Origin of the sequence: Streptomyces sp. NPDC093261 (genome assembly GCF_044753645.1) — a bacterium.
Classification (GTDB): Bacteria; Actinomycetota; Actinomycetes; order Streptomycetales; family Streptomycetaceae; genus Streptomyces.
This window is the reverse complement of the sequence record NZ_JBIVNO010000013.1, coordinates 1-55,837: the sequence shown is the minus strand read 5'-3', so window position 1 is coordinate 55,837 and position 55,837 is coordinate 1. Positions and strand designations below refer to the sequence as shown.

Here is a 55,837-nt window from a genome sequence, read left to right as displayed (position 1 = left end):
CAGCCCATGGTCAGGTCCTTGTCCGGGTCGTTGGGCCTGATGCGGAAGGCCACGGTGTCGGTGCCCCGCCGGACCAGCGAGGTCACCTCCAGCTCATGGTGCGTGTACGCGCCCGTCACGTCCGCGGCCTGGGCGACCCGCCGCCCGTTGACATACACGTCCGCGGCCGAGATCACTCCGCTGAAGTCCAGGTAGGTGCGCTCGGACGGATCGGCGACCGTGAAGTCCGAGCGGTACCACCAGGGGACCTGGAAGTCGGCGTTCGGGATCTTCTGCTGGTTGGCCGAGTAGAACGGGTCGGCGTACACGCCGTCCGCGAACAGCGCGGCGAGGACCGTGGAGCGGGGGTCGGCCGGGTGCCAGCCGCTCGCCGGATAGCCGGGGGAGGAGACGGCGTCCGGGGGGTCCGTGACCTTGGCCGCCGACTGGATGGAGAAGCCGGACAGCGCGGTCGAGCTGCCGGGAGTGGAGGGGATCCGGGTGACCCGGGGGTGCGCGGCGGCGGAGCGCTCGGTGTGGGGCCCGGCCCACGCACCGGTCGTCAGGGTGCCCAGCAGGGCCAGGACGACGACGGCCGGGGCGAGACGGCGTGCGGTGCCGGGACGACGTCCGGTGCCGGGACGGAGTACCGGGGCCGGCCCGTGCCCGGTGGAGGGCTGTCCAGCGGCCGGGCGTCTTCCGGTGGCGGGGCGGTCTCCGGTGGCGGGGCGGTGGAACACGGGGTCTCCAGCCTCTTCGTAAAGTTAGGAAACTTTACTAACGCCGCCTCACGCTAGGGCGCCGGGTGCGCGCTGTCAATCGCCGTCGCGGAGGGGGAAGTTGGTCAGGTCGCCGTCGACCGACGCTCGAACACCACGTCCCGTGCCGTGCCCAGAGCGGTGGCCAGCGCCCCGAGCAGTACCGCGTCCTCGCCCAGCCGGCTCGGCACGATCTTCGGGCGGAGCGGGGTGAGGGCGCGCAGCGTCTCGCGCACGGGGCGCAGCAGCAGATCGACGCTGTGGCCCACCCCGCCGCCGAGCACCACCAGGTCGGGGTCGAGCACGGCCGCCGCGGCCGCCACCGTGTGCGCGATGCGCTCGCCCTCCAGCTCCACCGCCCGGGCCGCGGCGGGGTGGCCCTGCCTGGCCGCGTCGAACACCGCCTTGGCCGTGAGCTGTCCGGTCATCCCGAACGCCCGCGCCGACTCGACGACGGCCACGCCCGACACCGCGTCCTCCAGCGTCTGGGGCTTCTGCCGCCCCGGCCACGGCAGGAACCCGATCTCCCCGGCCCCGCCGCGCGCACCGGTGAACAGTCGCCCCTCGCTGACGACTCCCATGCCGAGGCCGGTTCCGATCAGGATGTACGCGAACAGCCGGCTGCCCCCGCCGACGCCGTAGGTGTACTCGCCCAGTGCCGCAAGGTTCGCGTCGTTGTGGACCTCCAGGGGGATGCCCAGTTCCTCGCGCATCCGGTCGAACAGTCCGGCCCGGCCCCAGCCCGGCAGATGCATCGCGTACCGCACGCGGCGCCGCTCCTCGTCGTACACGCCCGGCGTCCCCACCACGGCGTGCGCCACTTCCTCGATCCGCGTTCCGGAGCCGGCGATCACCTGCCGGGCGGTGTCGACGACCAGGTCGGCCAGCGCCCCCGAGGTGCGGGCCCGGTTGCGCACGTCCGACCGGGCCACCACCTCGCCGGCTAGGTCGGCGACCGCGATCCGCAGCCAACTTCGGCCGATATCGATGCCGAGCGCGTACCCGGCGGCCGGATCCGGCGCGTACAGCACGGCCATCCGGCCGCGCTCGGGCGTGTGCGTCCCGGCCTCGCGGACGAGTCCCGCCTCCTCCAGGGCGGCCAGCGCGCTGGAGACCGTCGGCTTGGACAGGCCCGTCTCCCGGGCGAGCTGGGCGCGCGATGCGGCCCCGGCGGTGCGCAGCCGGTCCAGAAGCAACCGCTCGTTGGTGCTGCGCAGCCGTCGGCGATTCCAGGGCTGGTCCGGTTGCTCTACGGCGTCGCTGGCGGGCATCGCACCATTCTCACGCATTCATGACACGCCCTTGACGCGTCTAGTAAGACTCCTTAACTATATCGGCCAGTCAGCCTCGCCGGGCGAGCCAAGGGGAGCCCAGCGCCGGCCGGATGCCCGCCGCCCTTGATCAGCGGGCCGCCCCGCGCGGCCGGCCCGCAGTCCGTACATCCCTCTCCCCGAGTCCCGTTTCAGGAGGTCCCGTGTCCGGTAGCCCGCCACCAGAGGGCGGTTTCGTCCGCCGTGTCGGCCTGTTCCAGGCGACCGCGATCAATATGAGCCAGATGTGCGGCATCGGGCCGTTCGTCACCATCCCGCTGATGGTCGCCGCCTTCGGCGGCCCGCAGGCGGTCGTCGGCTTTGTCGCGGGCGCACTTCTGGCGCTCGCCGACGGGCTCGTCTGGGCCGAGCTGGGCGCGGCGATGCCCGGCTCCGGCGGCAGCTACGTCTATCTGCGCCAGGCCTTCCAGTACCGCACGGGCAAGCTGATGCCGTTCCTGTTCGTGTGGACCGCGATGCTGTTCATCCCGCTGATCATGTCCACCGGTGTGGTGGGCTTCGTCCAGTACCTGGGCTATCTCACGCCGCATCTGAGCCGGACCGCCGGTGACCTGACCGGGCTCGGCATCATCGCGCTGGTGGTCCTGCTGCTGTGGCGGGGCATCGAGAACATCGCCCGCATCACGGCGGTGATGTGGGCCGTCATGATCACCTCCGTGCTGCTGGTGATCATCGCCGCGGCCTCGGAGTTCAGTCCCCACCTGGCCTTCACCTACCCGGCGCACGCCTTCGAGCTGACCAGCGGTCACTTCTGGCTCGGCTTCGCGGGGGGCCTGACCATCGGCATCTACGACTACCTGGGATACAACACCACGGCCTACATGGGCGCGGAGATCAAGGACCCGGGCCGTACGCTGCCGCGCTCGATCATCTTCTCCATCCTCGGCATCATGGCCATCTACCTGCTGCTCCAGATCGGCACGCTCGGCGTCGTCGACTGGCACCGGATGACCGACCCGAACGACATCGCCTCCACGTCGGTGGCATCGGCGGTGCTGGAGAAGACCTGGGGCAAGGGCGCGGCGGACACGGTCACGGTCCTCATCCTGATCACGGCGTTCGCGTCCGTGTTCACGGGCCTGCTGGGCGGCTCCCGGGTGCCGTACGACGCTGCCCGCGACCGGGTCTTCTTCCGCCCCTACGGCACGCTGCACCCCAGGCACCGATTCCCCATGCTGGGCCTGGCCACCATGGGGGTGGTCACGGCGATCGGCTTTCTGATCGGCCGTCACACGGACCTGGCCACCCTGATCCAGTTGCTGACCACGGTGATGGTGCTCGTCCAGGCGCTGGCGCAGATCGCGGCCGTGACGGTGCTGCGCGGACGGCAGCCCGGGCTGCGCCGCCCGTACCGGATGTGGCTGTACCCCGTGCCGAGCCTCGTCGCTCTCGTCGGCTGGCTGGTCATCTACGGCTACGCGGACAAGAACTCGCCGGGCCGCCACCCCATCGAGTGGTCCCTGGGCTGGCTGGCGCTCGGCTGCGTGGCGTTCCTGGTGTGGGCCCGGCTGGAGAAGGTCTGGCCGTTCGGGCCGAAGGAGATCGTGGAGGAGTACCTCGCGGCCCCCGAGGCGGAACCCGCGAGCGCGTAGTCCCCGAGGCGGAACCCGTGGGCCGGTTCGCTGCCACGGGCCGGCCCACGGATGTGCGGGACGGGTGTGCCCCGCGGGTGTGCTCTCGTGTGCGCGGTGCTCGACGACGCGCGGGAACGGCTACGGGCGTGGAGTGGTCTTCATCACCACTCCCGCGCACAGCATGCCCAGCACCACGGCCAGGGCGCCGATGACGATGTTGTTGACCACGACTCCGGTGTCCGGGGCCGTGCCGACGATCCACGGCGAGATGATCATCCAGGTGCCCAGCGCGCACATGGCCCAGCTCAGGCCGTACATACGCTCCGGCATGATGGTGAACCCCAGAGCCAGCAGACCGATCGCGATCCCCATGATGAGGTTGTGCGTCACCAGCGGGGGCTGGCTCGTCGTGTAGTGGAGTATCCACGGGGACGCGGCGCAGTACAGACCGAGCAGGAACACCGGTCCGTCCATGAGTGCCACATCGCGTCCGCCCAGCATACGGGCGTAGCGGGCCCGCATTTCGTGGATGTCGGGGTGGGTCGTCATGTCCCCTCTGGTGTGCGAGACGTGAGCCATCACTCGTCTCCTTCGGGTTCGCAGGCATGACCGCGCCTGGTGCGGTATGCGGTGAAGGGCTGCGTACGTCCAGTGTGCTCTTATTTTTTCTTTATGTGTAGATGCGGGTGGGTCGGCTCTCCCGCTCGGCACGCGTCAGTTCGGCCGTGAACTGGGCCCCCGCCAGCAGCGACAGATGGGACATCCACAGCCACACGAGGAAGACGACCACACCCGCCAGGGACCCGTAGAGCCTGCTGTAGGCGCCGAGCCCGTCGGCGTACGCCGTGAAGCACACGGAGGCGGCCAGCCACAGCGCCGCCGCGAGCACCCCGCCCGGCACCGCATGGCGCAGGGTGCGGGCCTGCGGCGGCCCGGTCCGGAAGAGGACCAGCACCAGCAGCGCCACCAGGGCCACCAGCGCGGGCCAGCGCAGCAGGACCCAGACGGTCTCACTCGCCTCGCCGAGGCCCGCCCACCGCCCCAGCGCCCGCACCAGCGGACCGCTCAGGACGAGCAGCAGCGCGCTGCCGAACAGCAGGGGCAGCAGTGTGACGGCCGTGAGCAGGATCCGGTGCGCCTTGCGCAGGGCGGGGCGGTTGTCCGCGACACCGTGCTGGTCGTGCAGCGCCCGCCGGAACACCGCCAGATAGCTGGAGGCCGACCACAGCGCGCTCGCCCCGCCGCCGACGGCCACGGTCACCGCGGCGGACCGCTCGCCGGCCAGGCGGCGCAGCGTACTGTGCAGAGCCGTCCCCGCCTCGGCCGGCGCCCAGGCCGTGACCCGCGTGATCAGCGCGTCCGTGAGATGCGGGCTGACCGCCCCGATCACGGAGAACGTCATGAGGAACGTGGGCAGCAGGGCGAGGATGGCGTAGTACGTCAGAGCCGCGGCCCAGTCCGACACATCGTCCCGCCACATCGCCACCGGTGTGCGCCGCAAGGCCGTCCACAGCACCGGCCACGACCGGCCGGTCCGGGTGAGCGCGCGCCGGGGTACAGACGGCGTGTCCACACCGGCCGGCGCGCCGACCCGCCGCAGCCATGGCCGTCTCCTGGGGGATACCGACGCCTGCCCTTCCACCACTGCCCTCTCCGTCCGAGCCGCGTCACGCGCGACCGTGCGAACCACCGCCGGGTCCCCGCCCGCGCGGAGTGCCGGGCGGCGGACCCGTCTCTCACCCCTTCCCTCACCCGGGAACGTAAGGCCATGCCGTCACCCGGTCGAAGGAAGCCCGGTGCGGGATTCGGCGGCTTCCTGGGCGTGGGGCCCCGCAGACCGCCAGATGCCGCCGGAGCGCGGCCCGTTCGGGGCCGGGAGCGCGTCCGGAGGGCGACCCTACCCTGGTGACCGAGCGCCGCCGGCCCGTCATGTGGCCGTCACGGCATGGGCGTGAAGGGGGCGCGCCGGCAAACGGCCGTCCTGCTGGGCGGCCCCGGTTGGGCGGGGCGCGGGACGCAGGGCCTGCACCGGCCGTCCGGACTGCGGGACGCCCTCACGGCACTGGCCGCCGGGTTCGCGCCGCCCGTGGGCCAACGCGCGCCGTACCGGGCCGGTCACTCGAAGCCGCGGGCCCGCCTGAAGCGGGCCAGGCCCTCGGCGAGGTCGACGATCGGGTCCGGGTAGGCGTCGTAGGCGGCGCGTTCGGGGCCGCGCAGTTTCCACGGCTCGTGCACCAAAGGCGCGTCGAGCCCGGCGAGTTCGGGCACCCAGCGGCGTACATACGCCCCGTCCGGGTCGTGGCGCCTGGCCTGGGCGACCGGATTGAGGACCCGGTTCGGCCGGGTGTCGGTGCCGGTTCCGGCCATCCACTGCCAGTTCAGCTGGTTGTTGGCGAGGTCGCCGTCGACCAGCAGCCGGAGGAAGTGACGGGCGCCGACCCGCCAGTCCACGTAGAGGGTCTTGGTGAGGAAGCTCGCCGTCAGCAGCCGGGCGCGGTTGTGCATCCACCCCTCGTGCCGCAGTTGGCGCATCGCCGCGTCGATCACCGGGTAACCGGTCCGGCCCTCCCGCCACGCCTCGACGTCCGCGCGGGCCGCCCGCTCCGAACGCCAGCGGTCGTGCTTCGTGCGGTAGTCGCAGGTGGCCGCCTCCGGCCGCGCCGCCAGGACCTGACGGTGGAAGTCCCGCCACGCCAGCTGCCGTACGAAGGCGTCGGCGCCCGGGCCGCCGACTCGCCGGGCCCGGTGCACGACTTCGACGGGGGAGAGCGTGCCGAAGTGCAGATGCGGCGAGAGACGGGACGTGGCATCGCCCGCCAGGTCGTCGTGGCGCTCCTCGTACGCCGTCACCCCGCCGCGCAGCCAGGCCGCGAGCCGCTTTCTGCCCTCGCTCTCGCCGCCCGGAGCGAGCCCCGGGGAGACCTCCGCGAGCTCCGCCCGCACGGGGAGTTCCTCGGATCCGACGGCGTCCGGCACCCGGACCGTGCGGGGCGCGCCCAGGGTGTCGCGCAACCGCTGCCGGGACCACTGCCGGAAGTACGGCGTGAAGACGGCGAAGTGGTCCGAGGAGGCCGGGGTCACCTCGCCGGGCGGCACGGCGGCGGTCACGGTGTCGTGAACGTGCAGCCGCCGCCCCTCCGCCTCCAGGGCCCGCCGCAGCCGCGCCTCGCGCCGGTGGGCGTAGGCGCTGACATCGGCCGCCATGCGCACCTCGTCGGCGTCTGCCTCGGCTGCCACCCGGCACACCTCCTCGACGACGTCCCCCGAACGGACGACAAGACGGCCGCCCCGGGCCCGTAGACCCGCGTCGAGGTCCCGCAGGCAGTCGGCGAGGAACACCAGCCGGTTCGGCGCGGCGAACCCGGCGGCGGCCACGGCCCGGTCCCGCACGAACAGGGGCACCACCTGCCGGGAGCCGTCGAGGGCGGCCCGCAGCGGCGGATGGTCGTACAGACGCAGGTCCGAGGTGAACAGGACGACCGAGACGTTCATGGCGCGCACTCCGGGGACGCAAGGGGATGTGGCTGTGCTCTGCTTCCGTCCGGGGGGCCCGATGGATGCGGGCGTCAGCGGACAGTGGTGCCGTCCTCGGTGGCGAGCGCCGGGGCCCGGGCCGCGGCCTTCGCGATATTGCGGGCCATGCCGCCGAAGACGACGGCGTGGAAGGGGGAGACGCTCCACCAGTAGACGTGCCCGAGGAGCCCGTGCGGATGGAACAGGGCCCGCTGCCGGTACCGAGTGCGGCCCTGCTCGTCCCGCTCGGTGCACATCTCCAGCCAGGCCAGCCCCGGCAGCCGCATCTCGGCCCGCAGCCGCAGCAGATGCCCCGGTTCGATCTCCTCGACCCGCCAGAAGTCCAGTGAGTCGCCGGCCCGCAGTCGCTCGGCGTCTCGTCGCCCCCGGCGCAGTCCCACCCCACCGACCAGCCGGTCCAGCCATCCCCGTGCCGCCCAGGCGAGGGGAAAGGAGTACCAGCCGTTGTCCCCGCCGATGCCCTCGACGACCCGCCACAGGGCCTCGAGGGAGGCGTCGACCGTCAGCTCCCGGCGATCCGTGTAGAGGCTGCCACCGGCCCAGTCGGGATCGGTGGGCAGCGGGTCGCTCGGTGCGCCGGGTGGCGACGCGGACGACCAGCGGGTCGTGACCTGTGCGTCGCGGACCCGTTGCAGGGCCAGCCGGACCGCCTCGTCGAACCCGATGGGATGCCCCGCCGGGGCGGGCACATAGCGGTCGATGTCGTGCTCTTGGCAGACGACCTCATGGCGCAGCGACTCGGTGAGCGGCCGGGCGATGGACGCGGGCACGGGCGTCACCAGTCCGACCCAGAGGCTGGACAGGCCGGGGGTGAGGACCGGGACGGGCACGATGACGCGAGGTGGAAGACCGGCGATCGCCGCGTACCGGGCCATCATCTCCCGGTACGTCAGCACGTCCGGCCCTCCGATGTCGAAGGCCCGGTGGACGTCGTCCGGCATGCGCGCGCTGCCCACCAGAAGACGCAGCACGTCCCGCACCGCGATGGGCTGGATCCTGGTGCGCACCCAGCGAGGGGTGACCATCACGGGCAGACGCTCGGTGAGATAGCGCAGCATCTCGAAGGAGGCCGAGCCCGAGCCGATGATCACGGCGGCCCGCAGCACGGTGGTCGGGACCCCCGAGTCCAGCAGGATGCGGCCCACCTCGGAGCGCGAACGCAGATGCGGGGAGAGCTCTCGCTCGGGGACGCCCGCGGGTGTCAGACCGCCGAGGTAGACGATGCGCCGTACGCCCGCGGCCCGTGCCCGCTCCCCGAAGATCCGCGCAGCCGTGCGGTCCGTGTCCTCGAAGCCGCTCCCCGTGCCGAGGGCGTGCACCAGGTAGTACGCGACGTCGATGCCACGCATGGCCGCGGCGACCGACTCCGCCCGGGTGACATCTCCGGGCGCCACCTCGACCTCGCCCGCCCACGGGTGGTCGCGCAGTTTGCCCGGGGAGCGGGCCAGACAGCGGACCCGGTGCCCGGCGGCGAGCAGCTCCGGGACGAGCCGGCCGCCGATGTATCCCGTGGCGCCGGTGACGAGGCAGCGCAGCCCCGGTCCGGCCTCATCGCCGTTCATCGGTTCTCAGTCCTCGATCCTCGGTTCTCGATCCTCGGTTCTCGATCTGGGGTTCTCGATCTGGGGTTCTCGATCTGGGGTTCTCGATCTGGGGTTCTCGATCCTCGTTCCTCGATCCTCGTTCCTCGGACGTCGTCGTCGACGTCCTTCGGTGATCCCTTCCCCGCGCGGGGGCCTTCCGGATGCGCCGGGGGGAGTACCACGAGGTCCTCAGGTCAGGGGCGGGTCCGCTCCAGGGGCCCGGCGGCCACGAGCCGTCGGGTTTTCACAAGCCGGACATGTCGGCGTGGATCGAGGGCAGGCGGATTGTACGAGAGTTGCCGGTTCGAGTCGACGGTCGATGCCGGTCGACGCTGGAGGTGTCTGCCGCTATGGGCGCGAAGGTGTTGGAGCGGTTTCCCGCGGGTGCTCCGCGCGGAGCGTGGCCGGCGGAGGAGTACGCGGCGGCGCGCCGTGCCGAGGGTGAGCCCGCGAAGGTCGTCATGGATCTGAAGTCGGACGCGTTCCTCGTGGTGGTCCCGGCGCGCGACGACGACTGACCGCACGGAGCCGGGGAGACGGACGCCCTCTCCCCGGAAGCCGTTGGCCCATCCGGGCGGATCGCTCGTGTCCGGATGGCAGAGGCCGTCCTTGAGCCGCACCGGTCGCGCCGGACACGGACGGGACGTTCCGGATTGCGCCGGCCGCCGATGCGCCAACGCGGCTTCATCGCGGACCGGGTGTGGGTCAGCATCTCGATCAGTGCGTGCACCGTCGTGTCGCGGTGGTCGGCGCAGATCTGGATCGCAGGTCCGGATCACCGGGTCTCCCTGGACCTGAAGGACTTTCGGCGCAGCGCGAGGGCCACCGCTGACGGACGATCACCTCCTACCGATCACACTCCCCGACCGGCAGGCGCACGCCAGTCGTGACCCATGCCGGCCCGTGACCGCGAGTTCAGGGTGAAGGTGCTCCTTGACTGTCCGAGTCGGCGGCTGCCACGATCGACGGCATGACGATGCGACTGGACCTCACGCGGCGACGCCATGTCGACCTCGCGCGTGTCTCCAGCGCCTCCTGTCGCACTGCGGCCTGATCGCCCTCCGGTCCGCCGCGTTCTCCCGGCACATGTCCGCGCGTTGACGCGCAGGTGACCCACGACGCTCCCGGCGCCCGTGCGGACGTGTGCGCGCACTCCGTCCCCGGATTCGTCGCGCCGCCGTCGCGTCGTGGCCCACCACCCAACCGCGTCAGGGCCCTGCCGCAGCCGCAGCCGCGGTGCATCCGCGCCCTGCGCGCGATCCGGGCCGAGGTCCTCGCCGAACCAGCCGGTGACTTCGGCCGGTAGCCGATCGTGGACGCGTGCTGCCCCTCGTCCGGGAATGGAGGGCCGGCAGCGACCGCGGCGGCGACACCGACACCGATACCGACACCGGCGCCGACAGCGGCACCGGCGCCGACAGCGTCACCGCCCCGGCGCACGCCTGATCGGCCCTCTGACCGCCCGCCCGACCGCTCCCACCCTCCCGAAAGAGGACCACGTGGCCACCGTTCTGTCCGTCTCCGGCAGTCCCTCCGTCTCCTCCCGAACCCACAGCCTGCTGCGCCACCTCGACCAGCGCCTGATCGCACAGGGGCATCAGGTGGTGCCGCTCGACATCCGTACGATCCCCGCAGAGGCTCTGCTCGGTGCCGACTTCCGACACCCGGCCATCGTCGAGGCCACCGAGCTGTTCGCCCGGGCCGACGGGGTCGTCGTCGGCACCCCCGTCTACAAGGCCTCGTACTCCGGCGTCCTCAAGGCGCTGCTGGATCTGCTTCCGCAGTACGCCCTCACGGGCAAGACCGTGCTGCCGCTCGCCACCGGCGGCAGCACCGCGCATGTACTGGCCATCGACTACGCCCTGCGCCCCGTCCTGAACTCCATGGGCGCGGCGCACATAGTGCAGGGCTGGTTCACCCTGGACAAGGACATCACCGTGCGCGAGGACGGCTCCCTGACTGTCGCCCCGGGCGCGGGGGAGGCGCTGGCCCAGGTGGTCGACCAGTTCTCGGCGGCCCTCGGCCCCACCCCGCTGCTGGCGGCGGCGGGGTGAGCGGCACGGTAACGGACCCAGGACGCGCCCCGCGGCGCTGACTTCCTCCGGATCCGCCCCCGCCCCTGGGCCGGGATCGGCCTGACCCGCGGCGGAGCGGGCACCGCCCTCGTCGGCAGCCATGACGAGGTCGCCGAACGGTTCAGGGAGTACACCGCCCTCGGCATCGAGGAGTTCGTGCTCTGGGGCCATCCGCATACGGAGGAGGCGTACCGGTTCGGCGAGGGTGTGCTGCCGGGGCCGGCGGGTCAGGGGTTGTGGCGGCATCCGTCCGGGAAGGGGGCCGAGACCCCCGCCCAGGTACCGTTCGCGAGCGGTACCTCAGCCTGCGGAGCCCGGCGCATCGGTGGGGCCGGGAAACCCTGAGAGATGGCCGAGGTGGGCGCGGCGGACCTCGGCCGTCTGCCCCTGCACGAGCAGGAACATCGCCTCCCGGGCCAGCCGCTGGGCCCGGCTGTCCAGGCCCATGGACCGGCCGCCTCCGGCCACGAGCGCGGCGGTGGTCGCGGTCCGCATCAGATCGTGGGCCCGCAGCTTCCACGCGAGCCGCTCCTCGATGCGCTCGTGCGGCACGGGGTGGTCCCACAGGGCGTAGGCCTCCCGCCGTGCCTCGTCGAGACGGCCCCGCAGCGAACGGGCCGTCTCCTTCGCCTCCGGGTTGCCCTCCAGCAGATCGAGCGCGGCGTACGCCACGCCGAAGACGGCCGGGGAGGCGTTGGTGTTCCGGGGCCGGTCCACCAGGGCGAACTTCTCCCGCGGGGTGCGCAGCACGACCGACTCGCCCGGCAGCCACAGGCCGTGCAGATCCAGCGAGACCGTGCGGGCGGCGGTGAGCGCCGCGAGCCGCATCGGCGGCGAGGGGCGCAACCCCGGCTGCTCACGCGCCTCGGCGAAGGCGAAGACCACCTCGTCCGCCTCGGAGACGCCCGCGAGGAGCATGACGTCGTTCAGCGTCCACCCCGTGTACCACGGCACGGTCCCGTCGAAGCGCCAGCCGTCCCGCTCGGGCATGGCCCGCACCGGGATCCGGGGGAAGGCGCGGACGTGGGCGTAGGCGATCCCGGACAGCAGCTCGCCCCTGACCAGCGGGCCGAGCAGCCGCTCGCGCACGGGCAGTTCCGTCGACGCCAGCAGCTTGACCGGCGTGTAGTGCTGCGTCAGCACGAACCACGTCGAGCAGCAGGCCCCCGCCAGGATCTCCGCGGTCTCCCGGGCCACCGCGGCGGGCGCGTCCGCCCCGCCGTACTCCGCCGGTGCGGTCACCCCGAGCAGTCCGGAACCCTTGAGCGCCTCGATATGGCTCGCGGGTACGCCCTCCTGGTCGACCCGCTCCGCCTGTGGTGCGAGGAGACCGTCGGCGAGCCGGCGGGCACGGACGACGAGCGGGTGCGCTGCGGTGGTCATGAGAGGCATTCTCCGTCAGTGGCCCTACGCGCCCGGTGCGATCCCGCCGAACGAGGGAACCGCCCGGCCTCCGGCCGGACGAGGGACCGGTGGGGATCCGGCCGGGGAAGGAGCCGACCGGCATGCCCCGCGCTGCATTGACTGGTCTAAACCCTTGACTGGTGCAGATCAACGCGGTTGAGTGTGCCTCCGCAACCCCCCACCACGGCCGCCCCCACGCCGTGACCGGCCAGACCGGTGCGTGCGCGCAAGGACCGCCCTGCTGCGTCCTTGCCTGGGAGCGGCCGTGTCCGGGTTCTCGGAGCTTCACCCGGCGGCAACCTTCCCTGTCGGCGTCCGACCGCCGGGCATGCTGTCATGCACCTGACTCTGCCTAGCCGAACGAAGGGCTCTGCCATGCGAACCCCCCACGCCCTGCTCGCCGCGGCCACCGCGCTGACCGCCGCGGCGGTGGCGCCCCCGTCCCACGCGGCCACCGCGGTCCCCGCCGCCGGTTCCTACTACGTGCAGAGCGCCACCACCGGGCTGAACGCGGCCGACAACGGGGGCGCCGTCGAACAGCACAACCCCAAGGGCAACGAGGACCACCAGCAGTGGAATCTCAGAGCCGCCGGATCCTCGTACGTCCTCGAAAGCGCCGACACCGCGGGCAGTTGCCTCGGCCGCTCCGGGGACCAGGCCCGCACGGTCGCCTGTGCGAGCGCTGACGCGGCTTGGGAGGTCGCTCCGGCCGGCGGCGACCAGTACACGCTCAAGGCCCCCGGAACCGAGCGCTATCTGACGGTCGCCGCCAAGCCCTCCGGCGCCGGCTACCCCGCGCAGCTCGCCGTGGGCGCCTCGGGCGGCCTCGCCTCCTGGTACCTCACGCCGGTCACGTCCCCCACCGGTCCCATGCCGGCCCCGGATCAGCGCACCCTGGACCAGGTCACGTTCCTCACCGCACACAACGCGTACGCCAACGGCGTCGACGGCGGCTTCGCCCCGCCCTTCGTGAATCTGGTGCCCAACCAGACCCGCGGCATCAACCAGCAACTCGCCGACGGCGTACGCGGGTTCATGCTGGACATCCATCAGACACCCGACGGGGCGATCCTCTGCCACGACAGCTGCACCCTGGTCAGCAAGCCGGTCGCCCTGTGGGTGGACGTCCAGCGCCTCGTGGACTTCCTCAAGGCGCACCCCGACCAGTTCGTCACCGTCTTCCTGGAGGACTACGTCGATCCCGGCGTGCTGCGCAGCGAACTGGCCCGGGTGAGCGGCCTGTCGGATGTGCTCTACCGGCCGGACCAGACGGGTGTGCGGCAGAACGGCTGGCCGAAGATGGCCGATCTGATCGCGGCGAACCACCGGCTGCTGATCTTCACCGACCACAGCCGCTCCTCCGACGAGGCCGCCGGACTCACCCGCGACAGCTTCGGTGTGATGTACCAGAAGGACTGGACGGTGGAGAACTACTGGTCCATGGGCTCGGGCCTCGGATCCTCCGACTGGTCCTGCTACAGCCGCTGGTACGACGCGAACACCACCATCCCGCTCACCCGCACCGAACCCGGCTTCCGCCCGCTGTTCGTCATGAACCACTTCCGTGACGCGACGATCGCGGCCACGGCCCAGACCGACAACACCAAGCTCACCGACCGCGCTCAGCGGTTCTGCCAGCCCGCCGCCCGCAAGAAGCCCAACTTCCTCGCCGTCGACCGCTACGACCTCGGGAACCCGGCGGCCGCCGTGAACACCCTGAACACCTACACCTATCCGTAAAGCACTCCCGCGCACATCCGTACAGCGCTCCGTAAAAGCGCGTGCGCCGGGCCGAACGGTGTGCGCATCATCCGCGGATGACCCCACAGACGATCACCGCGGATGCCGCGGGCACCTGGAAGCTGGGCGACCTGCCCGTCCACCGCATCGGTTTCGGCGCGATGCGGCTGACGGGCAGCGCCGCCTTCCACCTCGGGAGGCCGAGCGACCGCGAGCGGTCCATCGCCGTACTGCGCAAGGCCGTCGAACTCGGCGTCAACCACATCGACACGGCCGCCTTCTACTTCTCGTCGCTGCGTTCCGCGAACGAGCTGCTGAACAGCGCGCTGGCGCCCTACGACGACCTCGTCATCGTCACCAAGGTCGGCCCCCACCGCGACCACTCGGGGGAGTGGGGCACCCCCGCGCGGCCGGATCAACTGCGCGGGCACGTCGAGGAAAACCTGCGCCAGCTCGGCCGCGACCACCTGGACGTGGTCAACCTTCGCCGGATGCGGAGCTGGGACTCGATCGCCGAGCACTTCGGCGCGCTGGCCGAACTGCGGGACGCCGGGATGATCCGGCACCTCGGCATCTCGGGTGTCGAGCCCCGGCACCTCGCGGAGGCACAGGCGATCGCGCCGGTGGTGTGCGTACAGAACCAGTACGGGCTTCACGCGCCGGACCCGGACGCGGATGAACTCCTGCGACTGTGCGGTGAGCGGGGCATCGCGTTCGTGCCGTTCTACGCGGTCGCCGGGAGCGGTGGCCCCCGAGGGCCGGCCCGCGACGAGGGGGACGAGGTCGGCGCCGTCGCGCGGGCGTACGGCGCCACGCCCGCCCAGGTCCGGCTGGCCTGGACGCTCCGGCAGGGCCCCCATGTCCTCGCCATCCCGGGCACCGGTGACCCGGACCACCTCGAGGAGAACGTGGCGGCGGGCGCGCTGCGGCTGACGGACGAGGACATCAGCCGCCTCGACGCGCTCCGCCGGCGGGTGTGAGTCCGGTGTGACTCCGGGGTGCCGGGAGCCACACCGGCTCCGGTGCGCCACCAGCGGCAGGGCGGACTTGTCACCACCGCCGGGACGCCCGATCCGAACGTCGAGGAGCGGACCGGATCCGCTCACGTCGAGGGGAGGCCGGATCCGGATCCGCTCACGTCGGGGGGGAGACCGGATCCGGATCCGCTGTGCCGGTCAGGCCGCCGCGCGGGGCGAGCCGGGCGGCGGCCCAGGTGCACAGGCCCAGCCAGCACACGGCGAACAGCCAGCCGCCCAGGACGTCGGAGAACCAGTGGACGCCCAGATAGACCCGCGTGAGGCCGACGAGCATGCCCCAGGTGAGAACGGTCATCAGGAGCACCGTTCTACCGCGTGGGGCGCGGGCCCGGATCGCGAGGACCAGCAGCCCCGCCGTGATGGCGGCCGTCGTCGTATGCCCCGAGGGGAAGGACCAGCCCGACGCCTGGGTCACCCAGTCCCGCGTGGCCGGGCGAGGGCGCGCCACCAGTGTCATCACTCCATACCGCAGGCTCTGGCCCGCGGCCAGACAGACGACTGCGGCGGCCAGGCACAGGACCCGCCGGCGCGGTGTGCGTCCGGCCAGCAGACCGGCCAGGGAGGCCAACAGATACGGGACGACTCCCGTGCCCGTGAACGTCACGGCCCGCGCGGCTTCGACCACCGTGTGCGGGCGGTGGCCCACCGACCATGCCAGCAGCTTCGCGTCGCCGTACAGCGGGGAACCACCCCGCCCTGTCACGGTCAGCGCCAGCAGGACGAACGCGGCGACGGCGCCCACCGCCACCGAACCGGCGAGGTCCGCCGTGTCCGGCCGCCTCACGACGCCGCCCGCATGACGTCGAGCGCGCGCTGCGGTGCGGTGCGCGATGCTGCGCCCATGCTCGTGGGCCCCTTTCATAATGGACGTGCGGGACGGCCCCGTCCGGACCCGCGAAGACTACAATTCTGTAGACGGTCTACGGAAATGTAGACGATCACGGGGTGAGGAAGGTTCCATGACCGAAGCGAGGGACGAGCGTCGCCCGGCGGGCGAACTGGAAGCCGGCGTCATGGCCGCCCTGTGGGCCGCGGGCGCTCCCCAGACCCCCGCTGAGGTCCAGCTGAGCCTGGGCACCGGTCTCGCCCGTACGACGGTGACGACCATCCTCTCCCGGCTGCACGAGAAGGGCGTCGTCGACCGCAGACGCCAGGGCCGCGGCTACGCCTACTTCCCCGTGCAGGACGCCCACGGCCTGACCGCCCGGCGGATGCACACCGAGCTGGACCGGGACAGCGACCGGCACACCGTGCTGGCCCGCTTCGTCGCCCAGCTCAGCGAGGACGACGAGCGCATCCTGCGGGACCTGCTGGAATCCGGTGAGCAGTGACCTTCCTGCTGCTCATCCCGCTCGCGCTGCCGTTCGCGGCGGCGCCGCTGGCCCGCCGCGCCCTCCAGCGCCTCGCACCGGCGACCGCGCTGTGGCTGGTGACCGGTGCCATGGTCGTCCTCGCCTGCTGCTCCCTGACCGCGCTGGGTGCCTTCGTCCTCACCGGACTGCTCAAGCTGCCGCTGTTCGCCGCGCTCGGGGAACTGGTCCGCCCGCTGCGCACCCCGTCGGACCTGCTCGTCCTGCCGGCGGCCGCGTTCTCCGTGGGGGCGCTCGCCGTGAGCCTGTGGACCGTGTGCCACACCGCGACGCGCCAGGCCCGGGCCTTCCGTGCCGCCACCACCGAGGCGGACCGCCGCTGCACCGTCGGCGACCTGTGCGTCATCGACTCCCCGCACCCGGACGCGTACGCCCTGCCCGGACGCCCGCACCGCATCGTGGTCACCACCGGGATGCTGCGCAGCCTCAGCTCCGACGAACGGGAGGCGCTCTTCGCCCACGAGCGCGCCCACAACGCGGCCGGACACCACTACTTCCTCGCCGTCGCCGAACTCGCCGGGCTCTGTCACCCGGGGTTGCGGCCCATGGGCGCGGTCATCCGGCTCGCCGTCGAACGCGCGGCCGACGAGGTCGCCGCCGCGGCGGTCGGGAACCGGCGGCTGATCGCCCAGGCGATCGGCCGGGCCGCGCTCGCCACCCGGGCCGCCCACGGCGAGCGGCCGTCCTTCGCCCCCGCGGCGACCGCCGGGCCCGTCCCGCAGCGTGTCGCCGCGCTGCTGGCGGCCCCGCGGGCGCCGCACCGCACCGCGCGCTGGATCGCCACGCTTCTGGTCGTCTGCGCCACGGTCTCCGTCTGCGCCTCGGCGACCGGGATCATCGGCTTCCATCACGAGGTCGAGGTCGCCCAGGGCGAGGAAGGCCCCTGACCCATCGAGGAAGGCCCCTGACCCATCTGGGTCGGGGCCTGTCCCTCGGGGGGAGCCTGCCTGTCCCCGGGGGCGCCTGCCCGCTCACCCGGCCACGGCCGCGTACGGGCCGGACCGCGGATGCGGCCTGTACCCAGCGGCTTGCACCTGCACCCAGCGCTTGCATCCAGCGGCTTGCCACCAGTGCCCCGCCCGTCGCCCGCGCCAAGCCACTTGACGGGATGCCGTACGCTACGTGTTACGTATAACGCCGTACCCCCCGGAAGGGTCCGATGAGACGCATTGCCCTGGTCACCCTCGTCGTCGACGACTACGACGAGGCGATCCGCTTCTACACCGAGGCCCTGGGGTTCCGGCTCGCGGCCGACGAGCCGCGGCCCGACGGCTCCCGGTGGGTCGTCGTCGAGCCCGGCGCCGCGGACCACGGCACAGGCCTGCTGCTCGCCCGGGCCGGGAACGACGCCCAGCGCGGCCGGATCGGCGACCAGACCGGCGGGCGCGTGGGCTTCTTCCTGCACACGGACGACTTCGCCCGCGACCGCGCCCGGATGACCGCCGCCGGCGTGACCTTCCTGGAGGAGCCGCGGCGCGAACCGTACGGCACCGTCGCCGTCTTCCAGGACCTGTACGGCAATCGCTGGGACCTGCTCCAGCCTGCCGGCTGACCCTCCTCCCGCCGCTTTGAACCGCCTGCTCAAGGAAAGACCCACCATGACTGCTACGCGCGTAGACGCCGAAGTGATCCGCCGCCTGCCCAAGGCCGTCCTGCACGACCACCTCGACGGCGGCCTGCGCCCCGCCACCGTCGTCGAACTCGCGGCCGCGGCCGGTCACACCCTGCCCACCACCGACCCCGACGAGCTCGCCGCCTGGTACTTCGAGGCCGCGAACTCCGGTGACCTGGTCCGCTACATAGCCACCTTCGAGCACACCCTCGCCGTGATGCAGTCCCGCGAGGGCCTGCTGCGCGTCGCCGAGGAGTACGTCCTCGACCTCGCCGCCGACGGTGTCGTCTACGCCGAGGTGCGCTACGCCCCCGAACTGAACACCCAGGGCGGGCTGTCGATGAGCGAGGTCGTGGAGGCCGTCCAGGAGGGCCTCGCCGCCGGTATGGCCAAGGCGGCCGCCGCCGGCACCCCGGTCCGGGTCGGCACCCTGCTCTGCGGCATGCGCATGTTCGACCGGGTCCGCGAGGCCGCCGATCTGGCCGTCGCCTACCGTGACGCCGGAGTCGTCGGGTTCGACATCGCCGGCGCCGAGGACGGCTTCCCGCCCGCCGACCACCTGGCCGCGTTCGAGTACCTGCGCGGCGAGAGCGTCCCGTTCACCATCCACGCCGGTGAGGCGCACGGTCTGCCCAGCATCCACCAGGCCCTCCAGGTGTGCGGCGCCCAGCGCATCGGCCACGGCGTGCGCATCACCGAGGACATCGTCGACGGCAAACTCGGCCGGCTCGCGAGCTGGGTGCGGGACCGCCGTGTCGCCCTGGAGATGTGCCCGACCTCCAACCTGCAGACCGGCGCCGCCACCTCGATCGCCGAGCACCCCATCACCGCGCTGAAGGACCTGGGCTTCCGGGTCACCCTCAACACCGACAACCGTCTGGTCTCGGGCACGACGATGACCCGCGAGATGTCTCTGCTGGTCGAGGAGGCGGGCTGGAGCGTCGAGGACCTGCGCACGGTCACGGTGAACGCCCTCAAGAGCGCGTTCATCCCGTTCGACGAGCGCAACGCCCTCATCCGGGATGTGGTCCTGCCCGGCTACGAGGCCGCGCTCTGAAGCAGCCCTCCCACATAGGCGGCCTGTCCGACGTGCTGAAGAGCGTCGGACAGGACGCTGACCAGGCGTACGCCGAGGCTGACCGGCGGTTCCCAGCGCTCGTCCACGATGCGCTCCAGATCCTTTGCGGCCAGCTGCCGCAGGGCCTTGAGGGTCTGCTCGTGCACGGCGTCGTAGTACCCGGTCAGCAGGTCGCCGGAGTCGACCCGGACCTTGGCGACCTTCGCCGGGCTGTGGCCGTAGCCGGTGTCGCGGCGCGGCAGATCGAGCCCGAATCGCTTCTCCCAGTCCTGTGACAGCCATACCTGGTCGAGGTCGAAGGCGTCGGCCACATGGTCGTCCTGGACCCGGGTGAGATGCCAGATCAGCCAGGCGATGGAGTTGGTTTCCGCGGTGGGCCGGGCGTTGAGTTCGTCGGGGCCCAGACCGTCGACGGCGGCATGGACTTCTTCCTGGATGCGGCTGTACGCGTCGATGAGGATGTCCTTCGCATGCATGGGTCCACCATCGCGCATCGTGCCCATGGGCGTACGGCGAAACCCGCCCGGCGCGCCCGGTATCCGTCGCGCCCCGGTCAGCCGGCCGAAGGCGGGTCCGCCGGGTCCGTCGGGTCCGTCGCGAGCAGGGCCATCAGCGCCCGGGCCGCCGGGCTGCCGGCCTCGTGCGGTGGCAGGATCGCGACCGTCTCGTACTCGGCGGCGCCCTTGACCGGGAGCGAGACCAGGGTGGACGCCTCACGCTTGTGCCCGAAGTGGCGCGGGACGACGGCGACGCCCAGCCCCTCGCGGACCAGCTCCAGCAGGCTGTGCACGTCGTTCACCTCCAGCGTCACGGTCCGCTGGACCCCCGCCCGCGCGAACACCGCGTCGGTGGTGCGGCGCGGCCCCCAGTCGGGGTGGAAGTCGACGAACGCCTGGCCGCCCAGGTCCTCGGGCGTCACCGGGCCGCCGTCGGCCAGCGGATGCGAGGGATGGCACAGCACGGTCATCGGCTCACTGGTCAGCGGGACCGACCGCAGCTGATCGGTGTCCGCCTGGGTGCGCACCGCGAACGCCAGGTCCAGCCGGCCCGCCGCCACCTCCTCGGCCAGCGCGCCCGACCCCGCCTGCCGCAGCCGGATCTCCACGTCGGGGTGGCGCCGCCGGAACGCGGCGAGCAGCCGGGCGACGTCCACTCCGGCGATGCACTGCTCGGTGCCCAGCGAGAGCGTGCCGCGCAGCACACCCTGCACGGCCGCCACCGCCTCACGGGCCGCGCGCACCTGGGCCAGGATCCGCTCGGCCTCGACCAGCAGGGCCCGGCCCGCCTCCGTGAGGGTGACGCTGCGGGTGGTGCGCACGAACAGCGGGGCCTGCAACTCCCGCTCCAGGGCGCGCACCGAGGCCGACAGCCCCGACTGGGAGACCATCAGCCGTTCCGCTGCCCGGGTGAAGTGCCGGTCCTCGGCGACCGCGACGAAGTGCTGGAGATGACGCAATTCCATGATTGAGAAGCGTAGACGTTGAATCCCATCCGATTCCTCTGTTGGACCGCTGTACGGCGGTCGGGCGAGAGTGGAGCGCGACGTCCGTAAACGCCCCTCTGGAGTGCACCTTGTACACGGCAGATCCCTCCCGCTACGAGGCCATGCCCTACCGCCGCACGGGACGCAGCGGCCTGCAGCTGCCCGCGCTGTCCCTCGGCCTGTGGCACAACTTCGGCCCCGACCGCCCGGTGGAGACCCAGCGGCAGATCCTGCGCCGGGCCTTCGACCTCGGCATCACGCACTTCGACCTGGCCAACAACTACGGACCGCCGCCCGGCGCCGCCGAGTCCGCCCTCGGTGACGCCCTGCGGGCGGACTTCGGCCCCTACCGCGACGAGCTGGTCGTCTCCACCAAGGCCGGCTACCTCATGTGGCCCGGACCGTACGGCGAATGGGGCTCGCGGAAGTATCTGCTGTCCTCGCTCGACCAGAGCCTGAAGCGGATGGGTCTGGACCACGTCGACATCTTCTACTCGCACCGCTTCGACCCCGAGACCCCGCTCGAGGAGACGATGGGCGCCCTGCACTCGGCGGTCCGGCAGGGCAAGGCGCTCTACGTCGGCGTCTCCAACTACTCCCCGGAGCAGACCCGCGAGGCCGCCCGCATCCTGCGCGAACTGGGCACCCCGCTGCTGATCCACCAGCCGCGCTACTCGATGCTCGACCGCCGCCCCGAGGACGGGCTCCTGGACACCCTCGACGAACTCCAGGTCGGCTCCATCGCCTATTCGCCGCTGGAGCAGGGCCTGCTGACCGCCCGCTATCTCGACGGCATCCCGGAGGGCTCCCGGGCCGCGAGCGACAGCCCGTTCCTCCAGGCCGACGAGGTCACCGAGGACCTGGTGCGGCGGCTGCGCGCGCTTGACGACATCGCGCGGTCCCGCGGCCAGTCGCTGGCCCAGATGGCCCTGGCCTGGGTGCTGCGCGGAGGCCGGGTGACCTCGGCGCTGGTCGGCGCCAGCAGCCCGCGGCAGCTTGAGGACAGCGTCGCGGCGATCCGCGCCCTGGACTTCGACGCGGAGGAGCTGGCGCGGATCGACACGGTGATCAAGCGATGAGGCGCTCGCTGACGTCCCAGAGGCGGGTGGCCGCCTCCGCGTCGACCGCGTAGGGGAGCACACCCGGCATCTCCGCCCCGGCACGCCAGGCGGCCTCGCCCGCCCCGGTCACCAGCGGGCTGATGTCGCAGTTCTCGCAGTAGACCCCGCCCAGGCCGTCGAGCTGGGGGCTGGTCGCGCACCAGACGCCGGTGGCCGCCCCCTGCGCGACGGTCTTGAGCTGCCGGGCGGGATCCCGCACGGGGCGGCCCTCGTCGTCCATGGCGCCGGCCGCCCGCAGCGTGTCGTCGGAGATGTGCTTGGCGAGCCCGGTGTCGATGATCGTGCCGGGGTGCACGGAGAAGGCCCGTACCCCTGCGTCCCGGCCGCGCCGGTCCAGGTCGACCGCGACTCCCGGACCACCTTCGCCGTGCGCTTCAGGGAGGCGGCCGGTGTGCCGCCCCTGACGTATCTCCTCAATTGGCGGATGAGCCTGGCCGCGCGTGCCCTGCGGGAGGACGACACGCCCGTGGCGGCCCTCGCCCAGTCCGTCGGCTACACCTCGGAGAGCGCCTTCAGCAACGCCTTCAAACGCACCGTGGGTGTCGCGCCGAGGCGCTACCGGGACGCGCACGAAACCGACCGGCCTCGAGGCGCCGAAAGCGCGGCCGAAACACCCCCGCGCTCCCTTTCCGGCCATTCTCAACCCCTGTGCGCCGGGCAATGCTTGTGTTGTGGTGCGGCGCGACCTGGCCAAGACTGGGTGAGTACGGGCAAATCGACTACGGCGGGCGACGCTGTCGTATCGCCGCCGGACGGGTGGACAGCCGTGACGATCTCACCCTTCGGGTCAGCGGACCCCTTCTCCGATCTCTTCAATCGCTTCTTCGGCATGAGCCCGGCGACCTCCCCGCCCGCCGTGCAACGCGTCCCCATCGGACGTCTTCTCAGTGACTCCGCGCACGAGCTGCTGGCCGCCGCGGGTGGCCGGGCGGCGGAGGACGGGGCCGATCTCGACGCCGTCCATCTGCTGTGGGCCGCCACCCAGGTGCCGGCCGCGCGCCAGGTCCTGGAGCAGACAGGCGTGGATGCGGACCGGCTTGCCGCCGGCCTCCAGGGATCGCTGCCCTCCGGGACCGGCGAGGGGGAGCCCGCGCTCACTCCGGCGGCCAAGCGCGCCCTGCTCGCGGCCCATGCCCGGTCCCAGGCGGCCGACGCCTCCTACATCGGCCCGGAGCACATCCTCGCCGCCCTCCTCGACGACCCGCGCTCCCCGCTCGCCCAGACGCTCAGGGCCGAGGGCGCCTCGCCGGGGGCGCTGAGCGGCTCCTCCCGCGAACGGCGCGGCGCGGGCGGCCACCCCGACACCCCGACGCTGGACGAGTACGGGCGTGACCTCACCGACGAGGCGCGCAGCGGCCGCCTCGACCCCGTGGTCGGCCGGGCCGCCGAGATCGAGCAGACGATCGAGGTCCTCTCCCGGCGTACGAAGAACAACCCCGTCCTCATCGGCGAGCCGGGCGTCGGCAAGACCGCGATCGTCGAGGGGCTGGCCCAGCGTGTCGTCGCCGGAGAGGTGCCCAAGGTGCTGAGGGACCGCCGGGTGGTGGCCCTCGACATGGCAGGTCTCGTCGCCGGGGCTCAGTACCGGGGCCAGTTCGAGGAACGGCTGAAGAAGGTCATCGACGAGGTCGCCGGCGCCCAGCAGGGGATCATCCTCTTCATCGACGAACTGCATCAGGTCGTCGGCGCGGGTGCCACCGGCGAGGGGTCCATGGACGCGGGCAACATCCTCAAGCCGGCACTGGCACGGGGCGATCTCAGCGTGGTCGGTGCCACGACCCTCGACGAGTACCGCAGGTACATCGAGAAGGACGCGGCGCTGGAACGCCGCTTCCAGCCGGTGATGGTGCCCGAGCCCACCGTCGAGGAGACGATCGAGATCCTGCGCGGGCTGCGGGACTCCTACGAGGCCCACCACCAAGTCCGTTATCTGGATGAGGCGTTGGATGCCGCCGCCTCCCTGTCCGACCGCTACATCAGCGACCGATTCCTGCCCGACAAGGCCATCGACCTGATGGACCAGGCCGGAGCCAGGGTCCAACTGCGCACCATGGGCGGCCCCACCGAGAGCGCCGAGCTGGAGGAGCGCCTAGGCCGGCTGCGCCGGGAGAAGGACGAGGCGGTCAGTACCGAGGACTTCGAACGCGCGGCGCAGGTCAAGCGGCAGATCTCCGAGTTGGAGCGGCAGCTCTCGCGGATCGGCGACGGCGGCATGGCGGCGACCCCCCTCGTCACCGTCGACGACATCGCCGAGGTGCTCTCCGCGCGCACCGGCATTCCGGTCTCCCAGCTCACCGAGACCGAGCGCGAGCGGCTCATGAAGCTGGAGGCGCTGCTGCACGAGCGCGTCATCGGCCAGGACCAGGCGGTCACCGCCGTGGCCCAGGCCGTGCGGCGCGGCCGAGCCGGCATGGGCGACCCCAACCGGCCCACCGGCAGCTTCCTCTTCCTCGGTCCCACCGGCGTGGGCAAGACGGAACTCGCCAAGGCGCTCGCGGAACTGCTCTTCGGCGACCCCGACCGTATGGTCCGCTTCGACATGAGCGAGTTCCAGGAGAAGCACACCGTCTCCCGCCTCGTGGGCTCCCCGCCCGGCTACGTCGGCTACGAGGAGGCCGGCCAGCTCACCGAGGCGGTGCGCCGCAAGCCGTACAGCGTCGTGCTGTTCGACGAGGTGGAGAAGGCCCACCCGGACATCTTCAACCTGCTGTTGCAGGTCCTGGACGACGGACGGCTGACCGACGCCCAGGGGCGCACGGTCGACTTCCGCAACACCGTCGTCATCATGACCAGCAACATCGCCTCCAAGCACATCCTCGACCACCAGGGCGACGTCGAGGAGATCAGGGACGATCTGATGGCGGAGCTCCAGGCGCACTTCCGCCCGGAGTTCCTCAACCGGATCGACGAAGTGATCATCTTCCACTCGCTGGGCCGCGAGGACCTGGTGCAGATCGTCGATCTCCTCCTGGAAGGCACCCGGCGCCGGCTGCACGCGCAGGGTGTCCTGCTGGAGGTCACCGACGCGGCCGAGGACTGGCTGGCCGACCGTGGCTACCAGCCGGAGTTCGGGGCCCGGCCCCTGCGCCGCACCATCCAGATGGAACTCGACAACCGGCTGTCGAACATGCTGCTCGACGGCACGCTCAACGCGGGCGACACGGTCGTCGTCGATGTGGTGGAGAACGAGCTGGTCCTCACGCTCAAGGCGACGGCCGACGAGGAGAAGGCCGCGCGGGCGAAGACCGGCGGGGAGTCGCCGGCCGGCCCGGAGGGCTCCGAGGAGGAGCCCCCGAGCTGGCCCGGCCCGATCTCCTAGGCCGCGCCCGCGGGGACGCGGTCCAGGAATCCGTGGACCGTGCGGATGCGTCCGTCGCCGTCCAGGGCGATCACGTCGAAACCGGCGACGGGCGCCGAGCCGTCCGCGTCGCTCACCAGTTCCCAGGCGAAGCGGGCGATGTCGTGGTGCCCGTCGACCGTGCCGAGGAGCCGGAAGGAGAACCCCGGGAACTGCGCGTGCGCTCCCGCGATGGCGGCCGCGATCTGCTCGTGCCCGGCGGCATCGGTCAGTGGGTCGGTGTAGGTGCCGTCCGGCCCCCAGGCGGCGGCGACCGCCTTGGTCAGTGCCTGGGGGTCGCGGCTGTTCCATGCCTCCAGGTAGCGGGCGACGGCGGACTCGTGGCGGTGGGTGTCTGCGGACATGGCGGTTCAGCCTCCGTCGAGGTCGTAAGCGCTGGTCGGATGTCGGTCCCGGGGCGCCATGCCCGTCGGGAACCGATGTCTCCACCATGCCGGGGTGCCCGGTGGGCGTCGATTACCTCTCGGGTAAGGGCGCCCTTGGCAGCCGCACGCCGCGGTGGGCGGGGATGCTTCCTTTCGGCCAACGGCGGCCGCGCATATGCCAGGAGAGTGGCCGAAATGGCATGGTGACAGAGTGTCAGGAGTGGCGATACTCGAGTGACAGGGTGATTCGGTCCCCATCACGGAGCGGAGGATGCGCCGAGTCCGGGTCACCCCCGTGCACAGCGCGCGCATGCAAGGCACCACGGGCCCGCCCGGCACCGAGCACCGCACTGGGGGACGAACGTGCACGACGAATTCCTGTGCCATGTCACGGCATACGGCATCTGCGGCGGTCAACGGATCGGTGTGCCCTTGGGAACCTATCGCGCGCCCACTCTCGCCCTGGCGCTGTGGTGGATGCGCGACCGTGCCTCCTGGATCGCCCAGCGACTCGACCCCGATCCGGACGACCCGCTCTTCCCACCGAACTCCATCGCCCCCGTCGCCGACACGGTCCCCGATGTGCCGGGCGTGCTGCGCGCCTGGTGCGGCGACACCCGTCGGCAGGAGCAGGTCGCCGACGAGCTGGCCGCCGGACGGCTGGTCCGCGTCGCCGTCAGCGACGACACCACCGAGTACGAGCTGCTGGCCGAGTCCGTGGACGCCCTGCGGATGCAACGTTTCGTCCCCGCGCTCTCCACCCCGGCGGCCTGACCGATCCCGCACGGCCCGACGCCGATCGGGCGCGCTCCCGGGTGTGTGGCCGGAGTCCCTCCCCGGGCCTCAGCCCTCCCGGGACCCGGCGGAGCCGCTGTCCGTCCGGGCACCGGCACCCCGCCCCGGATCCGGCCCGGGCGCCTCACCCCGCACGCCACCCCGTCGCCGCAGACGCCCGGCCGCCGGACCGGCGACGAGACCGGCGGCGAGACCCCACAGGACGGCCAGACCCAGGGCCGTCCCCCACTGCGGTGTCAGGAACAGCACACCGGACAGGCCACCGCCCAGGTCGCCGACGCCGAGGAGCGACAGACCGTAGTGGGCCTGGACCCGGCACACCAGGCAGATCATCAGCACCGCCGACACCAGAGCGACGGCCATGCGCGCCGCGTGCCGCCGCGGCCGCGTCCCCGCCGGTGAGCACGCCGCCATCAGGCAGGCGGCGGCGAGGACCAGCACGGCGTCCACGACCAGGAGCCACCACACCCGGCCGTCGTGCCGGGCGAGCGTGCCCAGATTGAGTGTCGAGACGTCCGGTGTGCGCAGCACCTCGTCGAGCAGGTGCGGCGCGGGCAGCCCGAACGGCCCGTCCACCCGCCCCTGCCAGGTGGCGCCCAGCCCGATGGTGAACAGCGGCCACACCAGATTGGGCAGCCCCAGCAGAATCACCGCGAGCGTCTGCGCGGGGTGCCCGCGCGTCGCCGCCACCACCAGCGCGATGACCGCGCCCACGGCGACGTACGCGAGGAGCAGGGCCACCACGGCGTACGCGGCGGGTCGCAGGGACTCCTGAAGGCGCAGCAGCCGGGCCGGGAGCGGGACCCCGCGCGAGACCAGCAGGGCGATGGCCAACACGCCCGCCAGCCACAGAAGTCCGAAACCCACGGTCTGCGGCAGGTCCGTCGTGTAGCCGACCCTGGGGGAGACGCCGAACAGCTGCCCGATGTCACCGATCGTCCCGCCGCCGAGCGGGACCGGGAAGGTCTGGCGGGCCGCCAGCGCGAGGCCGACCAGCGCCGCCAGCCACAGCACGGCGATCCGGGCCGCCCAGCCCGCCAGTTCGGGGGCCCCCGCGACGGCCCGGTGCCGCAGCGGGCGCAGAAAGGCCGCGGCCATCACGAGCGCCCCCGCGAGCGTGACCGACAACGGCATCACCGTGAGCCCGCCCCGGGTGCCGGCGAGCGGGCCCGCGTCACCCGCGAGCCGCACGCTGCCGCCGACCGCGAGGACGACCACGGCCACAACCGCCCGGGGAAAGCCGTTGTCGGGGATGCCGGTGCCGCCCGCCGCCCACAGCCCGAGCGCGGCGAGCACCCCCATGACAACGAGTCCGGCCAGCACCGTCCGGGCGGCCTGGAACCAGCCGTGCGGGGCGGGTGACGGGCCGCCGGTGCGGACGGCGGCCCGGTCGGAGGAGGTCGGGGCGCTCACGCTGCCACGGTAAGCACCCCCTGCCCGCCGCGCAGGCCGGCCGGGGCCGACCGACTCAGTGCGTCCGTACCACGAGCGCGTAGTCCCCGAGCCCGAGCAGCCGGTCGCCCGCGACCTCGCCCAGCGTGGTGACCACCGTCTCGATCCGGCCGGTGGACGGGTCGAAGACCAGGTCCTGCACCGTGCCGCGTTCGTCGCCCTCCTCGGACAGCACCCGGACGCCCAGCACCTCGTGACGCGGGCCGGGCGGACCTGGGTCCGGTGGGACGTCCGACGCCACGAGCACGGCGTCGGGACCGACCGCGCGCAGGGCCTTCCAGGTGACGGCCGTCTCCTTGCGGCCGCGCGGTCCCGCCACCCGCACATGGGTGATGCGGCCGGCCGCCGCGTCGAGGGCGAGGGAGACGAGCACACCGATCTCCCGCGCCTCGCCCAGGGTCACCACCGGCAGCCCTCGTGCCTGGGAGAACGTCATCACAGCAGCGGCCCCCTCTCGGCACCGTCCGCGGCGGCGCCGCCCCGCGACCGGTACGCCTCCACCCGGGACGCGAAGCCGGCGAGGTCGTCGGCGACGAACCGGACCGCGTCCGCGGGAACCACCAGAGCCCGCCCCGACACCGCGAGCGTCTCGCCGCGCGGCACGAACACCCGGCGCCGACGCCTGCGCGACCCCGTGACCAGCGACTCCCGCGCATTGATCCGGAAGCCGACCACCCGTCCGCTGGTGCCGCCCTCGACCACCACGTCCAGCACGACACCGATCTCCGTGCCCGCGTCCGTCAGCACCCTGGCGCCGAGCACCTGCCCGTGCGCCGCCTCCTTGCGCGCCACCACCGCGGACGGCTCGGCCAGCACCTCCCGATCGCGGATCAGCACGGCGTGCCGGCCGAGCGCGTGCACCGCACCCCACGGCAGGCTCTTGCGCAGCGGCCCCGCGAGCAGACCGCGGCCGCTGAGCGTGAACCCGGTGATCCGGCCGGCCGGCCCGTCGAAGACGGTGTCCCGCACCTGGGCGACCGCGTCGCCGCCCAGCGTCACCACGGGACGCCCGGTCAGTTCGCGCGCTCCTGTCAGTTCGTTCATCGCCCGTCCCGCCTTCCGGGCCGGTCGGCCCGCTGGACCGCGATCACCGTGCCCGCCCGCCGGCGCGCCTGCACCCACAGCAACAGCCCGGACAGCAGCGCCACCGCCGCCACCACGAGGACCGGCCACACCCACCAGCTCACGGTCCACCTCCGGTACCCCGGCCCCGCCCGCCGTCGGCCGGGCGCCGTACCATGCGGATGCCCCGGACGCACCCGAAGATGCCCCGCCGTGACGGCCTCCCCGCAGCCTGTCACCGCGACCTCGGATTCGCTCTCGGGGGGACTGGAGAACGTTTCGCTGGGTACGAGCACGGGAGCGGTGTTCCTTCGACGGGGCGCCGCACCGTACGAATCCCGGCTTTCCGAGAGAGAACCGCATGGTGGAGCACATGGACGGAGCAGTGATACCTACTGACTTCGACATGCCCGTTGAGCCGCTGCGGCGGGCGGCGCACTACACCGGCGAGCCGGGGTCCATCGCCGAGGCCAGGGCCTTCGGGGAGCTGTTCGTCGAACAGCTCAGGTCCGAGTGGTGCGCGTCGGTCGACCGGCGCGCCGCCGGAGACGTGCTCCTGGTGGTGAGCGAGCTGGTCACCAACGCCCAGCGGCACAGCCACGGCCCGTACATCCTGGAGTTGGAGGGCACCGACACCGCCGTCACGGTCGCCGTCTACGACAGCAGCGCGGCGCTGCCCCGGCGCTACTCCAAGGACCCGGGGCGCATCGGGGGCCATGGCCTGGAGATCGTCCATGCGGTGTCGGCCGGGGTCACGGCCGAGCTGGTGCCGGTCGGCAAGTGCGTACGGGCGGTCGTACGGCTGACGCGCTGAGGCACCACGACCGCACGCGCGCGGTCCGCTCCTGAGGAGATGTCTGGACGGCCTCAGGACGCCGAGCAGCCGGTGGTGCGGGCCCCTGCCGCCGGCCGGAGCTTCCGGCCACCACGAGCCGTCTGTGATCACCGGCCGTCTGTGATCGCTGTCACCCGGCCACAGCTCAGACGGCGTCGACCCGGTTCACATCATCCAGCATCCCGCTGCGCAGCCGCTCGATGATGCGCTTGATGAGGCGTGAGACATGCATCTGGGAGCAGCCGAGCCGCGCGCCGATGTCGACCTGGGTGGCCTCCTCGACGAAGCGCAGATGGATGATCGTCCGATCCCGTTCGCTGAGCTCCGCCACCAGCGGGGCGAGGGTGTGGAAGTCCTCGACGAGGCGCATGCCCTCGTCCTCCTCGCCGATGAAGTCGGCGAGCGCCGACTCGCCGTCCTGGTCGTCCCCGGTCAGCGTGGCGTCCAGGGACGAGGAGTTGTAGCCGTTGGCCGCGATCCGCGCCTCCACGACCTCCTCCTCGGACAGGTTCATCAGCGCGGCCAGCTCGGCGACGGTCGGCTCCCGGTCCAGGCGGGTGGAGAGTTCCTCGCGCGCCTTCGCCAGCTCCACCCGCAACTCCTGAAGGCGGCGCGGGACATGGACGGCCCAGGTGGTGTCGCGGAAGAACCGCTTGATCTCACCGACGATGTAGGGCACCGCGAAGGAGGTGAACTCCACCTCCCGTGAGATCTCGAACCGGTCGATGGCCTTGATGAGGCCGATCATGCCGACCTGGACGATGTCCTCCATGTCGTCGCCGCGGCCCCGGAACCGCCCGGCCGCGAAGCGCACCAGCGACATGTTCATCTCGATGAGGGTGTTGCGCGTGTACTGGTACGCGTGGGTGCCCTCGTCCAGCGTGGCCAGGCGCTGGAAGAACTGCCGGGACAGTTCCCGCGCGTCACGCGGAGCCACGGTCCGCGGATCCGTGACGATCGGCAGGGACCCCTCACCAGTCCTGGTACGGACGCTGTCGTAGGTGACCGTCGACCAATTCATGGCGGTGTCCATTACCTCTACCTCTCCCACGCGACTCACTGTTCGGCCTCTTGGCGTTGACCTCTTGGCGATGTCCACGCGTGTGTCAACGCGTCTACCCCGAAGTCGGCATCTCATGTGAGTGGGATCGTCCGGATGGGTGGCGTCGGTCGCGCGGCGGTGACCTCGGAACGGTTCGGCGCTCTTGTGCCGTCCCGCGGCGGGGGGTTCACCCAGGGCGGAACGCCGCCCCCTTCCCGCCGCGCCCGGGGTCCCTAGGCTGAGGGGGTGAGCCCTCATGCGACGAACGAAGCCCGCGTCATCCCGCTCCGCGGGCAGAGCGCGCCGCCCCGCACCGGCGAGGCGCCCGGCACTCCGCGGCAGCCGGGAGCGGCGCCGCGGACGGCCGGGCCCAAGGAGCCCCTGTGGCGAGACCTCGTGGGGGAGATACTGCGGCGGGAGCGGCTCGCCCAGGAGCGTACGCTCAAGGACGTCGCGGAGGCGGCCCGGATCTCGATGCCCTATCTGTCCGAGCTGGAGCGCGGCCGCAAGGAGGCGTCCTCCGAGGTCCTCGCGGCCGCGGCCCGGGCGCTCGGACTCGGCCTCACCGACCTGCTCTCGCTAGCCCAGGACGAGTTGGCGCGAGGGGCCCGGAACCCGTCGGGCCGGGGCCGTACATCGCCGACGGCGCGCCACGGCGATCGGTACGACGGGCTGTGCCTCGTCGCCTGACCTCCTCGGGGGACGTCCGGCTCCCGGCCCGGCGGGTCACCCGGACGGGCCCCGCCGGCTGAGGACTTCGTCCGCGAGCCCGTAGGCGACGGCCTCCTCCGCGGTGAAGACCTTGTCCCGGTCCATGTCGGCCCGCAGCGTCGCCACCTCGTGGTGCGTGTGCCGGGCGAGGACCTCCTCCACCTGGGAGCGGACGCGCACCATCTCCTTGGCCTGGAGACTCAGGTCCGAGACCGTTCCCCGCTGTCCGCCGGTCGCGGGCTGGCCGAGCAGCACACGGGCGTGCCGGAGCACGAACCGACGGCCGGGGTCGCCGCCGGCCAGCAGCACCGCCGCCGTCGAGGCCGCCTGCCCGACGCAGAAGGTGGAGATGGGGGCCCGTACGAACGTCATCGTGTCGTAGATCGCCATCAGTGAGGTGAACGACCCGCCCGGCGAGTTGATGTAGACGGAGATCTCCTGCTCCGGGTTCGCGGACTCCAGATGAAGGAGCTGCGCGATGACGACATTGGCGACGCCGTCGTCGATCTCGGTGCCGAGGAAGACGATCCGCTCGGCGAGCAGCCGGCTGAAGACGTCGTAGGACCGCTCGCCCTGCGCGGTCCGCTCCACGACGTAGGGAACCGTGTACGACCCCATGTCACAGCCCCATCCGCCGGCGCGCGGCGGTCGGACGGACGTCGGCGAGCGACTCCACGACCCGGTCCACCATTCCGTACTGCCGGGCCTGCTCGGCCGTGAACCAGCGGTCGCGGTCGCCGTCGCGTGCGATGGTCTCCTCGCTCTGCCCGGTGTGCTCGGCGGTGATGCGCTCGATGGCCTTCTTGGTGTACTCGAGGTTCTCCGCCTGAATCTCGATGTCCGCCGTGGTGCCGCCGATGCCCGCCGACGGCTGGTGCATCATGATCCGCGCGTTCGGCAGGGCGAACCGCTTGCCGCGCGTTCCCACGGTGAGCAGGAACTGGCCCATGCTGGCGGCGAAGCCCATCGCCAGCGTCGACACGTCGTTGGGGATCAGCCGCATGGTGTCGTAGATCGCGAGACCGGCGGTGACGGACCCGCCGGGGCTGTTGATGTACAGGCCGATGTCGGTGCGGGGGTCCTCCGCCGACAGCAGGAGCAGTTGCGCGCACACCCGGTTGGCCGACACCTCGTCGACCTGCGTGCCCAGCAGGACGATGCGCTGGGCGAGCAGTTGTGCGGCGAGATGGTCGTCGAACCGGGTGGACGGGGTGTCACCCTCCTCCGCGCGGGGGGAGAACATGGTAGGTGGAGTCATCGGGTCTCCTTGTCGTGGCACGGACGCCGTCGACTCCACTGTCGGCCCCCGGCGAGGGGCGGATCCCGTTTCTCTGCCCGCCGCAGATTCGCCGAGGGCAGAGCGACGGGCTCAGCCCTGCTCGCGCAGTTGCCGGAAGAAGGCCCGGACGTCGTCCACCAGCAGGTCGGGCTCCTCCATCGCCGCGAAGTGGCCGCCCCGGTCGAACTCCGTCCAGCGCACGATGTTCTCGGTCCGCTCCGCCCGGTGCCGCAGCGGAACCTGGAGTTCGGCCGGGAAGACGGCGACCGCGGTCGGCGCGGTCGACGGCTCGGACGGCGCGGCGGCACGACGTGCGGCATGCGCCCGCTCGTAGTAGATCCGGGCCGCCGAACCGGCGGTGCCGGTCAGCCAGTACAGCATCACGTTGGTGAGCAGCCGGTCCCGGTGGACGGCCTCCTCGGGCAGCTCCCGCGAGTCCGTCCACTCCCTGAACTTCTCCACGACCCAGGCGAGCTGGCCGACGGGCGAGTCCGTGAGGGCGTAGGCGAGCGTCTGCGGCCGGGTGGAGTGCAGGATCGCGTATCCGGTGCCCTCCCGCTGCCACTCGGCCCACCGGCGCCAGGAGGTGAGGGTGCGCTCCCGCTCGTGCGGGCTCAGCGCGGCCAGCTCCTCGGGGGTCGGCTCGGTGGCCTGCTGCGCACCCGGCAACAGGTTCAGATGGACACCGATCACCCGGTCGGGGTGGGCACGGCCCAGCTCCCGGGAGACCGCCGCGCCCCAGTCGCCGCCCTGTGCGCCGAACCGCCGGTAGCCGAGCCGGGCCATCAGCTCGGCCCATGCGTCTGCGATACGGCCCGGCTCCCAGCCGGTGTCCCGGGTGGGGCCGGAGAAGCCGTAGCCGGGCAGGGCCGGCACCACGACATGGAAGGCGTCGGCGGGGTCGCCTCCGTGGGCGGCCGGGTCGGTGAGCGGCCCGACCACGTCGAGGAACTCCACGATCGATCCCGGCCAGCCGTGGGTGAGGAGCAGCGGCGTGGCATCCGGCTCGGGGGACCGGATGTGCGCGAAGTGGATCCGTGCCCCGTCGATCTCCGTGGTGAACTGCGGCCACTCGTTCAACCGAGCCTCCGCCGAGCGCCAGTCGTAGTCGTGGCGCCAGTACCGCACGAGTTCGCGGAGATAGTCGAGGGGGACCCCGTACGCCCACCCCACATCCGGCAGTGCGTCGGGCCAGCGGGTACGGTCGAGGCGGTCGTGCAGGTCGTCGAGGTCGCTCTGCGGGACGTCGATGCGGAACGGCTGGGGGGACGATGCGTCCTCAGGGGCGGTCATGGTGGCGGATCGTAGCCCCGGCCGCGGAGGCCGCCCCCCCGAGGACATGGCCGGGAAAAGTCGCCGCCTCGCCACCGATGAGTGGGGGCCCGGGGATCGGTCTACCGGGGTGATGACGTCCCCACCCGAGGAGGTACCGATGCCCACCGACGGATTCACCACCTGTCTCTGGTTCGACGGCCAGGCCGAGGAAGCGGCCGATTTCTATGTGTCCGTCTTCAAGAACTCCCGGCTCGGCCGCGTCGGCCGCTACACCGACGCGGGCCCCGGCCCGGCCGGCTCCGTCATGGCCGTCGAGTTCGTGGCCAACGGCCAGAAGTTCGTCGCCCTGAACGGCGGCCCCCAGTTCACGTTCAACGAGGCCGTCTCCTTCCAGATCTTCTGCGACGACCAGGACGAGGTGGACCACTACTGGAACCGGCTCATGGAGGGCGGCGGCGAGCCCGGCCCCTGCGGCTGGCTCAAGGACCGGTACGGCCTGTCCTGGCAGGTCGTACCGGCCCGGCTGATCGACCTGATCAGCGACCCGGACGCGGCCAGGGCGGCCCGCACCACCCAGCTGATGATGACGATGTCCAAGCTGGACATCGCGGCCCTGGAGGAGGCGTACGCGGGGGAGTAGCCGCCCCGGAGCGGCGGGGCCGCGCCATACGGGGAGCGGCCCCGTCCGCCGTACGCCTCCGGCCGGGGTGCGCGGCGAACGGCCGGTGTCCACCGGTCGGAGCAGCGACCGCGCCGGTCGGGTGCGCCCCGGATGCCGTCGTCGGCACATGCGGGTAGCCGTGGAGCATGCGCTTCCTCGGCGAACTGGACCAGCGGCTGTTCATCCGGGTCGCCACCGCCCGTCTGCCGGGCGCCGACCCCGCGCTCACCCGGCTGAGCCGCTCGGCGGACCACGGCCGGCTGTGGCTGGGCACGGCGGCCGGGCTCGCGACGCTCGGCGGCCACACCGGCCGGCGCGCCGCCCTGCGCGGCGCCGGTTCGCTCGTCCTCGCCTCGCTGACCGTGAACACCGTCGTCAAGTGGTCCGCCCGGCGCCCGAGACCGCTGCTGGACCCCGTGCCGCGGATCCGGCACCTGACGCGACAGCCGCGCACCACCTCCTTCCCCTCCGGTCACTCCGCGTCGGCCGCGGCCTTCGCCACCGGTGTCGCCCTGGAATCCGCCCGCTACGGCGCGCTGGTCGCCCCCGTGGCCGCCGCGGTCGCCTTCTCGCGGGTCTACGTGGGCGTGCACTACCCGGGGGACGTGCTGGCCGGGACGGTGATCGGCGTCGGCGCCGCGGTGCTGACCTGCCGCTGGTGGCCGCCGCGCCAGGCGCATCCGGAGCGCGAGCGGCCGCCCGCCGCGGCGCCCGCCCTGCCCGGCGGAGACGGGCTCGTGGTCTTCGTCAACACCGGCGCCGGCGCCGGGCCCCCGGCCGCCCCGCTGCCGCCGACCGACCTCCTGACGCAACTCCTGCCGGGGGCGGAACTCGTGGAGTGCGGACCGGACGACGACTTCGGGCCCCTGCTCGACCGGGCGGTCCACCGGGCCCTCGCACGGGGCGGCGCGCTGGGCGTCCACGGGGGCGACGGAACCGTCAACGCGGCGGCCCGGGCCGCCGCCCGGCACGGCCTCCCCCTCGCGGTGTTCCCCGGCGGCACCCTGAACCACTTCGCCCTCGACGTGGGCGTCCCACATGTCGAGGACACGGTGGCGGCGGTCGTGCGCGGTGAGGCGGTCGCCGTGGACCTCGGGATCGCCGTTCCCGAGGACGCGGACAAGGACAAGGACACGGACAAGGACACGGAAAAGGACACGGAAAAGCACACGGACAAGGACGCGGACCGGGAGCCGGGCGCGGTTCCGGTGGAGTTCCTCAACACCTTCGCCATCGGCCTCTATCCGGAACTGGTCCGGCTGCGCGAACGCCTGGAGCGGCGGCTGGGCAAATGGCCCGCGGCGACCGTGGCACTCATCCGGGTGCTGCGCACTGCGACGCCCGCCGAGCTGCGCATCGACGGGCGGCCCCGCAGACTCTGGCTGCTCTTCGCGGGCAACGGCCGTTATGTGCCCGACGGCTTCGCGCCCTCCTTCCGTCCGCGCCTCGACGACGGGCTGCTCGATCTGCGGCTGATCGACGGGGACCACCGGCTGGCGCGTACCCGGGTGGCCCTCGCGGCGCTCGCCGGGGCCCTTGGACACTCCCCGGCGTATGTCGCCGAGCGGGTGCGTGAAGTGCGGATCGAGGGCCTCAAGGGCACGGACACCTGTGCCTACGACGGTGAAGTCGTCCCGGCCCCCGGGGCGTTGCGGCTGGGCAAGCGGAACCGGGCGCTCGTCGTCTACCGGCCCGCCGTACCGCGCGGTGAGATCGTCCAGCCGGCACGGCTCGCCGCCCTCCTCGCCCGGTGGTGCGGAGGGCGCAGGGGCCGCCGTCTCCCCGTGGACGGCGGCCCCTCGGCTCCGGAGCACTGATCACATGTGGACGACGGGGGCACCCTCGACGGAGGGCTGCCGGGTGCCACGGCGGTAGAGCAGGAACGCGATGACCGCGCCGGCGGCGAAGAAGCCCGCCGACCACCCGAAGGCGGTGGTGTAGCTCTCGATGGTCGCCTGCGCCCGGACCAGCCGGCTGGTCGCGTCCTTGCCGGCCAGATAGTCGGTGGCGGCGCTCGCGGCCAGGGTGTTCAGCAGGGCGGTGCCGATGGAACCCCCCACCTGCTGCATCGCGTTGACCGTCGCGGAGGCGACCCCGGCGTCCTCGGCCGCCACCCCGCCGGTGGCGAGTTGCATGGCCGGGGGCATCACCAGACCGAGGCCCACGCCGATCACGACCAGTTGCGGCAGCACCGCGCTCAGGTAGTGCGAGCCGAGCCCGATGCCCGTGAGCCAGGCCATGCCGGCCGTGGCCACGGCGAAGCCCAGTGCGATCACGGTCTTCGGACCGATCCGCGGCAGCAGCACCGTCGTGCCGAGCTGTGCCGTCACCATCAGCGCGCCCACCATCGGCAGGAAGGCCACACCGGTCTTCGTCGGACTGAAGCCGAGGTTGAGCTGAAGGTAGTAGGTGAGGAAGAGGAAGACGCCGAACATGCCCGCGCCGGTGATCAGCACCGCGAGGTAGGAGGCCGCGCGGTTGCGGTCCAGCAGGACGCGCAGCGGCAGCAGCGGGTGCGCGGCCCGGTTCTGCCACCAGGAGAAGATCGCGAGCAGTACGGCGCCCGCGACGAGGAAGCCCCAGGTCCGCGGCGAACCCCAGGGGTGCGTCTCGGCGTTGGAGAAGCCGTACACGAGGGAGAAGAGTCCGCCGGCGACCAGGACCGCGCCCGGCACGTCGAGTTTGGAGTTCGCGGCGTCGCGGTGGTTGGCGAGCAGGGTCCAGCCGCCCGCGAAGGCGACGACGGCGATGGCTACGTTCACATAGAGCGTCCAGCGCCAGTCGAGTGCGTCGGTCAGCAGCCCGCCCAGCAGCAGACCGACCGCGCCGCCCGCGCCGGCGATCGCGCCGTACACGCTGAACGCCCGCGCCCGCTCCCGGGCGTCCGTGAACGTGGTGTTCAGCAGCGACAGGGCGGCCGGTGCCAGCAGCGCGCCGAAGACGCCCTGGAGGGCGCGGGCGGTGACCAGCATGCCGAAGCCGGTGGCGGCACCGCCGAGCGCGGAGGCCCCGGCGAAGCCGACGACCCCGACGAGGAAGGCGGTCTTGCGGCCGAACAGGTCCGCGATCCGCCCGCCGAGCAGCAGCAGGGACGCGAACGCCAGCGCGTACGCGGTGACGATCCACTGCCGGTTGGCGTCGGAGAAGCCCAGGTCCGCCTGGGCGGACGGGAGGGCGATGTTCACGATCGTGGCGTCCAGCACCACCATCAGCTGTGCGATCGCGACGACCGCGAGGATCCACCACCGCTTCGGCGAGGCCGGCGGTGTCTGCACGGCGTACGTCGGGATGCCGTTCTTCACCGTCTGGGACATGGCTGAACCACTCCAGGGAAAGGCGTTCGGAGACGTCGTTCGCAGGACAGCTCGTAAACGAAACTGTTTCGTACACATCGTATGCTAGACGGCTTCTCGCGAAACGGCAACGTTTCGATGGGCTCGTCTACGCCGCGCGCTTGTATGCCTTGACAGGAATATAACCGTGACGGCATATTCAGGTGGTGTCCGAAACCTCCTTGTGGTCCGCCCTCGCCGACCCCCACAGGCGGGCCATCGTCGCGCTGCTCCTGGAGCGGCCGCGGCCCGTCGGTGAGATCGTCGAGGCGTGCGGTCTCAGCCAGCCGAGCACGTCGAAGCATCTGAAGGTGCTGCGCGACGCGGGCCTGGTGCGCGTACGACAGGACGCGCAGCGCCGGGTGTACGCGCTCGACCCGGCTCCGATCGCCGCACTCGACGCTTGGCTCGACCCCTACCGCAGGCTGTGGAACCGCAGCCTCGACGCGCTGGGGCGGCGCCTCGACGAGACCTCGGACGACCCCGACGAACCCTTCGCGAAGGACTGATCAGCATGGCCGCCGACCTCACCGGCACCTACCTCACCCTCGACGACGGCCGCTCCGCCGTCCGCTTCAGCCGGGTCTACGACCACCCGGTCGACCGTGTCTGGCGGCTGGTCACCGACCCCGACGAACTCGTCCGGTGGTTCCCCTCCCGCGCCGAGTTCGAGCTGCGCCCCGGCGGCACCGTCCACTTCAGCGGGGACCCCCATATGCCGGAACCCACCGGCAGGGTCGTGGCCGTCGAAGCGCCCCGGCACCTCTCCTTCACCTGGGGCGGCGACGAACTGCGTTTCGACCTGGAGGAACTGGAGGGCGGACGGACCCGCTTCACCCTCACCAACGTCCTCGGGGAGCAGAACACCGCCGCCCGCAACGGCGCCGGCTGGGAGGTCTGCCTCGCGGCCCTGGACGCCCGGGCCCGCGGCGAGCGCTTCGAAGGCCCGCATGCCGGGGTGACCGCCTCCTGGAAGGAGTACTACGAGCGGTACATCCGGGCCGGGATCCCCTCGGGCGCGCCCGTTCCCGGCACCGGCGCCTGACGGCTCACGCCGTCTGACGCCGGGACCAGCGCCTGACCGCTCACGCCGCCCGACGCTGGCACGGACGCCCGACCGCTCACGCCGGGACCGCTGCCTGACCGCTTACGCCATCTGACGCCGTACCAGCTCGTGCAGCCGCCCGCCGGTGTCAGCGAGCAGCTCGGCCGGCGGGCCCTGCTGGGCGACTTTCCCGTCCTCCATCACGATGACCCGGTCCGCGTCCAGCACGGTGGACAGGCGGTGGGCGATCACGATCCGGGTGGCGTTCAGGGCACGGGTGGACTCGATGACCTTGCGCTGGGTCTCGTTGTCCAGCGCGCTCGTCGCCTCGTCGAAGAACAGGATGCGCGGGCGGCGGATCAGGGCCTGGGCGATCATCAGCCGCTGGCGCTGTCCGCCGGAGATCGCGCCGCTGCCCTGGACGATGGTGTGCAGGCCCATCGGCATCCGCTTGATGTCCTCGGCCAGTCCCGCCATCTCCGCCGCGGCCATCGCCTCCTCCGGCGTGTACGGCTCGGTGCCGCAGATGACGTCCAGGATGGAACCGGTGAACGGCTGCGCGTGCTGGAGCACCACCCCGCACTGCCGGCGCACCGCCGACTGGTCGAGCGCCGCGAGGTCCTGCCCGTCGTACAGGACGCTGCCGGAGACCGGCTTGTCGAAGCCGATCAGCAGGCGCAGCAGCGTCGACTTGCCGCAGCCGCTCGGGCCCACGATCGCCACGAACTCGCCCGGCCGCACCGCGAAGGACACGTCGTCGAGGACCAGGGGGCCGTCGTCGGCGTAGCGGAACGAGAGCCGGCGCGCCTCGATCGCGCCGGACAGCACACCCGGCCGGGTGCTCGCCGTGCGCACCTCCGGCGTCGCGTCCAGCACCGGCCTGATCTCCTCGAACAGCGGCAGCGCCGCCACCAAGGAGACGAACGCACCGGTGAGCTGCGTGACCGAGGTCAGCAGCATGGTCACCGAGGTGTTGAAGGTGAGGAAGTCGGCGGCCGACAGGGCGCCCCTGGCCGGGCCCGCGAGCAGCATGAACAGCAGCAGCGAGCACAGCGGCAGATACACCGAGCCCAGCACCGTGGTGAGGTTCTTGATCCGGCCCACCTTCTGCTGCAGCTCACGGCTGCGCGCGAACTCGCCGGCCCAGGCGGCGTAGGCATAGTTCTCGGCCGCCGCGACCCGCAGCTTCGGCAGGCCGCGCAGGGTCTGGAAGGCCTGGTTGTTCAGCTTGTTGCCGAGCCGCACCAGTCGCCGCTGCCAGCGCACCTGCCAGAGCCCGAGCCCCAGGAAGACGGCGGCGATGACGACGAGCATGGTGATCGCGGCCAGCGCCATGGGCACGCTGTACCACAGCAGCAGCCCCAGGTTCATCACACCGACCGTCACCGACTGGGCGACCACCGGACCGACCCCGGCGAGCAGCCTGCGAATGGCGCTGATGCCCATGGCCGCGCTCGCCAGCTCACCGGTGGAGCGCTCCGCGAAGAACTTCGTCGGCAGTCTCAGCAGACGGTCCCAGACCGCCGGCTGGAGCGTCGCCTCGATCCGTCCCTCAAGGCGCAGAATGCTCAGGTTCTCCAGCAGCATGAACGCCGCCGCCACCACACCGGTCACCATAAGGGCGAGGCAGACCTGGACGATCAGCCCCTCCTGGGCCTTGGGCACATACTCGCCGAGCACCTTGCCGGTGGCGATGGGCACCAGCGCGCCGATGGCGACGGTCACCAGACCGCTGAGCAGCAGTCCCAGCAGATCGCCCCGGGTGGCGCGCATGCAGAAGCGCAACAGCCGCAGGGGGCTGAGCCGTTGGTCCGGCAGCGGACGGTAGAACATCACGGCCCGCGGCTCGAACTCCGCCGCGTTCGCCTTCTCGACGGGGGTCTCGCGGCCCGACGAGGGCTGGACCGCGACATAGCCGCCGCGCCGCCACAGCAGCGCGACCGGCGCGCCCGACAGCGCTCGGTGGCCCACCAGCGGCCCCACGTCGTCGCGCCACCAGCGTCCGTCCAGCCGTACGGCCCGGGTGCGGACCCGGGAGGCGACGGCGATGCGCTCGACCGGATCGAGGCGGTCGCTCTCGGTGCCGCTCCCCGAGGGGTCGGCCAGTGTGATCCCGGCCGCGCGCGCCACCAGTCCGCAGGCCGCGTAGGTGGCGTCGGCGTCGGCTGCCGTCGTGCGCCGGGCCGACGCCCTGCCGATCGAGGCGAGCAGGGTGCGGTCGGCCTGGGCGCGGACCGCCTCACCCGCCTTGATACCGGCCGCGGTACGGGTCTCGTGGCTGCGCTCCACCTGCTCGATCCACCGGTCGAGGGTGGCGAGCAGACGGTACTGCTGGTCCACCATCCCCTGCCAGACCGCGGGATCCATCAGCAGATCGGCCGCCGCCTGCGCCCCGTACAGAGAGCCGTACTGGACGCTGCCCGGCGGCACCTGCATCCAGAACACATCGTCGTCGGTGATCTCGGCGGCCCGTTCGCTCGCCATCGGCGCCTGGAAGAGGATCGTGAGGCCCCGGCCGACGCCCAGGGCGAGCGCGTACTCCAGCGGGCTCGTCGTCGGCGGTACGTACTGCGGGTTGCCGTACTCGTCGTACGACCAGGTCTGGGTGTCGACCTGCTGGTACAGCTCGCGTAGCTGGATGCGGCGCACCGCGCAGTCGCGCACCGGGCGGGCGACCAGGGTGTGCTGGGGTCCCGCGACCGGGCCGAGTAGCAGCGAGCCCGCCTCGAGACGGCCGAGGTGGTGCCAGTGGCCCTGCGCGGCGGCGTCCACCGCGAACAGGTCCAGCGCGCCGGCCGCGACCAGCCACAGCACCTGCGGGCCCTCCAGGTCGAGCCGGCCCAGGCCCGAACAGTCGACCGGGGATCCCATCGCGCCCAGCGCGTTGAGGACGAGGTCGCCCTCCTGAACCGCCGTCATCTCATCGCTCCCTGACCAGCTCGGCGTACGCACCGCCGGCCGCCACCAGGGCGTCGTGGCGCCCACGTTCCACGATCGTGCCGTGCTGGAGCACCACGATCTCGTCGCTGTCGCGTACGGTGCTGAGCCGGTGCGCGATCACCACGCAGGCGCAGCCTCGCTTACGCAGGTTGTCGATCACGGTCTGCTCGGTCTCCGCGTCCAGGGCGCTGGTCACCTCGTCGAGAACCAGGATGCTCGGATCGCGCACCAACGCCCGTGCGATCTCCAGGCGTTGGCGCTGCCCGCCGGAGAAGTTCCGCCCGTCCTGCTCCACCCGGCTGTGAATGCCGCCCGGGCGGCGCATCACCACGTCGTACAGGGCCGCGTCCCGGAGCGCCGCGACCACCGCGTCGTCCGGGATCGAGGGGTCCCACAGCGCCACGTTGTCGCGCACCGTGCCCTCGAAGAGGAAGACGTCCTGGTCGACGAAGGAGACCGAGGCGGCGAGCGCCCCGCGCGGAATGTCCTCCAGGCGCCGTCCGTCGATGCGGATCTCGCCCTCCCATGGCGCGTACAGGCCCGAGATCAGCCGTGACACCGTCGACTTGCCGCTGCCCGAACCGCCGACCAGCGCCACCTGCTGCCCCGGGCCGACCGTCAGACTGAAGCCGTTCAGCAGCGGCTTGTCCAGGGGGCTGTAGCCGAACGTGATCCGCTCCAGTTCGACATGGCCGTGCAGCCGGCGGGTCGACTCGCCGCGTCCGGAGCGGCCGTAGAGCGGGTCCGCCTGGAAGTTCTCCACGTCCTTCAGGCGTGCCACGTCCGCGGCGAAGTCCTGGATACGGCCCGCGACCCCGTTGAGACGGGTGATCGGCGCGGTGAACCGGGTCACCAGGGCCTGGAAGGCGACCAGCAGCCCGACCGAGATATGCCCCTCGACCGCCCGCAGGCCGCCGATCCACAGGATCAGCGCGCTGTTGAGCGTGGCGAGCGTCGGCGCGACCACGCCCAGCCAGGCGCTCGGCACCCCGAGCCGCTGCTGTTCCTCCAGCGTGGTGGCGTGCTGCCCGGCCCACTTGCGGAAGTAGCCGTCCTCGCCGCCGGTCGCCTTCATCGTCTCGATCAACTGGAGCCCGGTGTAGGCGGTGTTGGTGAGCCGGGCGCTGTCCGCGCGCAGCTTCGCGGTGCGCGTCGCCCGCAGCCGGACGACCACCCGCATCGCCACCACGTTGAGCAGCGCGACGCCGATGCCGACGAACGTCAGCTGCGGGTCGTACGTGTACAGCAGCACCGCGTAGAGCACGACGACGACCGCGTCCACGCCCGCCGCCGCGAGGTCGCGGGCCAGCGTCTCGGCGACCGCGTCGTTGGACTGCAGGCGCTGCACCAGGTCGGCGGGGCTGCGCTGGGCGAAGAATGTCACCGGCAGGCGCAGCAGATGGCGCAGGAAGCGGGCGCTGGAGAGCGTGGAGGAGATGATCCGGCCGCGCAGCAGGTTCGCCTGCTGCAACCAGGTCAGCACGATCGTCAGCAGCACGCACGCGGCCATCGAGGCGAACAGCACCCCGAGCAGCGAGGTCTGCCCGCCGATCAGGAACATGTCGATGTAGGTCCGGCTGAGCGCGGGCAGCGCGGCGCCGACCGCCACCAGCAGGAGGCTCGCGAGGATCGCGGCGGGCATCGTGCCGGAGGTGCCGCGCAGCCGGGCGGGCATGGCGCCCAGAACGCCGGGCCTGCGTCCGCCCCGGGTGAAGCCCTCGCCCGGCTCCATCACCAGCACCACCCCGGTGAAGCTGGTGTCGAAGTCCTCCATCGGCACGAATCGGCGACCCTTGCCGGGGTCGTTGACATACACGCCCCGGCGGCCGAAGCGGCGCCCCATGCCGTCGTAGACGACGTAGTGGTTGAACTCCCAGAACAGGATCGCGGGTGCCTTCACCTCGGCGAGCGCGGCCGTGTCCATCTGCATGCCCTTGGCCGTCAGGCCGTAACTGCGGGCCGCCTTCAGGAGGTTGCTGGCGCGTGAGCCGTCGCGGGAGACACCGCACGCGATGCGCAGCTCCTCCAGCGGGATGTGCCGGCCGTAGTGCCCGAGCACCATGGCCAGGGAGGCGGCACCGCACTCCACGGCCTCCATCTGCAACACGGTGGGAGTACGGACGGTCTTCGTCCGGCCCTTGGGCACCGTGCGCTTCGGCGGCGCGGCGCGGCGTCTGCCCCGTACCGGGGGCAGGGTGTCCGAGGGAGCGGTCACGGCAGGAGCCAATCGACGGGACGCTGATCGGCCATGCGGATCGAGCCGGAGGCCAGGGTCATGGAGGTGAGGGCGAACGGGGGGCCGTCCACCGACGACCACCGGTACCCGCTCTTCGTGTGGGAGGACGTGTCGAGCCGCACCAGGACGGCCACCGGGCGGCCCTTCTTGGTGAACTGCTCACCCAGCTGGTCGTCGCCCAGGAACGAGGCGATCTGCTGCGCCGACTGGGGCGCCCGGTCCACGGACTTCACATGACCGCGCAGCACCCCGTACCGCTGCGTGGGCACCGACTGGACGGTGAGGTCGACGGAGGCCTCGGCGGGGATGGCGGCGGCGCTCTCGGCGGGCACGTACACCGTCGCGTACAGCGGGTCGGAGGCGTGCGCGACCTTCTCCACCGCGGCGACGTTCGCCCCGGTCTGGATGATCTGGCCGATGGTGGCGGCGAGCGCGGTGACGCGGCCCGCGGCGACCGTGCGGACCATGGAGTCGCCCTGACTCGTCCGCACCTTCACCACGGGCGCGTTCGCGGGCAGCCGTTCGCCCTCCTTCGCGAGGACCGCGGTGACCTGTCCGGCGACGGGGCTCTGGAGGACGTAACTGCCCTCTCCATGCGTGAGGACGGCCGGCGCGCTGACCGTGGAGGCAACCGAGCCGGTGACGGCCCACGCGGACGCGGCGGCCATGGCGACCACCGTCACGGCGAGCACGAGCCACCCCTGGGGGCGGGCGAAGCGCACCGGGAGGTCCAGCTCTTCGGGCGACTGCAGCTTGGCGAGGGCCTGTTGGCGGAACTGCACGGAACCTTCCCTCACCTGTCCTGAGAGATTTAGGGCATCCGAGAGCCCCGGAACCGGGAGACGGTTCCGGGACTCAACGGCACAAAGGTGCGATCAGAGACCGGCGACCAGCTGGGTGACCGGGGCGGTGTTCAGGCCGGTGACACCCTCGACGGTGCCGACGGCCGTGCCGACCAGGCCGGAGACCGGGGCAACACCGTCCACCAGGCCGGTGGCCGTGCCGACGGCGTTGACCTGCAGACCACCGGAAACGGCGTCCAGCTCGGCGTCCGAGATCTCGGCGGTCTCAACCTGGGGGGTGGAGTTCATGATGGAACTTCCCTTCATATGGATATTCACAAGGGGGAGAGCGGCCCCCCTCTGGGGACAGACGGTCGGCCGCGCCCGCGGACGCCGGGAACCCGTCACCGGGCTCCGTGGGGGAGGCACCCGCGGTGCAACGGATCAAAGCACGCCGGGGCAGGGCTCTTCCACTCAATCAACGCTCTCACCAGGGCAATTGATGTTCCGCCAGGGCGATCCGTGCAGGTGTGCGCACGGTGTGTCGGCGACTTCTTCACATGCCGCGCCTCATCGGCGCCCCCGGTCCCTTGCGGCGCGAAATCCGAATGGGACACTCCTGGTCCAATGGCGCGGGCCCCGGCCTGAGAGTGTGCAGATCCGTCGCCCATGGTGACGTGGTTGTGCAGATTCCCTGAAGCCGGGATTCCGCTCCCTGTGTTGAGCTGTACGTCACCGGGCGGTCGCGGACCGTGTGTGTACGGTGCCTGCCGCAGTGGTCGCGTACGGGCCTCGCCGCAGTGGTCGCGTACGGGCCTCGCCGCGGTCGGGCGAGCACGTCCTCCGCCGTGGTCGCTCGCCTACGGAACCTGCGGCGGCCGGTCCCGGGAGGACTGGTCCGGCAGCGCGTACACCGTGCTCGCCCGCGCCGTGATCTCCGCCGTGTCGCCCGCCGTCATCGTGATGTCGGCGAACGCCATACGCCGGCCCAGTTTGGTGAGGACCGCCTCCACCAGCACATCCGCGTCCACGACCGCGCGTTGGAAGCTGGTGGACTGCTGGACGGTCGTCATGGGCACGAAGCCGCTGCGCGCCGCCGACACCGCGATCACCGTCGCCGTGTCGGCCGCGGCCATCAGCGCCTGACCCGACAGCACGCCGCCCTCCCGGGCGAGCCGGGTGGACCAGGGCAGCCGCAGCACGGCTCGCCGCTCGTCCAGTTCGACCACGGTGAGTCCCAGGTCCTGCACCCAGGGGGCGAAGTTGCCGGCGAGGATCTTGTCGGCTTCGGCTGGCGTCATGCGTGAATCCTTCCCCCGCCAGGGCCCCGGCAGACGCGTTTGCCACCTATCTCACGCTTTCGCATACGCCAACTCGGCCAGTTGCCCGACCCGTTGAACACCCCCCATGACACATGCGTATCAACAGGCATCCAGGCGCCCCAGTCGGCTGCCGGACGGTCCCGATCGGATGCCGGACGGCGGCAACGCACCCCCGCCCTCAGGAGGTCAAGAGTTGAGTCACAAACGCATACCCAAGCGCAAGGCCGCGATAGCGGTGGGAAGCGTGGCGGCGCTCGGAGCGGCGGCCCTTCTGCTGCCCAACGCCAACGCCTCCCAGACGGGTTCGTCGGACGCCACCCCGAAGACGTTCAAGGCGGACGATGTCTCGGGCCTCGCCTCTCAGGTCGCCGCTCAGCTGGGTGACGCCTTCGCGGGCGCGTACTACAACGCCGACAAGAAGCAGGTCGTCATCAACGTGGTCGGCAACGACAGCAATGTCGTCAACACCATCAGAAAGGCCGGCGCGATCCCCAACCGGGTGCAGAACAGCACCGCCGCGCTCCAGGCCGCCGCCAAGACGCTCAAGGCGCAGGCCACGGTCCCCGGCACCGCGTGGTCCGTGGACCCCAAGACCAACAAGATCCAGGTCTCCGCCGACAGCACCGTCACCGGCGCCAAGTGGGACAAGGTGGAGTCGACGGTCAAGAGCCTCGGCTCGGGCATGGCGACTCTCAGGAAGTCCGGCGGCGCCTTCAAGACGCTGGTGTCGGGTGGTGACGCCATCTTCGCCCAGGCCAACGGCGGTGGCGTCCGCTGCTCCCTCGGCTTCAACGTGACCGCGAGTGACGGCAGTCCGGCCTTCCTGACGGCCGGCCACTGCGGGGTCGCGGCCAAGCAGTGGTCCGACTCCCAGAACGGGCAGCCGATCGCCACCGTCGACCAGGCCACCTTCCCCGGCAACGGCGACTTCTCCCTCGTCAAGTACGACGACCCCAACACCCAGGCGCCGAGCGAGGTCAACGCGGGCAACGGGCAGACGGTCCAGATCAACCAGGCCGCGGACGCGGTGGTGGGCCAGCAGGTCTTCCGCATGGGCAGCACCACCGGTCTGCATGACGGAACCGTCACCGGACTCGATGCCACCGTCAACTTCCAGAGTGAGACCGTCCCGGGCGGCGTCGACACCGTCACCGGGCTCATCCAGACCAATGTCTGCGCCGAGGCCGGCGACAGCGGCGGCTCGCTGTTCACCCAGGACGGCAGCGCGGTCGGTCTCACCTCGGGCGGCAGCGGTGATTGCACCGCCGGCGGCGAGACCTTCTTCCAGCCGGTGACCGCGGCGCTCAAGGCGACCGGCGCGACGCTCGGCGCGGGTGGCGCGGCGGGCGCGGGCAACCAGAGCGCGAGCCCGGGTGGCCAGGGCGGGGCCGGGGACCAGAGCGCGAGCCCGGGTGGCCAGAGCGGGGCCGGTGACCAGAGCGCGAGCCCGGGTGGCCAGAGCGGGGCCGGTGACCAGAGCGGCACCGGTCAGCAGGCGGGCGGCGCGGCCGACCAGTCCGGCAGCGAGCAGTCCGGGCAGGCGCAGGGCGGCGGCGCGGCCGACGGTTCCTCGCTGACGAGCCCCTGATCCACTGAGTCGCCGAGTCGCGAGCAGGCAAGCCGGCGGAGCCGCCGAGCGGGCAACTCGGTTGAGCCGCCGAGCGGGCAACTCGGTTGAGCCGTCGAGCAGGCAAGTCGGTTGAGTCGACGACCCGGCAAGTCGGTACGTGCGCAAGTCAGTGTGTCGCGGTCCGGCCCTCCGGCGGGAGGGCCGGACCGTTCGTCGTCTGCCGGGGCCGCCTACGAGTGTTCGCGGTCGCGAAGTGGCCCGGTCCGGGAGCGTCCCCGGTGGTCACCCCTCGTCGGCGGCGCGGCGGCCGGAGCGCCGCCCGGCCCGCGGCGCGATCCGGTCCGCACGCTCCTCCCGGGCAGCGTCCACGCCCCCCTCGGCACGCTCGGCGGGCCCGGTGCGCGCCGGCCCGCCGACGTCGTCCGAGCCGCCTCCGCCGCCCGCGTGCAGACTCCCCAGCAGCGCCAGGAGTTCGGCGCTGCGGCTGCCCGGCTCGGGATGGAAGACCACGAGGGTCATCCCGTCCGTACCGCCGATCTCGAACTTGTTCGAGTGCAGCTCCAGATCGCCGACCTGGGGGTGGGCGAGCCGGCTGAGACGACTGCGCCGGGGCCGCACCTCATGGCGGCTCCACAGCAGACGGAAGCGTTCGCTGCGCAGGGACAGCTCGCCCACCAGCTCCACCAGCCGCGGGTCGTCGACCTCGGACCCCACGTGGGCGCGCAGACTCGCCACGCCCTCCGCGGTCGCCTCCGCCCAGTCACGGCGCAGTTCCCGCTCGGTGGGGTCGAGGAACGCGGCCCGCAGCAGGTTCACGCCGGGCGCGTAGTTCGGCGACAGGGCGGCGGCCAGGGAGTTGACCGCGAGGACATCGGTGAACCTGTTCTGCACATACGCCGGATTGCCCGTCCAGCCTTCGATGAGCTGGCGGATGCCCACCGGCACCTGCTCGGGCCGGGCGCCCCGCCTGCGGGAGGCGGGCCGGCCGGGCCGGGCCAGACCGATCAGATGCCCGGTCGTGTCCGTGTCCAGGTGCAGGACCCGGGCGAGGGCCTTGAGTACCTGGACGGACGGATTGCGGTCCCGGCCCTGTTCCAGCCGCAGGTAGTAGTCGGAACTGATGCCGGCGAGCATCGCGACCTCCTCGCGGCGCAGCCCGGGAACCCGGCGCAGTCCGCCGCCGCTCAGGCCCACGTCCTCGGGTCTGACCAGGGCCCGTCGGGCCTTGAGGAAGTCGCCGAGCGCGTTCGTGCCGTTCATACGACCACCGTAGGGCCGCTGCGGCGGCTTCCGGGTGTCCCCGCCACCCCCAGGAACCGGAGCGCACCGCCGACCGGTGCCCCGGCAGCGCCCCGTCGGCGGCCCCACGGCAACGACACGCACAAGGAGCTGCGCCGACACGCGCAGAGGGGCTGCGCCGAAGTCGCGGAAGCGCTGTAATTGCAGAGTGGGGAGCGAAGGCGCTGCGGGACGCAGAACGAGAACGCAGCGTGCGGAACTTGCCCTCAAGACGCTCACCGCGGACCTCGAACCGTGCGACCGGCTGCGTCGCGTCCTCGAACAGGCCCTGGCCTTCACGGGGGCGACCCTCGCCGCCGTCTACGCCCCGCACGAGGACGGTGACGGGCTGCGTCTGACCGAGGCGGTCGGTGCGCCCAGGGCCCTGTACGGGCTGCGCGACGTCCATCCGCTTCCGGCGGAGTCCCCCGTGGCGGACGCCCACCGCGCCGGACAGCCCCTGTGGCTCGCCCCCGAGGACCTCGGCCGCTGTGCCGGCGCGGGCCGGCTGCCGGATCCGGACTTCTGGCTGGGCATCCTGCCCCTGCGCGACGGCGGCTGCCTGGCTGCCGTCACCGACCAGCCGGACGGCTTCGACGCCGAGGACCACGAGTGCCTCCAGCTCGTCGCCGAGGCCGTCGCGGGCCCCCCGCCGGGCTCGGCCGGCCCGGTCCGACCGGTCGGCAGCTCGTTCAGTGTCGCCGTGGACAGCGGCCGGGTCGAGGTCGACGGCGAAGTGCTGGAGCTCTTCGGCATCGATCCGGACGAGTTCGGCGGCCGGGTGGAGACCCTGCTCGCCCGGACCGTGCCGGAGGACGTGCCGGCCCTGATGTCCGTCGTGGAACCCGACCGTCTGTCCGCCGGCGACCGGGAGCTGGAGTTCCGTATCCTCCAGCCCTCCGGCGCACCGAAATGGCTGCGGTTGCGCGCGCGGCTGCTGCCGGCGGGGGAGGGCCGGCCGGCCCGGCTCGTCGGTACGGTCGCCGACGCCTCGAAGCTGCGCCCCGCCGTCAGCGATGTCACCCGCATCCAACGCCTCGCCGCAGCGCTCGCCACCGCGGGCACCGTCAGCGATGTCAGCGGGGCCGTGGTCGCCGCCCTGCGCACACCGCTGCGGGCGGACCGTATCGCCCTGGCCGAGCTGGAGTCCGACCGGCTCGTCGTGACCGTTCTCGACCCGCCCGAACCGGAGGCCTGGCCCGAGCTGTGGCGCACCGAATGGCGCACCGAGTGGCCCGACGCTCCCGTACGCGCCATGCCGACCCTCGCCGCCGCGCTGCGGGAGGGCCGCGCGGGGATCTGGCCCGCCGGGACGGACCTGGAGCCCGCGCTCGCCGAGGTGGGGCCCGGCGGCCTGGTCGCCCTGCCGCTGCCCGCGGGCGGACGCACCGCCGGCGCCTGCCTCATCGGCTGGGACAGCCCGCACGACTTCACCCCCGACGAGCGCGCCCTGCTCACCGCCGCCGCGGGCCTCGCGGGACAGGCGCTCGTGCGCGCCCGTGCCTTCGACGCCGAACACGAACTGATCGGCATGCTTCAGCGCGCCCTCCTTCCGCGCCGCCTGCCCCGGCTGCCCGGCGCCGACGCCGTGGGCCGCTATCTGCCCACCACCGCGGGCCTGGAACTCGGCGGCGACTGGTACGACGTGATCCCGCTGCCCGACAACCACGCCGCCCTCGTCATCGGCGACGTCCAGGGCCACAACGCCGGAGCCGCCGCCCTGATGGGTCAGATGCGCACCGCCCTGCGCGCGTACGCCGCCGAGGGCCACCCCCCGGACGTCGTCGTCTCGCACGCCAACCGGCTCCTCGTGGAGATGGAGTCCGACCTCTTCGCCACCTGCTGCTATGTCGACGTCGACATGGAGGAGGGCACGGCCTGGTGCGTCCGCGCCGGACACATCCCCCCGGTGGTGCGCCATCCGGACGGCGGAACGCAGATCGTCGAGGCGGAGGGCGGACCGCCCCTCGGCGTCGTCGACCAGGCGGACTACCCGATGACCCAGCTGCGGCTGGGGCCCGGCGCGATCCTCGCCCTCACCACGGACGGGCTGGTGGAGACCGCCGAGACCAGCCTCGACGACGGGCTGGCGCGGCTGGCCCGGGAACTGTCCGCCGCCGATCCCGGGCACCTCGGGTTCGTCGCGGACGCGCTGCTCGCCGACGCCAACCGAAGTGACGACGTGGCGCTCCTCCTCGTCCGCTACGACGGCATGGCGGTGCGCCCGCTGCGCGAGACCTGGACGGTGTGGCGTGTGCCTGAAGCGGTCCGGCACGCCCGCCGCTTCACCCGGCGCACCCTGCGTACCTGGGGTGTGGCGCGGGAGGACCTCGACACCGTGCTCCTCGTCGTCTCCGAACTCGTCACCAACGCGCTCGTGCACACCGACGGCCGGGTGCGCCTCGACCTCACCGTGCTCAACCACCGGCTGCGCGTAGCGGTCGCGGACGCCTCACCGCGTTCGCCGGTCAAGCCCACGAGCATCGGATGGGAGGCCACGGGTGGCCGGGGCATCCTGCTCGTCGAGGCCATGGCGGCGGAGTGGGGGACGCTCCCGGTGAGCGGCGGCAAGCAGGTGTGGGCGGACCTCCACCTGGAACACCCGCCGACGAGCGCACGCACCTGACGACCGGCGCGACGTCGACGCGCCCCCGGTGCCGAAGGCGCGCCCCGGCCGTGCCGTCGTGACACTCTGACATCGTGCGTCTGCTGCTCATGTCCGACACCCATGTTCCCCGGCGCGCCCGGGAACTGCCCCCGCAGCTCCTCGCCGAACTCCCGCGTGCCGACGTCGTGATCCACGCAGGCGACTGGGTGGACCTCGCCACGCTCGATCTGCTTCAAGCCTGCTCCGCGCGGCTGATCGGCGTCCACGGCAACAACGACGGTCCCGAACTGCGGGCCCGGCTGCCCGAGGCGGCCCGCGCCGACCTCGACGGTCTGCGCCTCGGCGTGGTCCACGAGACCGGCCCCGCGCAGGGCCGCGAACGCCGCTGCGCCGCGCGCTTTCCCGACCTCGACGTGCTGGTGTTCGGACACAGTCACATCCCGTGGGACACCATCACGGACACCGGCCTGCGGCTGCTCAACCCCGGTTCCCCGACCGACCGCCGGCGCCAGCCCCACTGCACCTACATGACCGCGACGGTGGCCGAGGGCGCGCTCCGGGACGTACGGCTGCACCGACTACCGCCGCGCACCACGGCGCCGGGGTGTTGACGTCGTCCGCCTCACCGCTGATTGTTGTGCGCACGGCGAAACTGCGGCCGACCTCGGCACCACCGCGGGGCCGCCCGTGTACACCGGGTCGACCCCGATCGCCGTGGCGGACGAACCGGGTGGCGCGGGCGGCAAGCGGCTGCCGCTGACCGCCTCCGGCGCAGCGGCCGTGCACTACGCGCTGGTCCGAACGGGGCGACGGCCCCGTCCGCGGCCCTGCTGAGCGCGGCGCGGACGGAGCCGTCGGCGTGGGCGGCGAAGGAGATCAGCCGGCGGAGGGACCCGTCCAGTCCGCCGGGACATGGGCCAGACGCACCCGCTGCGGGTGATCGCCTACCGGGACCGAGGCGACCTTCTCGCCCGTCGCGAAGTCGATCGCGGTGATCTGGTCGGCGCCGCTTTCCGAGATGACACAGTCCTTGCCGTCGCCGCTCACGGTCGCCCAGTAGGGCTTGGCGGCGATGATGAGCGGGCCCTCCTGGAGGGTGGCGCGGTCGACGACGGTCGCGTAGTCGTCCATCGTCCCCGCGACGCACAGCTTGGTGCCTGACGGGTTCATCGAGATGCCGTGGTGGCGTGAGTCGTTGACCCAGGTCGTACGGTCCTCGCTGGTCGCCGGGTTCTTCGGCAGGGTCTTCACCCGGGTGATCTTGTCGGCGGCCACGTCGTACTCCAGGAAGCCGTTGAAGAACGACACCTGGAAGTAGAGCCTGGACTCGTCGGGGGTGAACACGGCGGGACGTACCGCGTCGGAGAAGTCCTTGAGCCCGATGGCGTCGAGCCGGCTGCGCATGTCGATGATCTTGACTTGCTGGAAGGTGTGGGCGTCCACGACCGTGATGTGACGGTCGCCCTTGGTCCAGTCCCACGCCGGGTCGTCGAGCGAGGTGTTGACCTCGCCGATGGCCATGTTCCAGATGTACCTGCCGTCCTTGCTGAAGATGTTCTCGTGCGGCTTGTCGCCGGTGGCGAACTCGCCCAGTTCCCTGCCCGTATCGATGTCGAGGACCTGCACCTTGTCGGCGGTGGAGGCGGAGACCGCGACCCGGGTGCCGTCGGGGGAGACCGCCATGTGGTCGGCGCGGTAACCGGCGACCGGGAAACGCCAGTTGATCTTCCCGGTGGCCAGGTCGATGGACACGACGTCGGCGAAGCTCGGCCGGGAGACGACCATCGACCTGCCGTCGGGCGTGGAGTACATGTCGTCGACGAATTGGTCGTGCCCCTCGCCGACGCTGTTGCGGATGGCCATGAAGTAGATCCACTTGATGGGATCGGCGTTGATCTCCGCCATACGCGCGTCCTTGTCGGGAATCACATTGACGCGGCCGATCTTCGTGAAGTCGCCGCTCGACCTGATGACGTCGGCGGTGCCGTCCCAGTTGTTGCCGACGAACATCACCTCGCGCAGCGCGGCGGAGGAGTCCTGTGCCGAGGCCGCCGTCGCCGTACCGCCGGCGGTCAGGGCGAGGGCAGCGGACAGGGCGAGCAGATACCGGGGTCTGAAGGCAGGCATGGTGGGGGTCCTGTCGTCGAGGGAGAGTGGCGAAGGCCACCTGGACTTGGTGCGAGCATGGCAATGTCAGGGGTGCGATGCCCGGCGGGGCCGGGTGGTGCGGGGCTCGGTGATTCTGAATACGTCCACGTTCAGAGTGACTTACTGGAAAGTAAGGAGGATGCCGCCCTCTTCACAAGACTCCGTGCGCGACAAAATTGAGCGAGAGGCGAACAGATCAGCGAGTGATGCGGGGGAGTGCGTGACGGGCAGACTCAGACAGCCCACGGGGCGGTACGGGGGCAAGTCGGCCGAGGAACGGCAGGCCGAGCGGCGCCGGCGCTTCCTGGACGCCGCGCTCCAGCTCTTCGGTGACAGCCCCGGCTTCCGGTGCACCACCGTCGCGGCGCTGAGCGAGGCGGCGGGGCTGTCGACACGCCAGTTCTACGAACAGTTCCACACCCTCGAGGATGTGCTGGCCGCCCTGCACCTCGAGGTCAACGACTGGGCGGAGGAGGCCGCGGCCGCCGCCCTCGCGCACGCCCGCGACCTCCCGCTCGCCGAGCGCGCCGCCGCGGTCTTCGGAGCCTACGCGGCCAATGTCACCTCCGATCCGCGCCGGATCCGGATCACTTTCGTCGAGATCATCGGCGTCAGCCCGCGGTTGGAGGCACAGCGGCTGGAACGCCGTTCCCGATGGGTGGAGTTCATCTGCGCCGAGGCCGCCCTGGCCGCCGGGCGCGGCGAGGCCGCGCCGCGCGACTACCGGATCGCGGCCACGGCGTTCATCGGCAGCGTCAACGGCCTGCTGCACGACTGGCGGGCCGGCTGGGTGGAGGCGACCCTCGACGAGATCGTGGACGAACTGGTCCGGCAGTTGCTCGCCATCCTGCGCCCGGCCGACTGGCAGCCGTCCGCCTGAGTGCCGGCCCGGCCTCACCCCGCCACGACGGCCGGCAGGACGCTCGCGACGGCGAGCGTCGCACCGACCGGACAGCCCGCGCGCAGCCTCAGGCGCGGAGCGCGGTATCCGCCCTCGTACCCGGCCCGCAGTTGCGTGCCGCGCCGCGCGGTGTGCTGCCGGGAGCGGCGGAAGAGCGCCGGCTGCTCCTGGGTGAAACGCTCCAGCAGTCCCTTCCGCTCGGTGTGATCGCTGTATACCCGCCGGAGCGCTCCCGCCCAGCCGCTCGCCTCCGGAGCGGAGCCGAGCTGAGCGAGGTACCGGTGCCGCGGCCGCGGCAATTCCGGGCGCCGCCGTTGCGTAGGCTTCCGTGGGCCTCGCCACCCCGGTCGAGGACCTCCGGCCGTTCGCGGGACTGGCCGCCGGAGGACCGTGCGAAGTCCCGTGCGGTGGTGACCATGGCCGGCAGGACGGGACGGGCGGAACAGGTCGGCGCGACGCGGGAGCTGATCCTGACCACCGCGGAGCGGCTGTTCGCCGAACGTGGGGTGCACGCGGTGTCCAACCGCCAGGTCAGCGAGGCCGCGGGCCAGGGCAACAACACCGCGGTGGGCTATCACTTCGGCACCAAGGCCGATCTGGTCCGTGCGATCGTCCGTAAACACGCCGCCCGCATCGAGGACGTCCGGCTGCGGCTGCTGGCCGAGACCGGCGACTCCCCGGACGTACGCGACTGGGTGTCCTGCCTGGTGCGCCCCCTCCCCGAGCACCTTGCGGCGCTGGGCAGCCCCACCTGGTACGCGCGGTTCTGCGCCCAGGTGATGACCGACCCGGCGATGCACGCGATCATGGTCGAGGAGTCCCTCTCCTCGCCGTCGCTGCGGCAGGTGCTCGACGGACTGCACCGCTGCCTGCCCGACCTGCCGCCCGAGATCCGTGCCGAACGCAGCGCCATGGCACGGGAGCTGATACTCCATCTGCCCGCCGAACGCGAGCGCGCCCTGGCCGAGGGTATGTCCACGCCTCGCGCCACCTGGTACGACGCCGCGAGCGGCCTGGTCGACGCGATCGTCGGCATCTGGCTGGCGCCGGTCACGAACGGCTCCTGAGAGGTCGTTTTCACCTGCGATGCGTGCTTTGGCCTGGTCTTTTCGGCCGGCGGTTGGCGTCTCGGCGGGGCTGGTGGAGTGGTTGCGGCACATG

54 protein-coding genes and 2 pseudogenes (1 of these 56 cut by a window edge) are annotated in these 55,837 nt (G+C 72.2%); 27 read left to right on the top strand and 29 right to left on the bottom strand.

The window, feature by feature from the left end:
* Together ACIP94_RS25295 and ACIP94_RS25290 are read right to left on the bottom strand one after the other, a co-directional pair.
* On the bottom strand, nt 1-557 hold the 5' portion of the coding sequence (locus ACIP94_RS25295) for a glycosyl hydrolase 2 galactose-binding domain-containing protein (RefSeq protein WP_402430259.1). 2,110 nt of this gene lie to the left of the window's left edge; 557 of the gene's 2,667 nt are visible here — the first part of the coding sequence; its start codon is at nt 555-557; its stop codon lies beyond the left edge, outside the window.
* A gap of 266 nt (nt 558-823) precedes the next feature.
* Nucleotides 824-2,008 (bottom strand): ROK family protein, encoded by a 1,185-nt coding sequence (locus tag ACIP94_RS25290; protein WP_402429864.1) that lies wholly within the window; start codon nt 2,006-2,008, stop codon nt 824-826.
* Between the two features lie 203 nt (nt 2,009-2,211).
* Between ACIP94_RS25290 and ACIP94_RS25285 the strand changes: the two genes are divergently transcribed.
* The gene (locus ACIP94_RS25285) at nt 2,212-3,660 is read left to right on the top strand and encodes an APC family permease (RefSeq protein WP_402429861.1); all 1,449 of its coding nucleotides are present in this window, start codon (nt 2,212-2,214) and stop codon (nt 3,658-3,660) included.
* Nucleotides 3,661-3,780: 120 nt separating this feature from the next.
* Here the strand turns inward: ACIP94_RS25285 and ACIP94_RS25280 are convergent, their stop codons facing one another.
* The 4 genes from ACIP94_RS25280 to ACIP94_RS25265 form a co-directional block, all read right to left on the bottom strand.
* Nucleotides 3,781-4,221, bottom strand: a complete 441-nt coding sequence (locus ACIP94_RS25280; RefSeq protein WP_402429858.1) for an SPW repeat protein — start codon at nt 4,219-4,221, stop codon at nt 3,781-3,783.
* Between the two features lie 91 nt (nt 4,222-4,312).
* Entirely contained in the window at nt 4,313-5,158 is an 846-nt protein-coding gene (locus tag ACIP94_RS25275; RefSeq protein WP_402429855.1) for a YihY/virulence factor BrkB family protein, read from the bottom strand.
* Between the two features lie 599 nt (nt 5,159-5,757).
* Nucleotides 5,758-7,134, bottom strand: a complete 1,377-nt coding sequence (locus ACIP94_RS25270) for a cryptochrome/photolyase family protein (RefSeq protein ID WP_402429852.1) — start codon at nt 7,132-7,134, stop codon at nt 5,758-5,760.
* A 74-nt stretch (nt 7,135-7,208) separates the two neighbouring features.
* Entirely contained in the window at nt 7,209-8,738 is a 1,530-nt protein-coding gene (locus ACIP94_RS25265; protein WP_402429849.1) for an SDR family oxidoreductase, read from the bottom strand.
* Nucleotides 8,739-9,109: 371 nt separating this feature from the next.
* Between ACIP94_RS25265 and ACIP94_RS25260 the strand changes: the two genes are divergently transcribed.
* From ACIP94_RS25260 to ACIP94_RS25240, 5 genes and pseudogenes are all read left to right on the top strand, one after another.
* Nucleotides 9,110-9,277 (top strand): hypothetical protein, encoded by a 168-nt coding sequence (locus tag ACIP94_RS25260; RefSeq protein WP_402429846.1) that lies wholly within the window; start codon nt 9,110-9,112, stop codon nt 9,275-9,277.
* Nucleotides 9,278-9,729: 452 nt separating this feature from the next.
* Nucleotides 9,730-9,813 carry a putative leader peptide gene (locus ACIP94_RS25255; protein WP_351348119.1) on the top strand — a complete coding sequence of 28 codons (84 nt, stop codon included), beginning with the start codon at nt 9,730-9,732 and terminating at the stop codon, nt 9,811-9,813.
* 266 nt (nt 9,814-10,079) lie between these two features.
* Entirely contained in the window at nt 10,080-10,205 is a 126-nt protein-coding gene (locus ACIP94_RS25250) for a hypothetical protein (RefSeq protein ID WP_402429843.1), read from the top strand.
* Between the two features lie 53 nt (nt 10,206-10,258).
* Nucleotides 10,259-10,813, top strand: a complete 555-nt coding sequence (gene ssuE, locus ACIP94_RS25245) for an NADPH-dependent FMN reductase (protein ID WP_402429840.1) — start codon at nt 10,259-10,261, stop codon at nt 10,811-10,813.
* A gap of 39 nt (nt 10,814-10,852) precedes the next feature.
* Nucleotides 10,853-11,179 (top strand): annotated as a pseudogene (locus ACIP94_RS25240) (hypothetical protein); the annotation flags it as partial.
* Here ACIP94_RS25240 and ACIP94_RS25235 read toward each other — a convergent pair.
* Nucleotides 11,135-12,217 carry an acyl-CoA dehydrogenase family protein gene (locus ACIP94_RS25235; protein ID WP_402429837.1) on the bottom strand — a complete coding sequence of 361 codons (1,083 nt, stop codon included), beginning with the start codon at nt 12,215-12,217 and terminating at the stop codon, nt 11,135-11,137. The pseudogene ACIP94_RS25240 and the gene ACIP94_RS25235 sit on opposite strands and share 45 nt — an antisense overlap.
* 396 nt (nt 12,218-12,613) lie before the next feature.
* Between ACIP94_RS25235 and ACIP94_RS25230 the strand changes: the two genes are divergently transcribed.
* Nucleotides 12,614-13,978, top strand: coding sequence for a phospholipase (locus ACIP94_RS25230; RefSeq protein WP_402429834.1), 1,365 nt, complete (start codon nt 12,614-12,616; stop codon nt 13,976-13,978).
* Between the two features lie 77 nt (nt 13,979-14,055).
* Nucleotides 14,056-14,958, top strand: coding sequence for an aldo/keto reductase (locus ACIP94_RS25225; RefSeq protein WP_402429831.1), 903 nt, complete (start codon nt 14,056-14,058; stop codon nt 14,956-14,958).
* 154 nt (nt 14,959-15,112) lie between these two features.
* On the opposite strand, the gene ACIP94_RS25220 is transcribed toward ACIP94_RS25225, so the two are convergent.
* Entirely contained in the window at nt 15,113-15,799 is a 687-nt protein-coding gene (locus ACIP94_RS25220) for a phosphatase PAP2 family protein (RefSeq protein WP_402429828.1), read from the bottom strand.
* A 175-nt stretch (nt 15,800-15,974) separates the two neighbouring features.
* Here ACIP94_RS25220 and ACIP94_RS25215 point away from each other — a divergent pair, with 175 nt between their 5' ends.
* From ACIP94_RS25215 to ACIP94_RS25200, 4 genes are all read left to right on the top strand, one after another.
* The gene (locus tag ACIP94_RS25215) at nt 15,975-16,346 is read left to right on the top strand and encodes a BlaI/MecI/CopY family transcriptional regulator (RefSeq protein WP_402429826.1); all 372 of its coding nucleotides are present in this window, start codon (nt 15,975-15,977) and stop codon (nt 16,344-16,346) included.
* On the top strand, nt 16,343-17,272 hold the full coding sequence (locus ACIP94_RS25210; RefSeq protein WP_402429823.1) for a M48 family metalloprotease: 930 nt from the start codon (nt 16,343-16,345) through the stop codon (nt 17,270-17,272). Before ACIP94_RS25215 ends, ACIP94_RS25210 begins: the two co-directional genes overlap by 4 nt.
* A gap of 272 nt (nt 17,273-17,544) precedes the next feature.
* Nucleotides 17,545-17,937 carry a VOC family protein gene (locus ACIP94_RS25205; RefSeq protein WP_402429820.1) on the top strand — a complete coding sequence of 131 codons (393 nt, stop codon included), beginning with the start codon at nt 17,545-17,547 and terminating at the stop codon, nt 17,935-17,937.
* Nucleotides 17,938-17,983: 46 nt separating this feature from the next.
* On the top strand, nt 17,984-19,054 hold the full coding sequence (locus ACIP94_RS25200; RefSeq protein ID WP_402429817.1) for an adenosine deaminase: 1,071 nt from the start codon (nt 17,984-17,986) through the stop codon (nt 19,052-19,054).
* Here the strand turns inward: ACIP94_RS25200 and ACIP94_RS25195 are convergent.
* Together ACIP94_RS25195 and ACIP94_RS25190 are read right to left on the bottom strand one after the other, a co-directional pair.
* A complete protein-coding gene (locus ACIP94_RS25195; protein WP_402429814.1) occupies nt 19,036-19,551 on the bottom strand; it encodes a DinB family protein in 516 nt (171 codons plus the stop codon). The two genes, ACIP94_RS25200 and ACIP94_RS25195, sit on opposite strands and share 19 nt — an antisense overlap.
* Before the next feature lie 77 nt (nt 19,552-19,628).
* Nucleotides 19,629-20,537: a LysR family transcriptional regulator gene (locus ACIP94_RS25190; protein ID WP_402429811.1), complete on the bottom strand. Its 909-nt coding sequence runs from the start codon at nt 20,535-20,537 to the stop codon at nt 19,629-19,631.
* A gap of 110 nt (nt 20,538-20,647) precedes the next feature.
* On the opposite strand from ACIP94_RS25190, the gene mgrA reads away from it, so the two are divergent.
* Nucleotides 20,648-21,637: an L-glyceraldehyde 3-phosphate reductase gene (mgrA, locus tag ACIP94_RS25185; protein ID WP_402429807.1), complete on the top strand. Its 990-nt coding sequence runs from the start codon at nt 20,648-20,650 to the stop codon at nt 21,635-21,637.
* Here mgrA and ACIP94_RS25180 read toward each other — a convergent pair.
* The gene (locus ACIP94_RS25180; protein WP_402429804.1) at nt 21,627-21,974 is read right to left on the bottom strand and encodes a hypothetical protein; all 348 of its coding nucleotides are present in this window, start codon (nt 21,972-21,974) and stop codon (nt 21,627-21,629) included. The genes mgrA and ACIP94_RS25180 overlap by 11 nt on opposite strands.
* Between ACIP94_RS25180 and ACIP94_RS25175 the strand changes: the two are divergent.
* Both ACIP94_RS25175 and ACIP94_RS25170 read left to right on the top strand, forming a co-directional pair.
* Nucleotides 21,933-22,232 (top strand): annotated as a pseudogene (locus tag ACIP94_RS25175) (helix-turn-helix transcriptional regulator); the annotation flags it as partial. The gene ACIP94_RS25180 and the pseudogene ACIP94_RS25175 overlap by 42 nt on opposite strands.
* A 213-nt stretch (nt 22,233-22,445) precedes the next feature.
* Nucleotides 22,446-24,998 (top strand): ATP-dependent Clp protease ATP-binding subunit, encoded by a 2,553-nt coding sequence (locus ACIP94_RS25170; RefSeq protein ID WP_402430255.1) that lies wholly within the window; start codon nt 22,446-22,448, stop codon nt 24,996-24,998.
* On the opposite strand, the gene ACIP94_RS25165 is transcribed toward ACIP94_RS25170, so the two are convergent.
* A complete protein-coding gene (locus tag ACIP94_RS25165) occupies nt 24,995-25,381 on the bottom strand; it encodes a nuclear transport factor 2 family protein (protein WP_402429801.1) in 387 nt (128 codons plus the stop codon). The two genes, ACIP94_RS25170 and ACIP94_RS25165, sit on opposite strands and share 4 nt — an antisense overlap.
* Before the next feature lie 384 nt (nt 25,382-25,765).
* Between ACIP94_RS25165 and ACIP94_RS25160 the strand changes: the two genes are divergently transcribed.
* Nucleotides 25,766-26,176, top strand: coding sequence for a hypothetical protein (locus ACIP94_RS25160; RefSeq protein WP_402429798.1), 411 nt, complete (start codon nt 25,766-25,768; stop codon nt 26,174-26,176).
* A gap of 69 nt (nt 26,177-26,245) precedes the next feature.
* On the opposite strand, the gene ACIP94_RS25155 is transcribed toward ACIP94_RS25160, so the two are convergent.
* From ACIP94_RS25155 to ACIP94_RS25140, 4 genes are read right to left on the bottom strand one after another with little or no spacing between them, the layout of a single operon-like run.
* Nucleotides 26,246-27,610, bottom strand: a complete 1,365-nt coding sequence (locus ACIP94_RS25155) for a streptophobe family protein (RefSeq protein WP_402429795.1) — start codon at nt 27,608-27,610, stop codon at nt 26,246-26,248.
* A gap of 55 nt (nt 27,611-27,665) precedes the next feature.
* Nucleotides 27,666-28,085, bottom strand: a complete 420-nt coding sequence (locus tag ACIP94_RS25150; protein ID WP_402429792.1) for a PRC-barrel domain-containing protein — start codon at nt 28,083-28,085, stop codon at nt 27,666-27,668.
* Nucleotides 28,085-28,693: a PRC-barrel domain-containing protein gene (locus ACIP94_RS25145; protein WP_402429789.1), complete on the bottom strand. Its 609-nt coding sequence runs from the start codon at nt 28,691-28,693 to the stop codon at nt 28,085-28,087. Before ACIP94_RS25145 ends, ACIP94_RS25150 begins: the two co-directional genes overlap by 1 nt.
* Nucleotides 28,690-28,836, bottom strand: a complete 147-nt coding sequence (locus ACIP94_RS25140; protein ID WP_402429786.1) for a hypothetical protein — start codon at nt 28,834-28,836, stop codon at nt 28,690-28,692. Before ACIP94_RS25140 ends, ACIP94_RS25145 begins: the two co-directional genes overlap by 4 nt.
* Before the next feature lie 236 nt (nt 28,837-29,072).
* Here ACIP94_RS25140 and ACIP94_RS25135 point away from each other — a divergent pair, with 236 nt between their 5' ends.
* Entirely contained in the window at nt 29,073-29,525 is a 453-nt protein-coding gene (locus tag ACIP94_RS25135; protein WP_402429783.1) for an ATP-binding protein, read from the top strand.
* A gap of 166 nt (nt 29,526-29,691) precedes the next feature.
* Here ACIP94_RS25135 and ACIP94_RS25130 read toward each other — a convergent pair whose 3' ends face one another.
* Nucleotides 29,692-30,579, bottom strand: coding sequence for an RNA polymerase sigma factor SigF (locus tag ACIP94_RS25130; RefSeq protein ID WP_402429780.1), 888 nt, complete (start codon nt 30,577-30,579; stop codon nt 29,692-29,694).
* 255 nt (nt 30,580-30,834) lie between these two features.
* On the opposite strand from ACIP94_RS25130, the gene ACIP94_RS25125 reads away from it, so the two are divergent.
* Nucleotides 30,835-31,278 carry a helix-turn-helix domain-containing protein gene (locus ACIP94_RS25125; RefSeq protein WP_402429777.1) on the top strand — a complete coding sequence of 148 codons (444 nt, stop codon included), beginning with the start codon at nt 30,835-30,837 and terminating at the stop codon, nt 31,276-31,278.
* A gap of 36 nt (nt 31,279-31,314) precedes the next feature.
* Here ACIP94_RS25125 and ACIP94_RS25120 read toward each other — a convergent pair whose 3' ends face one another.
* The 3 genes from ACIP94_RS25120 to ACIP94_RS25110 all read right to left on the bottom strand — a co-directional run bounded on the left by ACIP94_RS25120 (nt 31,315) and on the right by ACIP94_RS25110 (nt 33,871).
* Nucleotides 31,315-31,917 (bottom strand): ClpP family protease, encoded by a 603-nt coding sequence (locus tag ACIP94_RS25120; RefSeq protein WP_402429774.1) that lies wholly within the window; start codon nt 31,915-31,917, stop codon nt 31,315-31,317.
* A gap of 1 nt (nt 31,918) precedes the next feature.
* Nucleotides 31,919-32,557 (bottom strand): ATP-dependent Clp protease proteolytic subunit, encoded by a 639-nt coding sequence (locus tag ACIP94_RS25115; protein ID WP_402429771.1) that lies wholly within the window; start codon nt 32,555-32,557, stop codon nt 31,919-31,921.
* A gap of 111 nt (nt 32,558-32,668) precedes the next feature.
* On the bottom strand, nt 32,669-33,871 hold the full coding sequence (locus tag ACIP94_RS25110; protein WP_402429768.1) for an epoxide hydrolase family protein: 1,203 nt from the start codon (nt 33,869-33,871) through the stop codon (nt 32,669-32,671).
* Between the two features lie 139 nt (nt 33,872-34,010).
* On the opposite strand from ACIP94_RS25110, the gene ACIP94_RS25105 reads away from it, so the two are divergent.
* Both ACIP94_RS25105 and ACIP94_RS25100 read left to right on the top strand, forming a co-directional pair.
* On the top strand, nt 34,011-34,493 hold the full coding sequence (locus ACIP94_RS25105) for a VOC family protein (protein ID WP_402429765.1): 483 nt from the start codon (nt 34,011-34,013) through the stop codon (nt 34,491-34,493).
* A gap of 167 nt (nt 34,494-34,660) precedes the next feature.
* On the top strand, nt 34,661-36,331 hold the full coding sequence (locus tag ACIP94_RS25100; protein ID WP_402429762.1) for a bifunctional phosphatase PAP2/diacylglycerol kinase family protein: 1,671 nt from the start codon (nt 34,661-34,663) through the stop codon (nt 36,329-36,331).
* On the opposite strand, the gene ACIP94_RS25095 is transcribed toward ACIP94_RS25100, so the two are convergent.
* The gene (locus ACIP94_RS25095) at nt 36,332-37,828 is read right to left on the bottom strand and encodes an MFS transporter (protein WP_402429760.1); all 1,497 of its coding nucleotides are present in this window, start codon (nt 37,826-37,828) and stop codon (nt 36,332-36,334) included.
* 185 nt (nt 37,829-38,013) lie between these two features.
* Here ACIP94_RS25095 and ACIP94_RS25090 point away from each other — a divergent pair, with 185 nt between their 5' ends.
* Together ACIP94_RS25090 and ACIP94_RS25085 are read left to right on the top strand one after the other, a co-directional pair.
* A complete protein-coding gene (locus tag ACIP94_RS25090; protein ID WP_402429757.1) occupies nt 38,014-38,355 on the top strand; it encodes an ArsR/SmtB family transcription factor in 342 nt (113 codons plus the stop codon).
* Nucleotides 38,356-38,360: 5 nt separating this feature from the next.
* Nucleotides 38,361-38,891: an SRPBCC family protein gene (locus tag ACIP94_RS25085; protein ID WP_402429754.1), complete on the top strand. Its 531-nt coding sequence runs from the start codon at nt 38,361-38,363 to the stop codon at nt 38,889-38,891.
* Nucleotides 38,892-38,993: 102 nt separating this feature from the next.
* Here the strand turns inward: ACIP94_RS25085 and ACIP94_RS25080 are convergent, their stop codons facing one another.
* The 5 genes from ACIP94_RS25080 to ACIP94_RS25060 form a co-directional block, all read right to left on the bottom strand.
* Nucleotides 38,994-41,810: an NHLP bacteriocin export ABC transporter permease/ATPase subunit gene (locus tag ACIP94_RS25080; RefSeq protein ID WP_402429751.1), complete on the bottom strand. Its 2,817-nt coding sequence runs from the start codon at nt 41,808-41,810 to the stop codon at nt 38,994-38,996.
* A gap of 1 nt (nt 41,811) precedes the next feature.
* Nucleotides 41,812-44,046, bottom strand: a complete 2,235-nt coding sequence (locus tag ACIP94_RS25075; RefSeq protein WP_402429747.1) for an NHLP family bacteriocin export ABC transporter peptidase/permease/ATPase subunit — start codon at nt 44,044-44,046, stop codon at nt 41,812-41,814.
* Nucleotides 44,043-44,849, bottom strand: a complete 807-nt coding sequence (locus tag ACIP94_RS25070) for an HlyD family efflux transporter periplasmic adaptor subunit (protein WP_402429744.1) — start codon at nt 44,847-44,849, stop codon at nt 44,043-44,045. The genes ACIP94_RS25075 and ACIP94_RS25070 overlap by 4 nt, the downstream gene beginning before the upstream one ends.
* 93 nt (nt 44,850-44,942) lie before the next feature.
* Nucleotides 44,943-45,158, bottom strand: coding sequence for a type A2 lantipeptide (locus ACIP94_RS25065; protein WP_402429742.1), 216 nt, complete (start codon nt 45,156-45,158; stop codon nt 44,943-44,945).
* Between the two features lie 551 nt (nt 45,159-45,709).
* Entirely contained in the window at nt 45,710-46,150 is a 441-nt protein-coding gene (locus tag ACIP94_RS25060) for a PaaI family thioesterase (protein ID WP_402429739.1), read from the bottom strand.
* A gap of 214 nt (nt 46,151-46,364) precedes the next feature.
* Between ACIP94_RS25060 and ACIP94_RS25055 the strand changes: the two genes are divergently transcribed.
* Complete coding sequence (locus ACIP94_RS25055) at nt 46,365-47,759, top strand: S1 family peptidase (protein ID WP_402429736.1); 1,395 nt, start codon at nt 46,365-46,367, stop codon at nt 47,757-47,759.
* A gap of 264 nt (nt 47,760-48,023) precedes the next feature.
* Here ACIP94_RS25055 and ACIP94_RS25050 read toward each other — a convergent pair whose 3' ends face one another.
* Complete coding sequence (locus ACIP94_RS25050) at nt 48,024-49,001, bottom strand: helix-turn-helix domain-containing protein (protein ID WP_402429734.1); 978 nt, start codon at nt 48,999-49,001, stop codon at nt 48,024-48,026.
* A 187-nt stretch (nt 49,002-49,188) separates the two neighbouring features.
* Here ACIP94_RS25050 and ACIP94_RS25045 point away from each other — a divergent pair, with 187 nt between their 5' ends.
* Together ACIP94_RS25045 and ACIP94_RS25040 are read left to right on the top strand one after the other, a co-directional pair.
* The gene (locus ACIP94_RS25045; protein WP_402429731.1) at nt 49,189-51,645 is read left to right on the top strand and encodes a SpoIIE family protein phosphatase; all 2,457 of its coding nucleotides are present in this window, start codon (nt 49,189-49,191) and stop codon (nt 51,643-51,645) included.
* Between the two features lie 74 nt (nt 51,646-51,719).
* On the top strand, nt 51,720-52,238 hold the full coding sequence (locus ACIP94_RS25040) for a metallophosphoesterase family protein (RefSeq protein ID WP_402429729.1): 519 nt from the start codon (nt 51,720-51,722) through the stop codon (nt 52,236-52,238).
* A gap of 265 nt (nt 52,239-52,503) precedes the next feature.
* Here ACIP94_RS25040 and ACIP94_RS25035 read toward each other — a convergent pair whose 3' ends face one another.
* Entirely contained in the window at nt 52,504-53,754 is a 1,251-nt protein-coding gene (locus ACIP94_RS25035) for a YncE family protein (RefSeq protein ID WP_402429726.1), read from the bottom strand.
* Between the two features lie 241 nt (nt 53,755-53,995).
* Between ACIP94_RS25035 and ACIP94_RS25030 the strand changes: the two genes are divergently transcribed.
* Nucleotides 53,996-54,655, top strand: coding sequence for a TetR/AcrR family transcriptional regulator (locus ACIP94_RS25030; protein ID WP_402429723.1), 660 nt, complete (start codon nt 53,996-53,998; stop codon nt 54,653-54,655).
* 14 nt (nt 54,656-54,669) lie between these two features.
* On the opposite strand, the gene ACIP94_RS25025 is transcribed toward ACIP94_RS25030, so the two are convergent.
* Nucleotides 54,670-54,975, bottom strand: a complete 306-nt coding sequence (locus ACIP94_RS25025) for a hypothetical protein (protein WP_402429721.1) — start codon at nt 54,973-54,975, stop codon at nt 54,670-54,672.
* Between the two features lie 117 nt (nt 54,976-55,092).
* Between ACIP94_RS25025 and ACIP94_RS25020 the strand changes: the two genes are divergently transcribed.
* Nucleotides 55,093-55,743 (top strand): TetR/AcrR family transcriptional regulator, encoded by a 651-nt coding sequence (locus ACIP94_RS25020; protein WP_402429718.1) that lies wholly within the window; start codon nt 55,093-55,095, stop codon nt 55,741-55,743.
* Nucleotides 55,744-55,837: the final 94 nt, after the last annotated feature.

What these genes read in the sequence shown, in the direction of transcription:
- ACIP94_RS25290 (WP_402429864.1), bottom strand. Translation starts at nt 2,008, where the DNA reads ATGCCCGCCAGCGACGCCGTAGAGCAACCGGACCAGCCCTGGAATCGC.
- ACIP94_RS25280 (WP_402429858.1), bottom strand. Translation starts at nt 4,221, where the DNA reads ATGGCTCACGTCTCGCACACCAGAGGGGACATGACGACCCACCCCGAC.
- ACIP94_RS25270 (WP_402429852.1), bottom strand. Translation starts at nt 7,134, where the DNA reads ATGAACGTCTCGGTCGTCCTGTTCACCTCGGACCTGCGTCTGTACGAC.
- ACIP94_RS25265 (WP_402429849.1), bottom strand. Translation starts at nt 8,738, where the DNA reads ATGAACGGCGATGAGGCCGGACCGGGGCTGCGCTGCCTCGTCACCGGC.
- ACIP94_RS25260 (WP_402429846.1), top strand. Translation starts at nt 9,110, where the DNA reads ATGGGCGCGAAGGTGTTGGAGCGGTTTCCCGCGGGTGCTCCGCGCGGA.
- ACIP94_RS25255 (WP_351348119.1), top strand. Translation starts at nt 9,730, where the DNA reads ATGACGATGCGACTGGACCTCACGCGGCGACGCCATGTCGACCTCGCG.
- ACIP94_RS25235 (WP_402429837.1), bottom strand. Translation starts at nt 12,217, where the DNA reads ATGACCACCGCAGCGCACCCGCTCGTCGTCCGTGCCCGCCGGCTCGCC.
- ACIP94_RS25230 (WP_402429834.1), top strand. Translation starts at nt 12,614, where the DNA reads ATGCGAACCCCCCACGCCCTGCTCGCCGCGGCCACCGCGCTGACCGCC.
- ACIP94_RS25225 (WP_402429831.1), top strand. Translation starts at nt 14,056, where the DNA reads ATGACCCCACAGACGATCACCGCGGATGCCGCGGGCACCTGGAAGCTG.
- ACIP94_RS25215 (WP_402429826.1), top strand. Translation starts at nt 15,975, where the DNA reads ATGACCGAAGCGAGGGACGAGCGTCGCCCGGCGGGCGAACTGGAAGCC.
- ACIP94_RS25205 (WP_402429820.1), top strand. Translation starts at nt 17,545, where the DNA reads ATGAGACGCATTGCCCTGGTCACCCTCGTCGTCGACGACTACGACGAG.
- ACIP94_RS25200 (WP_402429817.1), top strand. Translation starts at nt 17,984, where the DNA reads ATGACTGCTACGCGCGTAGACGCCGAAGTGATCCGCCGCCTGCCCAAG.
- ACIP94_RS25195 (WP_402429814.1), bottom strand. Translation starts at nt 19,551, where the DNA reads ATGCATGCGAAGGACATCCTCATCGACGCGTACAGCCGCATCCAGGAA.
- ACIP94_RS25190 (WP_402429811.1), bottom strand. Translation starts at nt 20,537, where the DNA reads ATGGAATTGCGTCATCTCCAGCACTTCGTCGCGGTCGCCGAGGACCGG.
- ACIP94_RS25165 (WP_402429801.1), bottom strand. Translation starts at nt 25,381, where the DNA reads ATGTCCGCAGACACCCACCGCCACGAGTCCGCCGTCGCCCGCTACCTG.
- ACIP94_RS25150 (WP_402429792.1), bottom strand. Translation starts at nt 28,085, where the DNA reads ATGACGTTCTCCCAGGCACGAGGGCTGCCGGTGGTGACCCTGGGCGAG.
- ACIP94_RS25145 (WP_402429789.1), bottom strand. Translation starts at nt 28,693, where the DNA reads ATGAACGAACTGACAGGAGCGCGCGAACTGACCGGGCGTCCCGTGGTG.
- ACIP94_RS25135 (WP_402429783.1), top strand. Translation starts at nt 29,073, where the DNA reads ATGGTGGAGCACATGGACGGAGCAGTGATACCTACTGACTTCGACATG.
- ACIP94_RS25130 (WP_402429780.1), bottom strand. Translation starts at nt 30,579, where the DNA reads ATGGACACCGCCATGAATTGGTCGACGGTCACCTACGACAGCGTCCGT.
- ACIP94_RS25120 (WP_402429774.1), bottom strand. Translation starts at nt 31,917, where the DNA reads ATGGGGTCGTACACGGTTCCCTACGTCGTGGAGCGGACCGCGCAGGGC.
- ACIP94_RS25115 (WP_402429771.1), bottom strand. Translation starts at nt 32,557, where the DNA reads ATGACTCCACCTACCATGTTCTCCCCCCGCGCGGAGGAGGGTGACACC.
- ACIP94_RS25110 (WP_402429768.1), bottom strand. Translation starts at nt 33,871, where the DNA reads ATGACCGCCCCTGAGGACGCATCGTCCCCCCAGCCGTTCCGCATCGAC.
- ACIP94_RS25105 (WP_402429765.1), top strand. Translation starts at nt 34,011, where the DNA reads ATGCCCACCGACGGATTCACCACCTGTCTCTGGTTCGACGGCCAGGCC.
- ACIP94_RS25100 (WP_402429762.1), top strand. Translation starts at nt 34,661, where the DNA reads ATGCGCTTCCTCGGCGAACTGGACCAGCGGCTGTTCATCCGGGTCGCC.
- ACIP94_RS25095 (WP_402429760.1), bottom strand. Translation starts at nt 37,828, where the DNA reads ATGTCCCAGACGGTGAAGAACGGCATCCCGACGTACGCCGTGCAGACA.
- ACIP94_RS25085 (WP_402429754.1), top strand. Translation starts at nt 38,361, where the DNA reads ATGGCCGCCGACCTCACCGGCACCTACCTCACCCTCGACGACGGCCGC.
- ACIP94_RS25080 (WP_402429751.1), bottom strand. Translation starts at nt 41,810, where the DNA reads ATGACGGCGGTTCAGGAGGGCGACCTCGTCCTCAACGCGCTGGGCGCG.
- ACIP94_RS25065 (WP_402429742.1), bottom strand. Translation starts at nt 45,158, where the DNA reads ATGAACTCCACCCCCCAGGTTGAGACCGCCGAGATCTCGGACGCCGAG.
- ACIP94_RS25060 (WP_402429739.1), bottom strand. Translation starts at nt 46,150, where the DNA reads ATGACGCCAGCCGAAGCCGACAAGATCCTCGCCGGCAACTTCGCCCCC.
- ACIP94_RS25050 (WP_402429734.1), bottom strand. Translation starts at nt 49,001, where the DNA reads ATGAACGGCACGAACGCGCTCGGCGACTTCCTCAAGGCCCGACGGGCC.
- ACIP94_RS25035 (WP_402429726.1), bottom strand. Translation starts at nt 53,754, where the DNA reads ATGCCTGCCTTCAGACCCCGGTATCTGCTCGCCCTGTCCGCTGCCCTC.
- ACIP94_RS25020 (WP_402429718.1), top strand. Translation starts at nt 55,093, where the DNA reads ATGGCCGGCAGGACGGGACGGGCGGAACAGGTCGGCGCGACGCGGGAG.